Consider the following 54,390-nt stretch of genomic DNA (forward strand, 5'->3'; position numbering starts at 1 on the left):
CGGACGAACTCCCACTCAGCATCGGATAGTTCATGGCGACGTATCACCCGACCATGGTCCACCACCCGAGATCATTTGAAGACACCCCCTAGCGCACCGAGGCCGACGCCTACCCCCTGACGTGGCCCGGCCGGCCGCCGTACGGCAGCCGGCCGGGCGGCGTGCGTCCGGGCGGCGGCCGTCGTCCGGTCAGTCCCGCTCCACCGCGGTGACCAGCACCGCGACCGTCTGCGGCGGGTCCGGCCGGGCCGCCACCGCCTGCCGTACCGCAACGGCGACGTCCAGCGGGCGGTAACCGGCCGCCACGGCCAGCTGGACCAGGACATGCCCGTCGGTGCGCCGTACCGCCCGGGTCCGGCCGCCGAGCACCGGTGCCAGCCGGGCCACCCCGGACACCGCCAGCGCCGCGGCGGCGATGCCCTCCGGGCCCTCCGGCACCGCCCCGGCCGGTTCGGCCGTCACGGGTGGCTTCTCCGGACGGACGGTGGTGAGCGCCGGCCCCGCCCGGCCCGCCCCGGCGTCCTCCAGCAGGCCGGTCACCCGCAGGTCCACCGCGGCCACCACCAGCCCCAGTCCCTGCACCGACGCCTCCAGCAGCGCCGCCCGCACCTCGTCGGCGACGGCGGGCAGCGGCCGGTCGGCGACCGCGGCGAACTCGGCGCCGATCCGCAGCGGGCCCGGCGGCAGCGCGCTCGGCGGCGCCGGCACCGCGGGGTCGGGGGCGTGCACCGGGTCGGCGACGGACAGCCGCAGGGTGCCGAGCCGCACCCCGGCCCGGGTGCCGAGCGCCGCCCGCAGCGCCCCGGCGGCGGCCTGCTCGGTGATCCAGGACCCGTTCGCGGGCCCGCCCAGCGGCAGCACCCGGCCGATCCTCAGCTGCTGCCGTACCGTCTGCGCCACCTGCTCAGCGGCCACCGTGTCACCCCTTTCGGTCCCCCGCCCCCAGCCTGCCGCAGACCGGCCCGCGCGGCAGGGCGGTGTGCCGTACGGCGTCGGGAGGAGCACTCCGCTGCCGCATCCCCCAAGCGCCCGGAGGCGCCCCCGCCTACTGTGGGAACGAAAACCTCCGAAAGCGGAGTAAATGCGGACAGAATCCCCTTCTTCCCGGAAAGGGACGTACGGTGATGACCGAGAGCCAGCAAGAGGACGGACCCAGGACGCCGGTCAAGCGCGGCGGCGGTGACCCCGCGACCCGTGGGCGGACCACCATCGCCGACGGCGTGGTGGAGAAGATCGCCGGCCTCGCGGCCCGGGACGTCGTCGGCGTGCACGCCATGGGCAGCGGCCTGGCCCGCACGCTCGGCGCGGTGCGCGAGCGGGTGCCCGGCGGCGGCCGGGCGGCGACCGCGAGCCGCGGGGTGAAGGCCGAGGTCGGCGAGGTGCAGACCGCGCTGGACCTGGAGATCGTGGTCGACTACGGCGTCGCCATCGCCGACGTCGCGCGCAGCGTCCGGGAGAACGTCATCGCCGCGGTGGAACGGATGACGGGCCTGGAGGTCGTCGAGGTCAACATCGCGGTCAGCGACGTCAAGCTCCCCGACGAATCGGACGAAGAAGAGGAAGCGGAGCCGCGGCTCCAGTGAGCGGGCCCGTCCGGAGTGGCAGCGAAGGAGCGCACGATGAGCATGGCCATGGCCGGTCTTCTGGCCGGAATGGCGCTGGGCTTCGCCGGATACTTCGGCGGCTTCGGCGCGTTCGTCCTGGTGGCGGCGCTGGGCGCGGTCGGGTTCGTGGCGGGCCGGATCCTCGACGGGGACGTGGAGGCCCGCGAGTTCTTCCGCGCACGCACCGGCGACCGCGACGAACGGCGGCGGTGAGCCGGGGTGGCGACGGCGTCCCCGCCCACCGCTGCCGCTGACGTACCGGCGGGCGAGCGGGGCGCGACACGGATCGCGGACCGGGTGGTGGCGAAGATCGCCGCCCGCGCCGCCCGCGAGGCACTGCGCGCGAAGTCCCCGCACGACCACACTGACGCGCACGCCACGGTGAGCGTCCACCGGCGCGAGGACCTCGCGCATTTCGGCGAGGCGCGGGTACGGATCGCGGTGGAGCTGGGCTACCCCTCGGACATCGGGGCGCAGTGCAGGGTGGTGCGCCGACGAGTGACCGAGCGCGTGGGGGAGTTGGCGAACATGACGGTTCCCGAGGTCGCGGTGGAGGTCGAGCGACTGCACTCCCCGCTGCTGGAGGGCAGGGGCCGGGAGAGGGTGCGATGAGCGACGACGACGCGGAGCCGGCGGAGACCCGGCGGCTGCCCACCCTGGAGAAACAGGCCGGCGGATCGCCCCGTTCCGCCGCCGGTGCCACCGCCACCGGCGCCGCCGGCGACGGCCGCACCGGCCGCTTCTGGTCGTCCCGCCGGGTGCCGGCCGCCCTCGTCGCGGCGGTGCTGCTGGCCGCCGCGGGACTGCTGCTCTACGACGTGGCCGCGGTGCGCGCGCAGCGCCCCGCGATGGCCTGGCGCCGGCGGCTGGCCGGCGAACTGGCCACCCGACACCTCGACAACACCTGGGTGCTGGCCGCCGCGGCGCTGGCCGCGGCGGTGGGCCTCTGGCTGATCGTGCTCGCCGTCACCCCCGGTCTGCGCCGGATGCTGCCGATGCGGCCGGTGGCCCCGGACGTCCGGGCCGGCCTCGACCGCCCGGCCGCCGCGCTGGTGCTGCGCGACCGCGCCATGGAGGTCGCCGGTGTGCAGTCCGTCCGGATGACCGTCGGCCGGCACAAGGCCACGGCGCGGGCGGTCTCCCACTTCCGCGAGCTCGACGAGGTCCGCGCCGACCTCGGCACCGCGCTCGGCGCCGGCCTCGACCAGCTGGGCCTGGCCCACCGGATGCGGCTGACCGTGCACGTCCGCCGTCCGAAGAAGGGGTGAGCGCGATGCGCCGGACCCGCAGAAAGGCCAACCGGGTGCTGCTCGGCCTGACCGGCGTGGTGCTGTTCTGCGCCGGGGCACTGGTGCTGCTGGGCGGGCTGGACCTGCCCGCGACCTGGCACCTCGGGCTGCCGGCCGGCTGGCCCTGGTCCCGCCCCGGCGACGTCCTGCTCCCCGCGCGGCAGCGCACCCGCTGGACGGACCAGGGCTGGTGGTGGCCGGTGGTGATCGCCGCGCTGGCCGTCCTCGTGCTGCTCCTGCTGTGGTGGCTGCTGGCGCAGTTCCGGCGCCACCGGCTCGGCGAGATCCTCGTCGACAGCGGCGACGGCGAGGGCGCGGAACTGCGCGGGCGGGCGCTGGAGGCGGTGCTCACCGCCGAGACGGAGGCCCTGGACGGCGTCGACCGGGCCGCCGTACGGCTCACCGGCCGCCGCACCGAACCCCGGGTCCGGGCGGTCCTCGCGCTCGCCCCGCACGCCGACCCCGGCCATGTCCTCGGCCGGCTGTCCGGCGAGGCGATGACGCACGCCCGGCGCTCGGCGGGGCTCGACCGGCTGCCGGCCGAGGTCCGGCTGCGCGAGGTCAAGCACCGCCCCGAACGCGTCACTTGAGGGCGGGGCGGGCCGCCGCCCGCCCCGCGGCCCCCTCAGAAGCCGTGCCGGGCCCCGCCGTCGACCGGCACCATCACTCCGGTCATGTACGACGCGGCCGGTGACAGCAGGAACGCCGCGACCCGGCCGAACTCCGCGGGCGTGCCGTACCGGCCCAGTGGGATCGCCGCGGAATTACGGGCCCGGCTGCCCTCCGGGTCGCCGGAGAGCGCGTCGAGCTGGGTCATCCGGTCGGTGGCGATCCGGCCGGGCAGCACCCCGAGGACCCGGATGCCGCGCGGCCCCACCTCATTGGCGAGCGACTTCGCAAAACCGGCCAGACCGGGCCGCAGTCCGTTGGAGACGGTCAGGCCGGTGATCGGCTCGTGCACCGAACCGGACAGCACGAAGCCGATCACGCCGCCCTCGTCCAGCTCGGCGGCGGCCGTCCGGGCCAGCCGCACCGCGCCGAGGAAGACCGATTCGAACGCCGCCTGCCACTGCTCGTCGGTGTTGTCCGCGGCCGTCCCCGGCGGCGGACCGCCCACGCTGATCAGCACGCCGTCCAGCCGGCCGAAGCGCTCGCGGGCGGCCGCCACCAGGCGGGCCGGGGTGTCCGCGGCGGCGTTGTCGGCAGCCACACCCAGGGCACGTTCGCCCAGCGAGGCGGCGGCCTTGGCGGCGCTCTCCTCGGTGCGGCCGCTGATCACGACGTTCGCGCCGTCGTCGACGAGGGCACGGGCGGTGGCGAAACCCAGGCCACGGGTCGCCCCGGTGACGAGGTACGTCCGGTCGGTGAGTCCAAGATCCATGGCCCTAGTCTGCCTCCGACCCGTCCAGCAGTCCGAAGGCGGTCCCCACCAGCCCGATGTGGCTGAACGCCTGCGGGCAGTTCCCGAGCTGGCGGCCGGCGGCCGGGTCGTACTCCTCCGCGAGCAGCCCCACGTCGTTGCGGAGCGACAGCAGCCGCTCGAAGAGCTGCGCCGCCTCGTCCCGCCGGCCGCTCATCCGCAGCGCGTCGGCGAGCCAGAACGAGCAGACCAGGAAGGTGCCCTCACCGCCCGGCAGCCCGTCGACCGAGCCCCCGTCGGTGGTGTACCGGCGCACCAGGCCCTCGTGCGTCAGCTCCCGGCGCACCGCCTCGATGGTGCCCCGCACCCGCGGGTCGTCACCGGGCAGGAACCCCACCCGGGGGATCAGCAGGGTCGCCGCGTCCAGGTCCCGGGACTCGTAGGACTGGGTGAAGGTGCCGCGCTCGTCGTCGTAGCCCCGCTCGCACACCTCCCGGTGGACCTCGTCCCGCATGGCCCGCCAGCGGTCGAGCTCGCCGCCCAGCTTCGGGTTCGCCTCCAGGGCCTTGACCGCCCGGTCGGCCGCGACCCACGCCATGACCTTGGAGTGCACGAAGTGCCGGCGCGGCCCGCGGATCTCCCACAGCCCCTCGTCGGGGTCGCGCCAGTTGGACTCCAGGTACTCCATCAGCGACCGCTGGATGCTCCAGGCGTGCGGTTCGGCCGGCAGCCCGGCGGTGCGGGCGAGATGGAAGGAGTCCAGCACCTCCCCGTAGACGTCCAGCTGGCGCTGGTCGACGGCGCCGTTGCCGATCCGCACCGGCGCGGAGTCGCAGTATCCGGCCAGCCACGGCACCTCGTACTCCGGCAGCCGTCGCTCACCGGCCAGCCCGTACATGATCTGCAGGTCGTCCGGGGCGCCGGCCACCGCCCGCAGCAGCCAGTCCCGCCAGGCGCTTGCCTCGTCCAGATACCCGGCGGACAGCAGGGAGTTCAGGGTAAGGCTGGCGTCGCGCAGCCAGCAGTAGCGGTAGTCCCAGTTGCGCACCCCGCCGAGCTCCTCGGGCAGCGAGGTGGTGGGCGCGGCGACGATGCCGCCGGTGGGCGCGTAGGTGAGGGCCTTGAGGGTGATCAGCGAGCGGACCACCGCCTCGCGGTACGGCCCGTCGTAGCGGCACCGCGCCGACCAGGCCTGCCAGTCCTCCAGCGTGTCCTCCAGCGCGCCGAACGGCTCGATCTGATCCGGCCGCGGCTCGTGCGAGGGGTGCCAGGTCAGGACAAACGCGGTGCGCTCGCCCTCGGCGACGGTGAAGTCCGAGCGGGTGCTGAAGTCCTTGCCGTAGGTGTGGCCCTGCTCCGGGGTGCGCAGCCATACGGAGTCCGGTCCGGCGATCGCGACCCGGCAGCCCTCGGCGGCCCGCACCCAGGGCACCACCCGCCCGTAGTCGAACCGCAGCCGCAGCACCCCGCGCATCTCGACCCGGCCCTGGAGCCCCTCCACGACCCGTACGACATCGGGCTGGACGTCGCGCTGCGGCATGAAGTCGGTGACCTTCACGCGGCCGGTCGGGGTCTCCCAGACCGTGTCGAGGATCAGTGACTCGCCGCGGTACGAGCGGTGGGCGCGGGCCTCGGGTGATCGCGGCGCCAGCCGCCAGTGGCCGTTGTCCTTGCTGCCGAGGAGGGCCGCGAAGCAGGCGGGTGAGTCGAAGCGGGGCAGGCACAGCCAGTCGATCGAACCGTCGCGGCCGACGAGCGCGGCGGTCTGCAGGTCCCCGATGAGCGCGTAGTCCTCGATATGTGGGTGCACGCAGCTCGCCTTCCCGCGGTGCGGGCGCCCTACTCGGTGCTGACGGCTGACCGGGCTACGTCGTCGGAACCGCCGTTTTCCCGCCCCGTTTCGGCGACTTCAGGCGCATTGTCTGCTTCATCCGCACCCGCTGCGGCCTCCTCGGCCGCCTTCGCCCGGTCGCGGCGCTCCCGGCGCACCAGCACCACCCAGCCGACCGGAACCGCCGCCGCGAACAGCCACCACTGGATGGCATACGCCATGTGCGGGCCGATGGAGTCGTGGTCCGGCTCGGGGACCATCTCCGGTGTGCCGCCCGGCGCCTTGGGCCCGGTCTGCTCGATGTAGCCGCCGAGCATCGGCCGGCCGGTCCGCTTCGCCTGCTCCTTGCTGTTGATCAGCATGACCTGGCGGGGCGGCAGGCCCCTGGTGTCCTTGATGCCGCTGACCGCGGTGGTCTCGTCGGCCATCATCCGGCCGGTGACGGTGACCGTGCCCTTGGGGGCGGGCGGGACGTCGGGGAACTTGGTGAGGTCGTCGCCCGCCGAGATCCAGCCGCGGTTGACCAGTACGTCGTCGCCGTTGCCGAGGGTCAGCGGGGTGAGGACGTAGTAGCCGATGGACTGTTCGTCGGCGGCGGTGCGCTGCCGGACCACGACCTCGTGCGCGGTGTCGTAGCGGCCGGTGGCGGTCACCGGGCGCCACATGTCGCGGTGCGGCAGGTCCCGTCCAGGGGCGGCCAGGCCGGTCACCGGGACCGGCTTCGCGGCCAGGCTGGACGCGATGAGCTGGTTCTGCGCCACCTTGTGCTCATGGCGGTGCAGCTGCCAGAAGCCCAGCTTGATCATGACGGGGATCAGCACGAGACCCACGAGGGTGAGGATCACCCACTGCCGGGACAACAGGAAGCGGTACACGGCTTCGACGGTACCTGGGGCGGTCCGGCCGCCCGGCGCCGGGTCCGGGGCGCCGGCCGCCGCCCCGCCCTCACACCCGGTCGACGATGCCCACCCGCCCGTCCGACCGGGCGCAGTGCGCCCCGCAGTACCACTTGCCGTCGGCCTCGACGCCCTGGCCGATGATCTGGACCCGGCAGTGCTCACAGATGGGCGCCATGCGGTGGATGGCGCAGGAGAAACAGTCGAAGACATGCACCGCGCCCTGCGCGTGCACCTCGAACGTCATTCCGTAGTCGTTTCCGCAGACCTCACAACGTGCCATGCGCCACAGCGTGCGGGCGGGGCCGGTGCGGGGCGAGGCGCCGGGGGGCGTGTTGGGCGGGCTTCACCCGGACGCAGGCGCGGACCCGGCCGGCGCGACGTCCTGCAGCAGCTGCATGAACGCCGCCTCGTCGATCACGACCGTGCCGTACGCGGCGGCCTTGACGGTCTTGGAGGTGCGGGCGTCCGGGTCGTTGGTGACCAGCAGGCTGGTCACCCGGGACATGCTCGTGGCGACGTGCAGTCCGGCCTCGATCGCCCGGTCCTCCAGCAGCTCCCGGTCCACCGAGGTGTCGCCGGAGAAGGCGACCCGCATCCCCTGGACGAGCCGGCCGCCCTCGACGTAGCGGCCCGGATTGGGGTACGGGCAGGCCGGCCGCTTACGGGACGGCCGCCAGGTGGACGGTCGGTAGGCCGACGCGGCGGCGGTCCGGCGGGGCGCGGGGCTGTCCGACCACTCCGTGAGCGGCTGGCAGCTCAGCAGCGGCAGCCGGAGGTTCTCCCGGGCGGCCCGCCGCAAACTGGGACGAAACGCCTCGGCCAACACCCGGGCGTCATCGAGCGCGTGGTGGGCGCGCTCCTGGACGACGCCGTAATGGGCGGCCAGCGACTCCAGTTTGTGGTTGGGCAGCGGCAGTCCGAGCTCCTTCGACAGCGCGATCGTGCACAGCCGCTGGCTCACCGGGGCGACCGCGGCGGCCCGGGCGTACTCACGGGCGATCATCGACCAGTCGAACATGGCGTTGTGCGCCACCAGCACCCGGCCGTCGAGCCGCCTCGACAGCTCCGGGACGACGTCCGGGAAGAGCGGGGCGTCGGCCAGCACCGCGCTGGTGAGCCCGTGGATCCACACCGGGCCCGGGTCACGCTGCGGGTTGACGAGGGTGTACCAGCGGTCCTGGACCTCGCCGGTCGCGTCGAGTTGGTACACGGCCGCGGAGATGATCCGGTCGTCCCGCGCCAGGCCCGTCGTCTCCACGTCGACCACCGCATACCCCTCGGGGTACCCGGACGGCCAGGGAGCCGGCGGCGTGGGCGGCGTCGGCGGCGCGGGCGGTCCCGGCTGCTGCCCGATCTTCGGCGCGATCGGGTCGGCTGCTGCCATGCGGTCTTCGAGCATGGTCCCTGAGGATACGGGCCCCCACCGACACCGGCCGAACCCGGACCGCCGCCACAACCCGCCCGGACGGTTCGCATTCCGGCAAATCCGGCCCACCGCCGCGCGTTTGACGCCCTTGTGTGCCGATGCCCCCTCAGTCCGGCAGCAGGGACGCCACCAGTGCCTCCAGCGCGACCGTGAACAGCCGCTCGGGGTCGGCCGGTGCGGCCAGGGCACGGGCCAGCGCCGGATCGTGTCCCGCGGTGGGGGAGTCCCACAGCTCGCCCTCACTGGGGTGCTGCGCGGGCGACCGCTCGCGGGCCCGCTCGACCAGCACGAAGCCGACGACCTGGAACTGCACCGCGCGCACCGCCTCGGCGGCCGGCCGCCCGCGCAGCCCGGCGGCGTGCAGCTCGTGGACCAGCGCCTGCTGGGCGGGCAGGAACATCCGCTCCGTCAGGCCGCGTTCGTGCACCATCGCGATCAGCTGCGGCCGTTCGCGCAGCGCCGCGTACAGCGCCCGGGCGACCGAGACGACCCGGGCGCGCGGGGTGCGTCCGGTGGGCCGGATCTCGCCCATCTCCCGGACGGTGCGCTCGACCAGCGCGTCCAGCAGGGACTCGCGGTTGCCGACGTGCCAGTAGATGGAGGTGACGGCGGTGCCCAGCTCCGTGGCGAGCCGGCGCATGGTCAGGGCGGCCGGGCCGTGCTCCCGCACCAGGCGGGCGGCGGCCGCCAGCACCTCTTCCCCGGTCAGCGCGGTACGTGTCATGGCCCCCACCTGTCCCGTCAACTCCCGTGCCCGAAAGGCTCTTTACCCTTCGCTCCGTACGGTGTAACAGTGTTACAGGCGCCGATGGAACCCCCGGAAGGTCACGACCTGTGAAGGGCGGTACGACATGGCACGCATACGCTACGGAGCCCGCACCGAGGCGGAGATCGCCGCGGCGCGCGCCACCGGCTCCCGGCTCCCCGACATCTGGTCCACCGGTGTGGTGGCGCTCTGGGAGAGCGATCCGGACGCGGTCGCGGCGGTGCTGCCGCCGCCGCTGAAACCCTCCGGACGGCCGCTGGTCCGGGCCACCGTCAGCACCGTTACGCTGCCCGGCTATCCGCTCGGCGCCGGCTCGGTCGCGGTCGCCGCCGAGCACGACGGCGTGGCGGGCTGGTATCCGCTCGTCATGCCGATGACCCACGAGCGGGCCCTGACCGGCGGCCGGGAGGTCTTCGGGGAGCCGAAGAAGCTCGGCGAGGTGACCGTCGAGCGCGACGGGCTGACCGTACGCGCCGCGCTGGCCCGGCACGGCATCGCCTTCGTGGAGGTGCGCGGCGCGGTGAGCGGCGGTCTGCCGGTCCCCGAGCCGTCGGAGCGGACGGATTTCTACTTCAAGTTCCTGCCCGCGGTGGACGGTTCGGGCTTCGACGGGGACCCGGTACTCGTGCACTGCGTGCGGCGGGAGAAACACCGCACCCTGGAGCGGGTCACCGGCGACGTCGTCCTGCGGGAGTCGATGTACGACCCGGTCGCCGACCTCCCCGTCCGCACCCTCGTCGGGATCACCCTGGGCGAGAAGAGCAGCGACCAGCGGGGAAAGGTCGTCGCGCGGGTGGACCCCGAGGCCCTGCTGCCCTACGTCCACCAGCGGTACGACGACCCGCAGCAGATCCTCGACGGACCGCCCGAGGGGAGCGTCTGATGGAGCTGCGGGCGGGACAGGTCGCGGTCGTCACCGGCGCCGCGAGCGGCATCGGCCTCGCGCTGGCGCGGCGCTTCGCCGCCGAGGGGCTCAAGGTGGTCCTCGCGGACGTCGAGGAGGCACCGCTGCGCGCCGCCGCGGACGCGCTGACGGCCGACGGCGCGGAGGTCCTCGCCCGCACCGTCGACGTCGGGGTGCGCGACGAGGTGCGGGCCCTCGCCGACGCGGCGTACGACGCCTTCGGCGCGGTCCATGTGCTGTGCAACAACGCGGGCGTCGGCTCCGGCGCCGAGGGCCGCATGTGGGAACACGAGGTCAACGACTGGAAGTGGGCCTTCGCGGTCAACGTGTGGGGCGTCTTCCACGGCATCCAGGCGTTCGTGCCCCGCATGCTCGCGGGCGGCGCCCCGGGCCGCGTCGTCAACACCTCCTCCACCGACGGCGGTATCGCCCCGCTGCCCACCGCGTCCGTCTACGCCGTCACCAAGGCCGCCGTGGTGACGATGACCGAATCGCTCCACGCCCACCTGACGGCGGAGGGCGCGCCCGTCGGGGCGTCGGTACTGTTCCCCGGCCCGCACATGCTGCGCACCGGTCTGTGGGAGTCGCACCGCAACCGGCCCGCGCGGTACGCCAAGGAGAAGCCCCGCCGGACGCCCTACCGCAGCCTCGGCCAATGGGAGGCCGCGATGAAGGAGGCCGGGCAGGAGATCGCGTTCACCCCGGTCGAGGAGGTCGCCGGGACCGTGGTGGACGGGATCCGGGCGGACCGGTTCTGGATGCTGCCGTCCGGCGAGCACACCGACCGGCAGATCAGGGCCCGGGCGCGGTCGATGCTGGACCGGTCCGCCCCGTCGTACCTCGAACGCTTCATCCTGGACTGAGGGGTGTGTGATGACCGACCAGGACCCGTACCTGATCATCTCCTCCGACTGCCACGCCGGGCTGCCCACCGAGGAGTACCGGCCCTATCTGGAGCGCCGCTTCCACCGGGCCTTCGAGGAGTTCCTCGCGGAGCGTGGCGCCCGCCGGGAGGAGGCCACCCGGCTCGGCATCCGCAACGACGCGTTCGCCGCCCGGTGGTTCGCCGACAACGAGGAGGGCCTGCGCGGCGGCTGGGACCCCGCGCAGCGCCTCAAGGAGCTCGACGGCGACGGCGTCGCGGCGGAGGTCGTCTTCCCGGACGCGGACGCGGTGGACAGCCGGACCGCCGCGCCCTTCGGCGTGGGGCTCGGGCTCTCCGGCGACCAGGACCCCGAACTCGGCATGGCGGGGGCCCGGGCCCACAACCGCTGGCTCGCCGAGTTCGTCTCCGCGCACCCCGAACGGCACTGCGGCGTCGCCCTGTTGCCCGTGACGGCGGACCCCGGCGAGGTCGTCGCGGAGATCCACCGCGCCAAGGAGTCCGGACTCGGGGCCCTGATGATCCCGTCCATGTGGGCCGACAAGGCGCCCTACCACGACCGGCGTTACGACCCCGTATGGGCGGCCGCCGCCGAATGCGCGATGCCGGTGGTCACCCACTCCGGTGCCGCGCCCCGCCACGAATACGGCGACCACCTGGGCATCTACGTCTCCGAGGTGACCTGGTGGCCGGCCCGGCCGCTGTGGTTCCTGCTCTGGTCCGGCGTCTTCGAACGCCACCCCGGCCTGAAGTTCGGCGTCGCGGAGTCGGGCTGCTGGTGGCTGCCGAACCTGCTGTGGTTCATGGACCGCCTCTACCTGGGCGCGCACGGCGGCAAGAAACTGTCCCCCTTCGCCGAGTTGAAGCGGGCACCGCACGAATACCTCGACCGCCAGGTGTTCGTCTGCGCCACCAACACCAAGCGCCGCGAACTCGCCCAGCGCTACGAGATCGGCGTCGACAACATCCTCTGGGGCAGCGACTTCCCGCACCCCGAGGGCACCTGGCCGGACACCCGGCGGTGGCTGCGCGACACCTTCCACGACATCCCGGTCGCCGAGACCCGCCGGATGCTCGGCCTGGCCGCGGCCGAGGTCTTCGGCTTCGACCCGGAGGCGCTCGCCCCGCTGGCCCGCCGTATCGGCCCGACGCCCGCCGAACTCGGCCAGCCCGGCGACCAGCCGGCGGTCGAGGCGGCCTGGGCCCGCTCCCGCGCCGTGGGCCGCCACTGGCTCACCGGCCACGACTTCCCCGTACTGGGAACGGAGTGCTGACGATGACCGCACCGATGAGGACCACCACGACGACGACCGGGACGCCGCCCGGGACGCCGACCGAGGAGCGCTACACCGTCATCTCCGCCGACTGCCACGCCGGCGCCGACCTGCTCGACTACAAGCCGTATCTGGAGTCCCGCCACCACGACGCCTTCGACGCCTGGGCGGCGACCTACGTCAATCCGCACGAGGACCTGCTCGCCGACACCGCCGACCGCAACTGGAACTCCGCCCGCCGGCTCGCCGAACTGGAGGCCGACGGCATCGTCGCCGAGGTCGTCTTCCCCAACACCATCCCGCCGTTCTTCCCCAGCGCCTCCCTCATGGCGCCGCCGCCCACCGGTACGGAGTTCGAGCTGCGCTGGGCCGGGCTGCGGGCCCACAACCGCTGGCTGGCCGACTTCTGCGCGGACGCCCCGGGCCGCCGGGCCGGCGTCGCCCAGATCCTCCTCAACGACGTCGAGCTGGCCGTACAGGAGGTCCGCCGCACCAAGGAGGCGGGGCTCACCGGCGGCATCATGCTCCCCGGCACCCCGCCCGGCTCCGGCCTTCCCGAACTCCACTCCGCGGCCTACGACCCCCTCTGGGCGGTCTGCGACGAGCTGCAGGTCCCGGTCAACCACCACGGCGGCTCCGCCTCCCCGCCGCTCGGCGACGAACCGGCCGCCCGCGCGGTCTTCATGGTCGAAACGACCTGGTTCTCGCACCGCGCCCTGTGGCACCTGATCTTCGGCGGCGCCTTCCGCCGCCACCCCGGCCTCCGGCTGGTCCTGACGGAACAGGGCTCGGGCTGGATCCCCGGCGTCCTGGACATGCTGGACTACTACCACGGCCGGCTGGTCGCGGCCGCGTCCCGCAACGCCACCACAGCGGAGTCCCGGTTCGGCGCGGGCCTGGCCGCCACCATGGCCGGCACCCCGGCCGCCGTCTGGCGCGACCACTGCTTCGTCGGCGCCAGCTTCATGCGCCCGCACGAGGTCCCGCTGCGCCACCGCATCGGCCTCGACAAGATCATGTGGGGCAGCGACTACCCGCACGACGAGGGCACCCACCCCCACTCCCGCGAGGCCCTCCGCCTCGCCTTCGCGGACCTGCCCCCCGACGAGACCGCCGCCCTGCTCGCCACCAACGCCGCCCGCGTCTACGGCTTCGACCTCGCCCACCTGGCCCCCATAGCCGCCCGCGTAGGCCCCACCCACACCGAACTCACCCACCCCCTGGACAAGATCCCCCCGAACGCCACCAGCCCGGCCTTCGCCCCGGGCGGCTCGGTACGGGTGTGGTGAGGGGTCGGGGCGGTTGCCGGCCCCCGCCCCGAAGGGGGCCCGTGCTCGCGCCCAGGCCCTCGCCGTATCGCGCCGGCTGGCACAGGACGGCGCGATCGACCTCGACCTGCTGAGGGACAAGAGCAACTACCGTCCCCGGCCGGGGCGGTGAGCGCGGTCCGCCACCGCGCCCCACCCCGGCCGGGGGCCGCCCGCCCCGCCGTCACCCGCCCAGCAGCCGCGCCTCCTCCGGCACCTCGTGCACCGTGCCGCCCGGTCCGCGGCTCACCCGGCGCAGGGTGGCGCCGGGGGTGCGGGTCACCACGTCCACCAGGCGGCCGGCGGAGAACAGGCCCGCTGCGCCGTCGTCGACCGCCCAACCTGCCGGCAGCGCACCGCTCTTGACCGCCTCGCGGTAGCCGGGACGGCGCAAGGGCTCGGTGTCGTAGTGCGGGCACAGGCTGCCCGGCAGCAGGCCCAGGCCGTCGGCGAGCGGGGCCGGCGGGCCGAACGAGTCGGAGAAGGCGCTCTCGAACCAGCAGCAGGCGCCCGCACTGATGCCGCACAGCAGGACACCGGCCGCGTACGCCTCGCGCAGCACCGCGTCCAGGCCGTGCAGCCGCCAGACGGCGAGCATGTTGGCGGTGTTGCCGCCGCCGACATAGACGACGTCCTGCGCGAGGACGAACGCCCGCAGATCGGTCGCGGTCCGGCGGAACAGCTCCAGGTGGCCGGTCTCGCAGTCCCGTCCGGCGAACGCCGTGTGGAACTTCTCGACGTAGCCGGGGGCGTCCCCGCTGGCGGTGGGCAGGAAGCAGATCTTCGGGCGCGGCCGCCCGGTGGCGGCCAGTACGAAGTCGTCGAGCAGGGTGTCGGGGTCGTCGGAGAACCCGCCGCCCAGGATGGCGAGGGTGGGTGCGGTCGTCATCGGGCCTCACAGTGATCATCGGCAGCTGACATCACGTCTCACATACTTCTGAGTAACAACCCCTAGCGGCACCCCCGTCCACGCCTTTATGGTGCGGGGCATGCCGCACCTGCCCGATGTCGTGTTGTGGTCCGTACCGGCCTTCGTCCTGCTCACCGTGGTGGAGATGGTGAGCTACCGCCTGCATCCCGACGAGGACGCGGCGGGCTATGAAGTCAAGGACGCGGCCACCAGCGTCGGCATGGGGCTGGGGAGCCTGGTCTTCGACGCGCTGTGGAAGATACCCATCGTGGCGATCTACGCCGCGATCTACGAACTCACCCCGCTCCGCATCCCCGTGCTGTGGTGGACGCTGCTGCTGATGCTGCTCGCCCAGGACTTCTTCTACTACTGGTCGCACCGCGGCCACCACGTCATCCGGGTCCTGTGGGCCTGCCACGTGGTGCACCACTCCAGCAAGAAGTTCAACCTCACCACCGCCCTGCGCCAGCCCTGGACGACCTGGACCGTCTGGCCGTTCTACGTGCCGATGGTCGCGCTCGGCGTGCATCCGGCCGTGGTCGCCTTCACCTCCGGCGCCAACCTCGTCTACCAGTTCTGGGTGCACACCGAACGCGTCGGCAAGCTGCCCCGCCCCTTCGAGTTCGTCCTCAACACCCCCTCCCACCACCGCGTCCACCACGCCTCGCAAGGCGGCTATCTGGACCGCAACTACGGCGGGATCCTGATCATCTGGGACCGGATGTTCGGCTCGTTCGTCGCCGAGACCGACCGGCCCGTCTACGGCCTGACCAAGAACATCGACACCTACAACCCGCTGCGGGTCGCCACCCATGAGTACGCCGCCATCGCCCGCGACGTACGGGCCGCGGACAGCTGGTCCGAGCGGGCCGGGCGGATCTTCCGCGGCCCGGGCTGGCAGCCGGCCGCCAAGCGGGCCGGGGCAGATCCCGCCCCCGCCCCGGCCCCCACCTCTGCCGCCACCTCCGTCGAGGAGACCGTCGCGTGACGCCCCGTCGGCCGGGGGCCGTCCGGCCCCTGCTGGCCGCGTTCGCCGTGCTCGCCGTCGTCCACCTCGCAGCGCTGCTCGCCGGCGCCACCCTCGTCGACCACCTCACCAAACCCGCCCTGATGCCGGTGCTCGCCGCGTACGTCCTCGCCCGCGGCGGCCCCGTATTGCTCGCCGGGGCGCTGCTGTTCGGCTGTGGCGGCGACACCTTCCTCCAGATCGGCGGGCACGGCGGGGGCGTGGTCTTCCTGGTGGGAATGGGCTCGTTCGCCGCCGGGCACGTCTGCTACCTGCTGCTGTGCGGGCGCCACGGCTCCCCGCCGGGCGGCCGGGCCCGTACCGGGGCGCTCGCGGGCGGCTACGCCCTCGCGCTGGTCGGCACCGTCGCCCTGCTGTGGCCGGGCCTCCCGGCCGACCTGCGGATCCCGGTCGCCGGATACAGCCTGCTGCTCACCGCGATGGGCTTCGGCGCGCTGCGGGCGGGACCGTGGGCGGCGGCCGGCGGACTGCTCTTCCTGCTCTCCGACACCCTGATCGCGTCCGGTATCGCCCACTGGCCGCAGCTGCCGCTCCCCCAGTTCTGGATCATGCTCACCTATACGGCGGCGCAGTTCGCCCTGGCCGAGGGCGTGCTCCGGGCGGCCGGGGACCGGCAAGGGGCCGGGCGCCGAAGCACCCGGCCCCCGCAGACGGTCACCGCCTGAGCCGCTTCCCGGCCGCGTCTTCCCGGCGGCCGGTCAAGCCGTCCTGGTTACTTCTTCACCGCGTCGAGCGCGTCGACGATCCCGTAACCGAAGTGGCTGTTGATGTGCTGCGTGCCGGTGCAGGTGGTGTCACCCGTGGGGCAGCCGGGGTTGTCCGCCTGCTCCTTGAGGAGCCACTGGATCTCCTGCGGGCTGGACTTCGGGTGGGCGCTCTTCAGGAGCGCCGCGACGCCCGCCACGTGCGGGGTGGCCATGGACGTACCCGCCAGGTAGGCCCAGTCGCCGCCCGGCATGGTGGAGAGGATGTTGCCGTTCTTGGCCGGCAGGTCGGGCACCTGCTTCGAGTCGCCGCCCGGCGCGGCCACGTCGATCTGGCCCAGGCCGTAGTTCGAGTAGCCGGACTTGAGCTTGTGCACACCGGTCGCCGCCACCGTCACCGTGCCCGGCAGCTGGGTGGGCACGTCCCAGCAGGTCTTCGGGTTGATGGTGCGCTCCACGGGCGTGGAGTCGTTCGGGCTGGAGGCGTCGGGCAGATTCGGGGCCGCCAGATCGAGGTCGGAGTTGCCCGCCGCGGCGACGTTGAGCACGCCCTTGCGCTGCGCGTAGCTCGCCGCCCGGCCGACCGCGTCAACGATGGCCGCCTGGTCGGCGTCATCCTTGCAGTTGAACATCCACGGGTCGACGTAATAGCTGTTGTTGGTGACCGCCACGCCGTGGTCGGCCGCGAAGACGAAGGCGCACACCACGCTCTCGGCGTAGAACAGGCTCGTCTCCGGCTCGCTGACCTTGATGGCGGAGACCTTCACGCCAGGGGCGACACCGGCCACCCCGACGCCGTTGCGGGCCGCGGCGATCGTGCCGGCCACATGCGTGCCGTGGTAGTCGCTGGCCGGGTCCCAGGGCCGCCAGGCCCCCTTGGACGTATCGGCCACCCCGCCCACGCAGTTGGCGGACTGCTTGGCGGAGAAGTTGGGCTTCAGGTCCGGGTGGGTGTCGTCCACACCGGTGTCGATGACGGCGACGGTGACCTTCCGGCTGCCGGGGTTCACCTTCGCGGCCCGGTCGGCCTTGATGGCGGGGAGGTCCCACTGCAGCGGTTCGAGCGGCTCCTCGCCCTTCGCCTTCGCGGTCCGGCCGGCCGCCGCGAGCTGCGACCTGGACAGGTCCACCTTCTGCGGCTTGCCGACGTCGGTGGTGCCCGACGCCTTCAGCGGCGCGGTACGCGTCGCACCCGCCGACGCCACACCCGGCACGGCGCGCATGGAGGCGGCGAACTGCGGATTCGCCGAGTGGACGACGATCACGCCTATGTTCTCGTGGGCGACGATCACCTTCCCGCCGGCCCGGGCTATCGCCTTCTCGACCTTGCCGACCGCCGCACGGCCGGGCGTGGTGTTGACGACGTACGACAGCAGCGGGCCGTCGGCCGAAGCCGCGGCGGCCGGGGCGTCCTGCGGCGCGGCGGTGGCCGCGGGGGAGAGGAAGCCGAGGGACGCCGTCAGAGCCAGCCCGAGCGGTACGGCCAGCGCCCGCATGCGTCTGGATCGGGGATGAGCCATGGGTACTCCACATCATCCGTGAGACCGCCCGTGCGCGGGTTTGCGCACGGGCGGGTGCAATGAGACGTGAAGTTATCGGCGATCACTCGGGTGCAGCAATGGAATCCGAAGAAAAAACCGGGCGAAAACCGTACGACGGCCGAAGCGGTACGGCCTTGCCGGAAACGGCGGTTGACGTTCCGTCACGTCCGGCGGGCGCTCAGTCCGTGCGGCGCAGGGTGGTGATGCTCAGCGGCGGCAGCGGGATCCGCCGGCCGTACCAGCGGCGCACGGCGGGGGCCGCACCCGGCCGGGGCTCCGAGGGGGCGGTGACGAGCGGCGCCGGCAGCCGGACGCTGCCGTAAGGGCGCCGACGGGGAGTGGAGGGCTGCGGGGCCTGCTGGGGCGGCGGCGGGTTCACACCGGGCTCAACGAAGCGCCCCGCGCGCGGTGGCGGGCGGTGCGGCCATCCGCCGCATTTTTCCCCGGGGTTTCCCGCAACGGCCCCCTGTCGGATCGGGTGCCACCGCTCTACGATGCGTGATCCACGTCACTTACGTGAGCTTTATCGTCGGCCTGGGCCGACCCACGCGCCGCCGCCGGACCGGCCCGGAACACCCGCCCCCTCGCGTCAGGAGATTCCGTGAGCGCCGCACCCACCATCGACCCGGGGACGCACGAACCGCCCGACTACCAACAGGTGCAGTCGAGCGCGGAATTCGACGAACTCCGCCGCGCCCACCGCTCGTTCGCCTTCCCGCTCACCGTCGCCTTCGTCCTCTGGTACCTGGTGTACGTCGTGCTGTCGAGCTACGCCGGCGGCTTCATGGCCACCAAGGTCGCCGGCCACCTCAACGTCGCCTTCGTCCTCGGCCTGGCCCAGTTCGTCACCACCTTCCTCATCGCCTGGTGGTATTCCCGGCACGCCGCCCGCAGGCTCGACCCCAGGGCCGAAGCCATCAAGTCCCGTCTGGAGGGCGGCGCATGAGCCCCCACCAGCACCTGTCCGCCGTCCCGCTCGCGGCCGGCGGCGCGGGCGAGCACCGCCCCCTGATCATCGGCCTCTTCGCCGTCTTCGTCGCCGCCACCCTCGGCCTCACCGTCTGGGCCGGCCGGCAGACCAAGGGCACGGAGGACTTCTACGCCGGCGGCCGCCAGTTCAGCGGCTTCCAGAACGGCCTGGCCATCTCCGGCGACTACATGTCCGCCGCGTCCTTCCTGGGCATCGCCGGCGCCATCGCCCTCTTCGGCTACGACGGCTTCCTCTACTCCATCGGCTTCCTCGTCGCCTGGCTCGTCGCGCTGCTCCTGGTGGCCGAACCGCTGCGCAACTCCGGCCGGTTCACCATGGGCGACGTCCTCGCCTACCGGATGCGCCAGCGCCCGGTCCGCACCGCCGCGGGCACCTCGACCATCGTCGTCTCGATCTTCTACCTGCTCGCCCAGATGGCGGGCGCCGGGGCGCTGGTCACCCTGCTGCTGGGCATCACCAGTGAGGCCGGCAAGGTCCTGGTCGTCGTCCTCGTCGGCATCGTCATGATCCTCTACGTCACCATCGGCGGCATGAAGGGCACCACCTGGGTCCAGATGATCAAGGCGGTACTGCTGATCGCCGGGACCCTGCTGATCACGTTCCTGGTGGCGCTGAAGTTCCACTTCAACATCTCGTCGCTGCTCGGCGCCGCTGCGGAGAACAGCCACAAGGGCGCCGCCTTCCTGGAGCCCGGCCTCAAATACGGCGCGACCGCGACCTCGAAGATCGACTTCATCTCGCTGGGCCTGGCGCTCGTCCTGGGCACCGCCGGCCTGCCGCACATCCTCATCCGCTTCTACACCGTCCCCACCGCCAAGGCCGCCCGGAAATCCGTGAACTGGGCGATCGGCATCATCGGCGTCTTCTACCTGATGACCATCGCGCTCGGTTTCGGCGCCGCGGCCCTCATCAAGCCCGCGGACATCGAGAAGCCGGGCAACACCGCCGCCCCGCAGCTCGCCGAGGTCATCGGCGGTGGCGCCGGCTCCACCGGCGGCGCCGTCCTGCTCGCCCTCATCTCCGCGGTCGCCTTCGCCACCATCCTCGCCGTGGTCGCCGGCCTCACCCTCGCCTCCTCCTCGTCCTTCGCCCACGACATCTACGTCAACGTCCTCCGCAAGGGCGAGGCCACCGAGAAGGAGGAGGTCGGCGCGGCCCGCTGGGCGACCGTCGGGATCGGCGCGGTCGCCATCGTCCTGGGCGTCTTCGCCCGCGGGCTGAACGTCGCCGGCCTGGTGGCACTGGCCTTCGCGGTCGCCGCCTCCGCCAACCTCCCGACGCTCCTGTACAGCCTGTTCTGGAAGCGCTTCACCACCCAGGGCGCGCTGTGGTCCATCTACGGCGGCCTGGCCTCCTCCGTCCTGCTGGTGCTCTTCTCGCCCGTCGTCTCCGGCAAGGAGACCTCGATGTTCCCCGGCGCGCACTTCGCTGTCTTCCCGCTGGAGAACCCCGGCCTGATCTCCATCCCGCTGGGCTTCCTGCTCGGCTGGCTGGGCTCGCTGCTCTCCAAGGAGGAGCCGGACGCCCGGAAGTACGCCGAACTGGAGGTCCGCTCCCTGACCGGCACCGGAGCGCACTGAGCGCCCCTGAGGCATCCGCACAGGACCCGGGCGGGGCGGCGTCGTAGAGATCTACGACGCCGCCCCGCCCACCTCGTGCTTCTCATCTCTGCCCACTGTCGGACCCATCGCGTAGGCTCGAAGACGTACTGATCCACCAGCGGACGGCGTACCGGTCCGTGACTCTCGGGGAGGGGGCCCTGTGCTCATCGACACCTACGGCCGCGTGGCCACCGACCTGCGGGTTTCGCTCACCGACCGGTGCAATCTGCGATGTACGTACTGCATGCCGGAAGAGGGCCTGCAGTGGCTCGCCAAGCCGGACCTGCTCACCGACGACGAGATCGTCCGGCTGATCACGATCGCCGTGCGCGACCTGGGCATCGAAGAGGTCCGCTTCACCGGCGGTGAGCCCCTGCTCCGCCCCGGCCTGGTCGGCATCGTCGAGCGGGTCGCCGCCCTCACCCCGCGCCCCCAGATGTCGCTGACCACCAACGGCATCGGCCTGCAGCGCACCGCCCGGGCCCTGCGCGACGCCGGCCTGGACCGCGTCAACGTCTCCCTGGACACCCTCCGTCCCGACGTCTTCACGGCCCTCACCCGCCGCAAGCGGCACGACGACGTCCTCCGCGGCCTGGAAGCGGCCCGCGAGGCCGGCCTCACCCCGGTGAAGGTCAACACCGTCCTGATGCCCGGGCTCAACGACGACGAGGCCCCCGACCTGCTCGCCTGGGCCATCGCCCAGGACTACGAGCTCCGCTTCATCGAGCAGATGCCGCTCGACGCCCAGCACGGCTGGAAGCGTGACGGCATGATCACCGCCGGTGACATCCTCACCTCGCTGCGCACCCGCTTCGAGCTCACCCCCGAGGGCCAGGAGGCCCGCGGCGCCGCACCCGCCGAGCGCTGGCTCGTCGACGGCGGACCGCACCGCGTCGGCGTCATCGCCTCCGTCACCCGCCCGTTCTGCCGCGCCTGCGACCGCGCCCGGCTCACCGCCGACGGCCAGGTCCGGACCTGCCTGTTCGCCACCGAGGAGACCGACCTGCGCGGCGCGCTGCGCTCCGGAGCACCGGACGACGAGATCGCCCGCATATGGAAGCTGGCGATGTGGGGCAAGAAGGCGGGCTCCGGCCTGGACGACCCGTCCTTCCTCCAGCCCGACCGCCCGATGTCCGCGATCGGCGGCTGATCCGGCAGAAGCACCCCGGCCGTCAGCGCCCGCCCGCCGACGCCTCCCACTCCGCAAGCGCCACCACGTCCTTGAGGAACCCGCGCACGCCGAGGAACTGCGACAGATGCTCCCGGTGCTCCTCGCACGCCAGCCAGGTCTTGCGGCGGTCCGGAGTGTGCAGCTTCGGGTTGTTCCACGCCAGCACCCACACGGCGTCGGCCCGGCAGCCCTTGGCCGAGCAGATGGTGGGGTTCTCGGCGGAGTTCGGGGAGTTCACGCCTCAACCCTACGTCCGCCCGCGGCGGCCACCCGACCGGCCTGCGGACATGACGACGCCGGGCAGCCACGGGGGGAGCCGCCCGGCGTCGGTCCGTCGCTCCGACGGGGGATGCGGAGCGCGTACGCAGTATGTCACGGGGAATGGTGCGCGGTGCACCGGAACTCCATGATTGATCTGAGCTTTTCTTGAGCTTTGCAGACCGGTAGGCGATCAGCCGAGGTCGGAGTCGGGCGCCGACGCGCCCGCCGCCGGCCGGTCCGGAACGGAATCCGCCGTACCGTCCGTCGGCCCCGGCGTCAGCATCGGCCGGCTCGGCCCCGCCACGAACGTCTTCGGCAGTGAAGGGACGTTCTCCCGGCCCGCGTTGGCGATCACCACCGCGATGTACGGCAGCGCCATGCCCAGCACCAGCGTGGCGATGGCCACCGGCCGCTCGATGTTCCACAACACGACGGTCAGCAGCACCGCCACGGTCCGCACGCCCATCGAGATCACATACCGGCGCTGCCGACCGCGCACATCCTCGGTCAGCCCCTGCCGGGCCCCGGTGATCCGGAAGGTCTGGCCGCTGCTCTGCTTCCGCACCACGATTTCCACCACCTGCTCGGTTCCGCCGGAATTCACCCCGGTTTCCGGTCGGATTCCACGGTACGCCCAGGCTGCGCCGCATTCGAGACCGGGTCCCGCCCACCCGGCCGGGCTCCGGCGTGCGCGGCGGCCGGGGCGGGGCGACACTGGCGGGGCGACCCGCACGTGCGACCTCATGTGCACCGCGCCGTCAGAGGAGGCGACATGACGTGGTTGTGGGCCATCATCGTGGGCCTGGTGCTGGGCCTCATCGCCAAGGCCATCATCCCGGGCAAACAGCAGATCCCGCTGTGGCTGACCATCATCTTCGGCATGCTGGGCAGCGTCCTCGGCAACTGGGCGGCCACCGGCCTCGGAGTCAACGAGACCAAGGGCATCGACTGGGTCCGCCACCTGCTGCAACTGGCGGGCGCGGTCATCATCGTCGCCATCGGCGACCGGTTGTGGGTCTCCCTGCGCGGCCATCGCAAACACGCGACCTGAGAGCAACAGCAGAAACACCGGGGCGGCCGGCGCGCAGCATGTGCGCACCGGCCGCCCCGTCGTACGGCTTCCTCAGCGGCCCTGGAGGTGGGCCAGCTTCCGCCCCGCCTTCAGGTACGCGTCCCCGGTCGCGTCCGCCAGCTTCTCGGCGAGCACCTCGGCCAGCGGACGGATCGCATCGGCCTCCGCCAGCACCACCGTCTGCTGACCGCCCTCGCCCTCGACTACCAGCCGCAGCGCGTTCTGCTTGGCCAGCCGCCGGGCCGCCGAGGCGCTCGGCGTGAACTCCAGCACCTTGCTCAGCACCGTCGCCACCGTCTCCACGCCGTGCTCGGCGACCTCGACGACCGGCAGCGACTCCACGTCGGAGAACGACTTCTTGGAGAACTGCGCGACGAACCCGGCCCGCGCCGCCATCGCCGCATCCAGGCCGTACAGCGCCGCCACGACCTCACCCGCGAGGATCTTCTTCAGGTCCATCGGGTGCAGCGAGCGGTCCGTGACCCGGCCCAGGGCGAGCGTGATCTCCTCGTCCGTCCACTCCGTCCAGGCCTTCAGGTACGGCTCCATCAGCCGGTCCGGGACCGACATGATCTTGCCGAAGACATCGTCGGCGGGCGCGCTCAGCCCGACGTAATTGCCCTTGGACTTGGACATCTTGGCGCCGGTGCCGTCCGTGCCCTCGATCAGCGGCATGGTCACCACCAGCTGCGGCCGCTGCCCGCGCAGCTCCATCAGCTTCCGGCCCATCTGCAGATTGAGCAGCTGGTCCGAACCGCCCAGCTCCACGTCGCACTCCAGCGCCACCGAGTCCAGGCCCTGCGCGATCGGGTACAGCAGCTCGGTCATGGTCAGACCCGAGCCGGCCGCGAGCCGGTTGCGGAAGTCCTCGCGCTGCAGCAGCTGCGAGGCCGGCACCTGCGCGAGCAGCGACAGCAGCTCGGGGAAGGTGTACGGCGCCAGCCACTCGCTGTTCTGCCGGAAGCTGACCTTCTCGAAGTCGAAGAACGGGCGGACCTGTTCGCGGTACGTCGCGAGGTTGTGCGCGATGTCCTCGTCGGTCAGCGGCGGCCGCTCGGCCGTACGGCCCGACGGGTCACCGATCTTGGCGGTGAAGTCACCGATGATCAGCGTCACGTCATGGCCCAGCCGCTGGAACCGGCTCAGCACGATCAGCGGCACCGCATGCCCCAGGTGCACATCGGTCGCCGTCGGGTCGATGCCCAGCTTGATGTGCAGCCCCGTGCCGGCCGCCCGGCGCTCCTCGATCCGCTCGGCCAGCTGCTCCACACCCGGCAGCACCTCGACCGTACGGGACGCGATCAGCTCGGCCTGCTCCTTGGCGGGCAGGTCCGTCAGGTCGAGATAGCGCCGCGCGCCCGTCTCCTGGAGCAGCTCCCGGACCGTGGCGTCCGAGGAGAGGTCGGCGGAGAGCAGCGTACTGGCGCGGGCGACGGATTCGCCGAGGCGTGTCATGGCGTCCCTGATCGATCGTGGTTCCCGAAACGGGAGGACAGGGGCACAGTCTATTCGCCCCCTGTGACAGTCCCGCTGCCGTGCCCGTGCGCCCCCCCCGGTGGCCCGCTTCCGCCCCCGGCTTGCGGCCGGCCTCCCGGCCCGCGTCACACCCCCCGGCTCACCGAGCTCATGTTGAAGTCGGGCACGCGCAGCGCCGGCATCGCCGCCCGGGTGAAGTAGTCGCTCCACTCCCGCGGCAGCGTCCGCTCCGTCCGGCCCGCCTCCACCGTCCGGGACAGCAGGTCCACCGGCGACTCGTTGAACCGGAAGTTGTTGACCTCGCCGGTCACCTCGCCGTTCTCGACCAGATAGACGCCGTCCCGGGTCAGCCCGGTCAGCAGCAGCGTGGCCGGGTCCACCTCGCGGATGTACCACAGGCAGGTCAGCAGCAACGCCGGCCCGTCGTGCCCCGCGGACCCCACCATCTCCGCGAGCGAGCGCGAACTGCCGCCCTCCAGAAGGAGGTTGTCGATGCCCGGCGCCACCGGCAGACCGGTCAGCCCGGCGCTGTGCCGGGTGGCGACCAGCCGGTTCAGCACGCCCTCGCGCACCCACTCGGTGCCCGTCAGCGGCAGCCCGTTGTCAAAGACCGACGCATCGTCCCCGGAGGAGTGCGCCAGCACGAACGGCGCGCACTCCAGACCGGGCGCCCGCGGGTCGCTGCGCAGGGTCAGCGGCAGCTCGCTCAGCCGCTCACCGATCCGGGTGCGGTCCGCCGGCCGGTCCGCCGGCCCACCCTCGCCCTCGGCCGGCCGGGAGAAGACCGTACGGCCCTCCGCGGCGTCCCGGGCCCCCGCGGACCACATCTGGTAGATCAGCAGGTCGGCGACGGCGGTCGGCGGCAGCAGCGTCTCGTACCGCCCGGCGGGCAGCTCCACCCGCCGCTCCGCCCAGGCCAGCCGCCGGCCCAGCTCGGCGTCCAGCTCCCGCGGGTCGACGTCGGTGAAGTCGCGGGTCGCCCGCCCGGCCCAGGCCGAACGGGGCGCCGCCGCCGCGCCGGGGGCCGCCGCCTTGGCGTTCAGCTCCAGCGTTCCGGTCGGCTGGTCGTGCCGCAGCCGCAGCCCGGCCGAGGTGCCCAGGTATGACGAGACCACGCCGTGCTGCGCGAAGCCGTACAGCTCGCGCCCGGCCGCCCGGGCCTGCTTGAAGGCCTCGCCCAGCGCCGGTGCGAACGCCGCGAACACCTCCGAGGAGGTCTCGGCCGGCGCGTCGGTGAAGTCCGCCGACGCCTTCTCGCCGCCGACCAGCGGCTGGGCGTCCTCGGCCGGCCCGGCGTCCCGCGCCGCCGCCTCCGCCGCCCGCACCAGCGGCTCCAGCTCCTCCGCGGTCACCGCCGAGCGCGAGACGACCCCGGAGGCGGTGCCCTCCGCGCCGTTCACGGTGGCCACCACCGTCAGGGTCCGCCCCCGGGTGACGCCGTTGGTGGTGAGCGCGTTGCGCGCCCAGCGCAGATTGGCGTCGGAGTGCTCGTCGGCGATGACGGCGCAGCCGTCGGCGCGGGACAACTCCAGGGCCCGCTCGACGATCTCGTGCGGCGCAGTGGTACGACGGCTCATCGACACGCCTCCTGAATGGTGGTCACGACGCTGACGCCCTCCAAGAGGGCCGACGGCCACCCGAGCTTATCGACCGGGCGGCGCGCTGCCAGGGGGCGTGACCGAGGGGGAGGCTCAGTACGACGCGCCACTCCCAAGGCGGTTCAGCATGAGCGAAAGGGCGCTGCTCGCGTCGTTGCGGTTCTGCTCCTGCGTTCCCTCTCCTGTTCTGTCCACCTCGGTGTTCATGACGAAATTTCCCTTACGGCCGGTGAGGTACGTGTAGTAAGTGTCGACCTTATTGCCATTTTCATCCGAGGTTTGATGGCCTTCCTCGGCCACCACTTGATCAAAGCCTTTCAGTCCGGAAACCTTGACCTCGTGGACATCCTCAAGTCGCGATTTCCCGTTTCTTACGGTTGGGCATCGCTGCAAAGCCTCGCTCTGCTGGGACAAGCTGTACTGCGCCGAATCCGCCGCCTTGTAGACGGTGGTTTGCGAAAAGGTGGCAACCGTCGTGTCCGATGTTTTGGACCAGCGTGACAGCGAGGCAAACGCATTGTTGATCGGCTGAGAGGCTGCATTGCAGTTCTGGTCGGTGACATTTTGGCTCAAAGTGTTGTCCTCATACGGGTCCTGTGCGACATACCCGCTGCCCCAGCCCGCCGGCTTCAGCGTCACGCGTTTGACGACAGCGCTGGCTGCCGCAGGTGAGTCGACGCTCGGAATGCTCGACGGCTCTCCGGAATTCGCGTTGGGGGAGGCAGTGCCGCCCGAACCATTTCCCCCGCCGTTGCCGGCGATGGATGCGACGGCGACCGCGACTCCGATCGCGACGACGGCGACGCCGGTGCCGATGAGCACCGGCGGAGTGCGCCACCAGGGGCGTCGCGGGGGCGGCGGGCCGGGCGCCGGGGCGCGCCCGGGCAGCGGGCCGCTCGGAGGTCCGGCAGGCGGGCCGGTCGGTGGTGGGGAGCTCACGTGCCTGATCTACCACCGGTGGCGAAGGCGCCCCGGCGCCGCGCACGAATTCACCTGACTGACCGGCGAAGGGCATGCGAGCAGATCTGCGCCGGTGGGTGGCCGCGCCCCGTCCGGGTCCGGCGCAGGTCACCCGTCAGGCGCGGCCCGCCTGGGTCGAAGCGTTTGTTTGGTGCGCGGCGCCCGTGAGGGCTGCGGCGTCGCTGTTCGGCACCTCAACGCCGAAGCGGGGCCCCGTCGTTCTCATGGAGCGGCGGGGCCCCGCGCAATGTGAATGCGCTCTCCTCGGTGCGATCCGGCTGTCGTCGCGAAGGTGGAGCCCCGATCAGCTTCTGCAGCCGCAGCCCGTTGCGGTGGTCGCCGTGGCCGGCCGGCTCGTGCAGCAGGCGTCACCGGTCACGGTGGGGTCGGCGCTCTTGCCCAGCGTGTCGGCGTCAGCCTTGACGACGTAGATCTCCCACGGCTCCTGGCCGGGGCCGTGTACCCAGACCTTGTCCTGTAGGGCGTAGCAGCACGAGGTGTCGTTCTCCTCGAACGTGGCGAGACCCGCGTCCTTGAGTCGGGAGGTCGCTGCGGTCACCTGCTCCGTGGACCCGACCTCCACCCCAAGGTGGTCGAGACGGGTTTCCTGTCCGGGCTCGCCCTCGATCAGTACGAGCTTGAGCGGCGGCTCGGTGAGGGCGAAGTTGGCGTAGCCCTCGCGACGCTTGGCCGGTTCGGCGCCGAACAGCTTCGAGTAGAAGGTGATCGACGCTTCGAGGTCGCTGACGCGCAGGGCGAGCTGTGCACGGGACATGGCGAGACCCCCATCGGCTTGCATTGATATCTATCGATGCAACATTGCGCCCTGGATCGAAGACTGTCAACATAGAGGCATGTCGAATCAAGAGCTTGTGGCGCTCGACCAGCCCGGAGAGGCAGACGCATGCTGCCCCGGCCTACTGACAGCGCCTCTCGATGAGGGCCAGGCCATAGAACTCGCGAAGGTGTTCAAGGCCCTGGGCGACCCGGTGCGACTGCGTCTGCTGTCGATGATCGCCTCGCGGGCCGGCGGTGAGGTGTGCGTGTGTGACCTGACCCCGGCGTTTGACCTGTCGCAGCCAACGATCTCGCATCACCTCAAGCTGCTTCGGCAGGCCGGACTCATCGACTGCGAGCGGCGCGGGACGTGGGTCTACTACTGGCTGCTTCCCGAGATGACCGATCGCCTTGCGGGCATCCTGACGCGCCCCGCCGGCGAGCCGCTGCCCGCCCCTGCTGAGGCTTCCGGGGCCGCCTCGTGAGCGGCGCGCCCGAGCAAGCCGTCGCCCGCCGCCTGTCGTTCCTCGACCGCTACCTCGCCGTCTGGATTCTCGCCGCTATGGCTGTCGGTCTCGGCCTCGGCCGCGTCGTACCCGGCCTCGGAGACGCTCTCGCCGAAGTCACGGTGACCGGGGTATCGCTGCCCATCGCCCTGGGCCTGCTGGTGATGATGTACCCGGTGCTCGCCAAGGTGCGTTATGACCGGCTCGACACCGTCACCCGTGACCGCCGTCTGCTGCTGCCCTCGCTGCTGCTGAACTGGATCGTCGGACCGGCGGTCATGTTCGCCTTGGCGTGGCTCTTCCTGCCGGACCTTCCCGAGTACCGCACGGGCCTGATCATCGTGGGGTTGGCCCGGTGTATCGCCATGGTCATCATCTGGAACGACCTGGCCTGCGGCGACCGGGAGGCCGCCGCCGTCCTGGTCGCGCTGAACTCGGTGTTTCAGGTGATCGCGTTCTCGGCCCTCGGATGGTTCTACCTGTCCGTGCTGCCCGGATGGCTCGGGCTTGAGCAGGCCGGCCTTGACGTGTCCGTGTGGGAGATCGCCCGAAGCGTGCTGATCTTCCTCGGAGTCCCCCTCGCTGCCGGGTACCCACGCGCCGGATCGGCGAGAAGGTCAAGGGGCGCGCGTGGTACGAGGCGAAGCTGATTCCGCGAATCGGGCCGTTCGCCCTGTACGGGCTGTTGTTCACGATCGTTGTCCTGTTCGCGCTGCAAGGCGACGCGATCACCTCGCAGCCGCTCGACGTCGCGCGCATCGCGCTGCCGCTGCTGGTGTACTTCGCGCTCATGTGGGCCGGCTCCATGGCACTCGGCCGCGCCACCGGACTCGACTACCCGCGGGCAACGACGCTCGCGTTCACGGCCGCGGGCAACAACTTCGAGCTGGCCATCGCGGTAGCCATTGCCACGTTCGGCGTCACCTCCGGCCAGGCCCTCGCCGGAGTGGTCGGCCCTCTCATCGAGGTACCGGTGCTGATCGGCCTCGTCCATGTCGCGCTCTACGCGCGCCGCTTCTTCACCGCACCCGCACTCGTGACCGAGGAAAGCCCCGCCCATGCCTGACACCGCCGTGCCGTCCGTCCTGTTCGTCTGCATCCACAACGCCGGCCGCTCCCAGATGGCCGCCGCGTTCCTCACCCACCTTGCGGGCGACCGCGTACAGGTGCGCTCTGCCGGGTCCGCCCCCGCCGACAACGTGAACCCCGCCGTCGTGGCAGCGATGGCCGAGGTGGGCATCGATGTCTCTGCCGAGATCCCTAAGGTGCTCACTGTTGAGGCCGTACAGGCGTCTGACGTGGTGATCACGATGGGCTGCGGGGACAGCTGCCCCGTGTTCCCCGGTAAGCGGTACTTGGACTGGCAGTTGGCCGATCCGGCCGGACAGGGGATCGAGGCCGTCCGCCCGATCCGCAACGAGATCGAGGAGCGTGTGCGTGGACTGATCAACGAGATGGCGTCCGCCGACGGGACGTGACTTCCGCTCGACGTCCATGAGGATGAGGGCCCGCCTTGAGGAGGCGGGCCCTCACTTTGTCTGCCTTCTGTCTGCTACCGGGCCGGGAAGCCCCACGATGGGTTGCGGAGTGCTCCACAGACTTCCAGGGCGGTCGGCCGGGCGGCCGGGTCACGACTCATCATCTGTTCAATGAGGGGGCCCAGAGGGCTCCGTACCGTGATCGGTCGGTGCGGAGAGTCCGCGATGGCTCGCCGCTGTTCCTCTCGGCTGGCATCGTCCGGGTAGGGCACGTGCCGCCAGCCGGTAGCAGAGAGAAAGAATGCCGCTCCCAGTGCGTACACGTCAGCCTGTGCGGTTGGTGCGGCAGTGCCGGTTTCCAAGACGCTCCGGGAGATCTCGGGTGCTTCGTAGTGAACCAGGCAGCCCCTATAGCTGAAGTCATAGTTCCGGGGGGTGCGCCAGGAGTTCTCGTGCGGCGAAGGGCCGCGGCTGTCGCGGCGGGTGTGGTGGTGGGTGGCGTGGCGGTCGCAGTACGCGCCGAAGAGCTTCCGGCACTTCTGCGTGTCCGAGGCCATCCACGCTGACATCCCGGTCTTCGAGATCGCGGCCTGGGTGGGGCATCGCACGACCAGGACGACGGAGCTGGTCTACGGACATCTCGTCCGTCGCGCCATGGCCCGAGGTGCCCGCACCATGCACAACCGCTTGGGCCTGAAGCTGGCCCCCTTCAAGGGCCTCATCGTCCCGCCTCAGCTGACCCCCTCAGAGGGAGATGTCGAGGACGGGGACGACGTGGCCTGGGAGGTTGGCAGGTGATGACGTGTCGACTCGGTGCAGACTTTGGTACCGGAACGTCGCACGGTCAGGCGCGGCCCGCCTCGCTCGAGGTGTTGAGGATGTTCACGTTCCGGAACAGCGCGGACGGGCACCCGTGCGACACCGCCGCCACCTGTCCGGGCTGCGCCTTTCCGCAGTTGAAGGCCCCTCCCAGGACGTAGGTGTCGGGCCCGCCGACGGCCTCCATCGATCCCCAGAACTCCGGGGTGATGCCCTGGTAGGCGACGTCCCGGAGCTGCCCGCAAAGGCGGCCGTCCCGGATCGCGTAGGCCCGCTGCTGGGTGAACTGGAAGTTGTACCGCTGCATGTCGATCGACCACGAGCGGTCGCCCACCACGTAGATGCCGCGCTCCACGCCCGCGATCAGCTCTTCGGTGGACGGTCCGCCGGGGTCCGGCTGCAGGGACACGTTCGCCATCCGCTGCACGGGGACATGGCCCGGCGAGTCCGCGTAGGCACATCCGTTGGAACGCGTGAAACCGGTCAACTTGGCGATTCTGCGGTCGAGTTGGTAGCCGACCAGGGTGCCGTCCCGGACCAGGTCCCAGGATTGCGCGGCCACCCCCTCGTCGTCGTAGCCGATGGTGGCGAGACCGTGCTCGGCGGTGCGGTCACCGGTCACGTTCATCAGCGGGGAGCCGTACGTCAGCTTCCCGAGCTGGTCGAAGGTGGCGAAGGAGGTGCCGGCGTACGCCGCCTCGTAGCCCAGCGCCCGGTCCAGCTCGGTCGCGTGCCCGATCGACTCGTGGATCGTCAGCCACAGGTTGGACGGGTCCACCACCAGGTCGTATCGGCCGGGCTCGACGCTGGGCGCGCACATCTTCCGGGCGAGGTGCTCCGGCATCCGGGCCAGCTCCTCGTCCCAGTCCCAGTGGCCGCCGGTCAGGTACTCCCAGCCGCGGCCCACCGGCGGGGCGAGGGTGCGCATCGAGTCGAAGTCGCCGCTGTCGGGGTCCACCGCGACCGCGGTCAGCTGCGGGTGCAGCCGGACGCGCTGCTGCGTGGTGCTGGTGCCCGCGGTGTCCGCGTAGAACTTGTTCTCCTGGACGGTCATCAGCGAGGCGTCCGCGTGGGCCACGCCGTCGGCGGCCAGCAGCCGGGAGCTCCACTCCGCCAGCAGCTCCGTCTTCTCCGCGTCCGGCACGTCGAACGGGTTGATCTCGTACGAGGACACCCACGTACGGTCCGGATGCGCGGGCTCCGCCGCCAGCTCCACCCTCTCCTCGGAGCCGGCCGCCTTGATGACCTTCGCCGACAGCTTCGCCATCGCCACCGCCTGCGCGGCCACCCGCGCCGCGGCGTCCATCGTCAGGTCCACCCCGGACGCGAAGCCCCACGCCCCGTCGTGCACCACCCGGACCGCGTACCCCAGGTCGGTGGTGTCGGAGGTCCCGGACGTCCGGGCGTCGCGGAGCCGCCAGGACGCCTCCCGGATCCGCTCCAGGCGGAAGTCCGCGTGCGTGGCGCCCAGGGCGCGGGCCCGGGCCAGCGCGGCGTCGGCCAGCGCGCGCAGCGGCAGCGCCAGGAACGATGCGTCGAGGGCATGGGGTGCAGCGGCCAAGGCGTCCTCCCGTAGTCGGCGCCTGCATCATGCCTTGTGGCGGCCGCGCGGCCCAGAGGACCGGCGGTGTGGCACGGCGCGTCGGCCACCATGGGTGGGGGTTCTGTGGGGACCCGACAGAGCGCGGCGCGCGCGCCTGTCCGTGCTCGATTCCCCGGAAACGCCCCGTGACCGATAGTTTCGTATCGAACGCAGGACGGACAGGAAACGGAAAGGGTGATCTCTTGAGCCGCTCGGTTCTGGTCACCGGAGGTAACCGCGGCATCGGTCTCGCCATCGCCCGGTCCTTCGCCGAGGCAGGCGACAAGGTCGCCATCACCTACCGCTCGGGCGAGCCGCCCGCGGGATTTTTGGCCGTGAAGTGCGACATCACGGACAGCGAGCAGGTCGAGCAGGCGTACAAGGAGATCGAGGAGAAGCACGGTCCGGTCGAGGTGCTGGTGGCGAACGCCGGCGTCACCCGTGACCAGCTCCTGATGCGGATGTCCGAGGAGGACTTCACCTCGGTCCTGGAGACCAACCTCACCGGCACGTTCCGGGTGGTCAAGCGCGCCAACCGCGCCATGCTGCGGGCCCGCAAGGGACGGATCGTGCTGATCTCGTCCGTGGTGGGTCTGATGGGCGGCGCGGGACAGGCGAACTACGCCGCCTCCAAGGCCGGTCTGGTGGGCTTCGCCCGCTCCCTCGCGCGCGAGCTGGGCAGCCGCAACATCACCGTCAACGTCGTCGCGCCGGGCTTCGTCGACACCGACATGACCCGGGTGCTCACCGACGAGCAGCGGGAGAACATCGTCAAGCAGGTGCCGCTCGCGCGTTACGCGCAGCCCGAGGAGGTCGCCTCCTCGGTCCGCTTCCTGGCCTCCGACGAGGCCGCTTACATCACCGGAGCCGTCATTCCCGTCGACGGCGGATTGGGCATGGGTCACTGATCAGCATGAGTGGAATCCTCGCAGGCAAGCGCATCCTCGTGACGGGCGTTCTGACCGAGTCGTCGATCGCGTTCCAGGCGGCCAAGGTCGCCCAGAACGAGGGCGCCGAGGTCATCCTCACCGGCTTCGGCCGGCTCTCCCTGGTGGAGCGGATCGCCAAGCGCCTCCCCAAGGAGGCTCCGGTCATCGAGCTGGACGTCACCAACCAGGAGCACCTGGACGGCCTGGCCGACAAGATCCGCGAGCACCAGGGCGAGGGCGCCCGCCTCGACGGCATCGTGCACTCCATCGCCTTCGGCCCCCAGGGCGCCTTCAACTTCCTGGAGGCCGGCTGGGAGGACGTCAGCACCGCGGTCCAGGTCTCGGCGTACTCCTACAAGTCCCTGACCATGGCGTGCCTGCCCCTCATGGAGCACGGCGGCGCGGTCGTCGGCCTCACCTTCGACGCGCAGATCGCCTGGCCGAAGTACGACTGGATGGGCGTGGCCAAGGCGGCGCTGGAGAGCACCAACCGCTACCTGGCGCGCGACCTCGGCCCGAAGGGCATCCGCTGCAACCTGGTCTCGGCCGGCCCGATCAAGTCGATGGCCGCCAAGTCCATCCCCGGCTTCGAGGAGCTGGCGGACGTGTGGAACCACCGCGCCCCGATCGGCTGGGACCTGGCCGACCCGGAGCCGGCCGGCCGCGGCGTGGTCGGCCTGCTGTCCGACTTCTTCCCCCGCACGACCGGCGAGATCGTGCACGTCGACGGCGGCGTCCACATGATGGGCGCCTGACGGCCCCATCGCCTGACGGCCCCATCGCCTGACGGTCGCCATCGTCTCCGTACGCCGTACCTTGTACGCCGTATTCTGTGCGCCGCACTCCGTACTGCCCGTCCCGGTCGCCCGGGGCGGGCAGTACGCGTTGGGGGCTGCGGGGCCCCTTCGAACGAGCTCCTTTGCCTGTCCGCTTCGGGAATACCTCCCGTGCCCGTCCGGGCTCGGGAATACCTCCCGTGCCCGTCCGGTTGTGGCCTCGCAGGGGACCCTCGCGTCCCCTACGGGATCCGTTCGAACGCCCCCTAGGGGCCCCGGCAACCAGGGGCCGCCCCCCTCACGGGCCCTAACGCTCCGCCGAGCTCTCCAGCGCCCCCGCCCGGCACCCGAACGGATGGGTGCTGGCCTCGGCCGCGGCGCGGTCGCCGTCGCCCGTGCGGATCGCCTCGACCAGGCGCGAGTGGTCCATGTGCGCCTCCGGGCGGAGCTCCTCGCCGACGTCCGCCCGGAGGAAGTCGCGCAGCACGCCGCCGAGGTCGGCGTAGATCTCGGCCAGTACCTCGTTGTGCGAGGCGGACACGATGGCCATGTGCAGCGTGGCGTCCGCCTCCACGAACGCCTCGGCGGCACCGGACTCCCAGGCCCGCTCGCGGCGCTCCAGCAGGGCGTCGATCTGCCGCAGGTCCTGCTCGGTGCGGCGGCGCGCGGCGAGCCGGGCGGCGGCCGCCTCCAGGGCGCTGCGCAGCTCCGCGACGTGCCCCGGCTCGGCCGCCGCGAACCGGCGGTTCATCACCCCGGCCAGTTCACTGGTCGCCACCACGTACGTGCCCGAGCCCTGCCGGATGTCCAGCAGCCCGTTGTGCGCCAGCGCGCGCACGGCCTCGCGGACGGTGTTGCGGGCCACCCCGAGCTGCTCGACGAGTTCCGGCTCGGTGGGGATGCGCGAGCCCACCGGCCACTCGCCGGAGGTGATCTGGGCGCGCAGCTGCGCGATCACCTGGTCGGCCAGTGCGGAGCGGCGGGGCGAGGTCAGAGGCGGCATGTCAGCGCTCCGGTGTGCAGGGGCGGACGGACGACGACGGCGCGGCGCCCGGCGGGTCCTCCCGGCCCCCGGTGCCGGCCGGGACAGCAGAGGCTATCGACATCGGCTGGACAGGTATTCATCCCATGATTCTATGATGAGTCCTATGGCAGACGAAGACCTCGCGACCGTCGGCACCGAAGCCGACGCCCGTACGACCACCACCGCCCCGGGGCCCGACGGCACCGGGGCGCAGCCGGATGCCGCGGCGGGCGCCCCGGGGAGCGCCCCGGCCGCCGGGCGCTGGCTGCCGCGGATCGTGATCGCCGGTCTCGTCGTGGCGGCGCTCAACCTCCGCCCGGCCATCACCAGCCTCGGCGCGCTCCTGGAGGAGGTCCGCGACGGCCTCGGCATGAGCGGCACCCTCGCCGGGCTGCTCACCTCCGTACCGCCGCTGTGCTTCGCGGTCTTCGGGTTCGCCGCGCCCCGGCTGGCCCGGCGCTGGGGGCCCGGCGCGATCGTCTGCGCGGGCATGGCCGCGATCGCCGTGGGCGTCGTGGTGCGCCCGTACGCCGGCGGCACCGGCGGATTCCTCGCCGCCAGCGCGCTCGCCCTGGCCGGCATCGCGGTCAGCAACGTGCTGATGCCGGTCGTGATCAAGAGCTGGTTCCCGGACCGGGTCGGCCCGCTGACCGGCCTGTACTCGATGGCGCTGGCCCTGGGCACCTCGCTCGCCGCGGCGGTCACCGTGCCCATGACCCAGGCGCTGGGCGGCAGTTGGCGCACCGGGCTGGCCGTGTGGGCGGGGCTCGCCGCGGTCGCCGTGCTGCCGTGGCTCGCGGTCGTACGTCAGCGGGCCACGGCCGCCGGACCGGCCGCGGGCGGCGGCGCGCGTACGGGGGAGACCCCGCTGCGGATCACCTCGTCGCCGACCGCCTGGGCGCTCGCCGTCTTCTTCGGCCTCCAGGCCACCGCCGCGTACATCACCATGGGCTGGATGCCGCAGATCTTCCGCGACGCCGGGGTCTCGGCACAGACCTCGGGGGTTCTGCTCGCGGTCACGATGGCGATGGGGGTCCCGCTGTCCTTCGTGCTGCCGCGGCTGGCGTCCCGGATGCGGCATCAGGGTCCGCTCGCGGTGTTCCTGGGGATCTGCGGTCTGGCCGGCTATACGGGGCTGTGGCTGGCGCCGGCCGCCGGGGCGTGGGCCTGGGCGCTGCTGATGGGCATCTCCAACTGCTCGTTCCCGCTCGCCCTGACCATGATCGGCATGCGCTCGACCAGCTCCGCCGGTGTCGTCAAGCTGTCCGCCTTCGCCCAGAGCGTCGGCTATCTGATCTCCATCCCCGGCCCGCTGCTGGTCGGCACGCTCTACCAGCACAGCGGCGGCTGGAGCCTGCCGATCGCCCTGATGGCGGGGCTGATGGTGCCGCAGATCGCGGTCGGGGTGCTGGCCGGCCGGGACCGCCGGATCGAGGACGAGGCGTGAGCGCCGGCCGGGTGCCCCGCCCCGGGCTCACGGCCGGATCCGCGGGTGCGACACTGGGCCCATGCCAGTGCTCGAACCGAATCCGCAGGGCAGCCAGAAGAAGCTGCTCCTCGTGCTGGGCCTCATGCTCGGCGTGACCGTCGTCGTCGCGATCATCGCGAGCATCGCCGCGCCACGGTGAGGGCTGCTGCGCCCCGGTGAGGGCTGCCGCGGTGTGCGGCGTGCCGGGTGCGGCTTGCGGCGGACCGCGGGGGTACGGCCGGTACGGCCGGTCCGGCCGGGGGAGACGGGCGGGGTGGGGACAACCCCCGATCCCCTAGGGGGCCGGTATCAGGGATAAGTGGGTGGCTTCCCGGATAGGAACGGCCGCCGGTGATCCGTAGCTTCGAAGTACACCGCACAGCGCGGTGGCCGAGCCGCACCCCGCGGCCGTGCAGCCCCTTCGATGCGTTACGGAGGCGATCCCCATGTCCGCCGCGTTCAGCCGGCCACCCGCAGCCCAGGCCGCCCGCCTGCGGAGGACCAGCGGCCCGCGGACGCGGGGCTCCCGGACACACGGCTCACGGACGCCCGGCCCCCGGACGCACGGACTGCGAATACCCGGCTTGCGGGTACCCCGGCTGCGCACGCGCGGTCTGCGGGCGCGGCTGCCGTGGTGGGCGCTGGCGCTGCCGGTGGTCTCCTTCATGGCCCTGTTGGCGGTCGTGGCGAGCCCTGCCCGGGCGAGTGCGGCGAGCGCCCCGCAGGGGTTCGCGGTGCTGCTGGAGTACCTCGCGGGAATCCTCCGGATAGGTTCCTGAGCGCCCCGGTTGCCTGCTGTCACCCGGCAGGGGGAGCGCTTCAACACCCCGCGCCCCGCGCCGCCTTTCGTGCGAAGCTGGGACGCATGAGCGTCGATACACCCCGCCGGATTGTCCTCCTCCGCCATGCCAAGGCCGAATGGTCGGAGACCAGCGATCATGAGCGTCCGCTCGCCGAGCGCGGCCGCAAGGACGCCCCCGTCGCCGGCCGCTGGCTGGCCGGTTCGGGCGTCACCCCCGACCTGACGTTGTGCTCGACGTCGACGCGCACCCGCGAGACGTGGAAGCTCGCCGTCCATGAACTCCCCCAGCGTCCCAAGACCGTCTACGACGAGCGGATTTACGAGGCCTCCCTGGGCGAGCTGATCGCCCTGCTCAACGAGACCTCGGACGATGTCACCGACCTCGTGCTGGTCGGGCACAACCCGGGTGTGCATGCCCTCGCGGACGCGCTGTCGGGGGAGGCCGACGGTGATCTGCTGCCGCGGATGAACCGCAGCGGCTTTCCGACGGCTGCGATCGCCGTGGTCGCCTTCAACGGCTCGTGGAAGTCGGTGGAGCACGGCGTCGGCCGGCTGATCGCGTACTGGACGCCACAGGGCTGAGTCCGCCCACGCTCGGACGTCGCAGGGCTGAGTCCCCCCGCTCGGACGTCGCAGGGCTGAGTCTCCACCGCGCTCGGACGCCGCAGGGCCGAGCTTCCCGCCCGGATGCGGCAAGACCGAGCGCCCCGCCCGGACCCCGCAGGGCTTGAGCCCCTCGCCGCGTCGGCACCGCCAGGCCGAGGTCCCCGGCCCGGCAGCCGCCCGCCGTCCCACGGCGCGAGACGCCCGGGCGGGACAGCAAACGGAAGCGGGGCCCTGGCACACCGCCGGGGCCCCGCTCATGCATCGGCCCGTCGTCACTCAGCGCTCACGTGCGGGTTCGCCCGCAGGCCCGCCCCCGCCCTGCCCAGCCCTCCGGCCCCGGGGCTCTCCTTACCAAGCCGGCCACGCCCACCCCGCTCACGGTGTCTCCCCGCGCACGGCGCCCGCCCCACTCACCCCCGCCCGACCCGCTCACTCCGCGTGCGTGTCCGCCGCCTCGACCTCTTCGCGGGTGATGCCCAGCAGGTACAGCACGGTGTCCAGGAACGGCACGTTCACGGCCGTGTGCGCGGCTTCCCGCACCACCGGCTTGGCGTTGAAGGCGACCCCGAGACCGGCCGCGTTGAGCATGTCGAGATCGTTGGCGCCGTCACCGATCGCCACGGTCTGGTCCAGCGGCACCCCGGCCTGGTGCGCGAAGTCCCGCAGCAGCCGCGCCTTGCCCGCCCGGTCCACGATGGGCCCGGTGACCCGGCCGGTGAGTTTGCCGTCGACGATCTCCAGGGTGTTGGCGTTGGCGAAGTCCAGCCCCAGTTCCTCCTGCAGCGCGTCGGTGACCTGGGTGAAACCGCCCGAGACGACGCCGACTTGATAGCCGAGCCGCTTGAGCGTCCGTACCAGGGTGCGGGCGCCGGGGGTGAGCCGCACCTCCTTGCGCACCGCCTCCACCACCGACTCGTCGAGCCCCGCGAGCAGCTTGACCCGGGCGTGCAGCGACTGCTCGAAGTCCAGCTCACCGCGCATCGCGGCGGTGGTCACCTCGGCCACCTCGGCCTCGCAGCCCGCGTGCGCCGCGAACAGCTCGATGACCTCGTCCTGGATCAGTGTCGAGTCGACGTCCATCACGACCAGCCGCTGGGCCCGGCGCTGCAGTCCGGCCGCCACCACGGCGACGTCCACGCCCAGCTGCGCGGCCTCCAGGGCCAGCGCGGTACGCAGCGCCTCGGTGGCCGCACCGGAGACGGCGAATTCGACGGCGGTCACGGGATACTTGGCGAGCCGGAAAATACGGTCGATGTTGCCGCCGGTGGCCGTTATGGCGGCGGCGATGGCGGCGGTGGACTCCGCGGTGAGCGGGTGGCCGAGCACGGTGACGTGCGAACGCCCGGTGCCGCGCGGACGGTTGTCACCCCGGCCGGAGATGATCTCCGCCTGGAGGTTCAGGGACTCGGCCCAGCTGTGCACGGTGGCCCGCAGGTCCCCCTCGGAGGAGCCGCTGGTGCCCTCCCCGGGGGAGGGGGTGGTGACCAGGGCGCACAGCGTGATGCGCCCCCGGGTCACGACCTGCTCGATGTCCACGACATCGACGGAGTAGGCGGCGAGGGTGTCGAAGAGACCTGCGGTGATGCCGGGCCGGTCCTTCCCGAAGATCTTCACGAGGAGGGTCGGTACGTCATCGCCCGGTACGGCGGTGGCAGGCGGGATCTGCGATGCGCTCATGGTGCCCTTACGGTAACCGCCGGGCCGTCGCGTCCGTACGGCTGTCCGGGGTTCGGACCGCGGCGGCACGGTCCGCCACCGGCCCGCGCCCCTCGCGGTGGGCCCGCCGGCCGCGGCCCCGGCAGGCCCGTCGATCGTTATGGAGTCGTGTCCGTCCCGCCCGGATCCGCAGGTCGGGACAACCCCGGCGGAAAGCCCAACCTCCTTGGCCCACCGCGGGGTTCGGTACGCCGCGGCGGGCCACGTACCGAGGGCGGAGCGCACCCGGACCGCGTACGCGGCAGCCCGCGCACGGCCGGCCGGCGCACCGCGCACGCACCGCGGCCATGATCCGGATGATGTCCGCTTTCTCCCATGATGCGGCTTCTATGGCCGGTCCGCACGGCCTCCCGGGCCGCCCTGCGCGATCTCCCCGGCGCGGGCCGCCGCCCCGTCCGCGCGCCCGTCCGTCCGGTACACCCGTAATCCGGTGATCCCGGCGGATCCATGGGTTCTTCCCGTGCTCCGGGAGTGTTTGGCGGGCCCCGCAGAAACCGTCTGCACCCCGGCCCCGTCCCGGTTTCCGGTCCGCGGGCCGAGCCTGAAATAGTTCCTCACGATGTTCGCCATCCCTAGACTTCCCGCACAGGGCGTCACTCGGGGGACTATGTAATGGGGCATGGAGTGCCTGAACTCGTACTCGAATTGAACGGAAGGACCTGGACGCTCGACCCGTCCCGGTCCTACAACGTGGGCCGTGATCCGCAGGGCGACATGGTGCTCGACGACGCCAGGGTCTCCTGGCGCCACGCCACCGTGCGGTGGGGCGGCCGCAGCTGGATCATCGAAGACCACGGCAGCACCAACGGCACCTACGTCCAGGGCCAGCGGATCCACCAGACGGAGATCGGCCCCGGTTCGGCCGTGCATCTGGGCAACGCCACCGACGGCCCCCGGCTGACCCTGTCCGCCGCCGCGCCGGCCGCCGACGCCTTCAGCGCGCAGCCCGCGATGACGCCGCAGCAGCAGCCGGCCGCCCAGGCGTGGCAGGCGCCCCCCGCGCACCAGGCGCCGGGCCGGCAGTCGCCCGGTCACCCGCAGCCGCCCGCCCAGCAGGGCTGGCAGGCGCCCCCGCAGGGCCAGCAGCCGCCGTACGTCCCGCCCCAGCAGGCCGTACCCCAGCAGCCCCAGCAGGGCGTCCCCCCGCAGCAGGCCCGCCGGCCCCAGGAGCGCCCGGCGCCGCACGCCGGCGGCGCACCGTCCGGCGACCGCAGCCCGACCACCTTCCACCGCCTCGACATGGACCGTGTGATGCGGATCGGTCGTGCGCTGGAGAACGAACTGGTCGTCTCCGACCTCCAGGTCTCCCGCCACCACGCCGAATTCCATGCCACCCCCGACGGCCGCTTCGAGATCCGCGACCTCGGCAGCCACAACGGCACCTACGTCAACGGCCAGCCGGTCCCCAAGTCCGGGAAGGCCCCGGTCGGTCCGAACGACATCATCGGCGTCGGCCACTCCACGTTCCGGCTGGTCGGCGACCGGCTGGAGGAGTTCGTCGACACCGGCGAGGTGTCCTTCTCGGCCCGCCACCTCACGGTCACCGTCGAGGGCGGCAAGCAGATCCTCAAGGACGTCTCCTTCGGCGTCCCGGAGAAGTCGCTGATCGCGGTCATCGGCCCGTCCGGCTCCGGCAAGTCGACGCTGCTCAAGGCGCTCACCGGCTACCGCCCCGCCGACCAGGGCGACGTCCTCTACGACAACCGCAACCTCTACAAGCAGTTCGCCGAGCTGCGCCAGCGCATCGGCCTGGTCCCGCAGGACGACATCCTGCACAAGGAACTGACGGTCCAGAAGGCGCTGCGCTACGCCGCCAAGCTCCGATTCCCCGGCGACACCGCGGAGTCCGAGCGCGAGGCCCGGATCGACGAGGTGCTGCACGAGCTCAAGCTCCACGTGCACAAGGACAAGAAGGTCACCTCGCTCTCCGGCGGCCAGCGCAAGCGCGTCTCGGTGGCCCTGGAGCTGCTGACCAAGCCGTCGCTGATCTTCCTGGACGAGCCCACCTCGGGCCTCGACCCGGGCATGGACCGCGATGTGATGCAGCTGCTGCGCGGCCTCGCCGACGACGGCCGTACGGTCCTGGTCGTCACCCACTCCGTGGCCGAACTCGGCCTCTGCGACAAGCTGCTGGTGATGGCGCCGGGCGGCGGCGTGGCCTACTTCGGCCCGCCCGAGGAGGCGCTGAACTTCTTCCAGTACGACACCTGGGCGGACGTCTTCTCGGCCTTCGAGAACTACCGCGACTACGACTGGATGGGCCGCTGGCGCGGCTCCCCGCACTTCCAGATGTACGCCGCGGACATCGACGCCACCGCCCCGCAGTCGGTGTCCATCCAGCCGCCGCCGGCCCGCATGCAGAAGTCCCAGAGCTGGGGCTCGCAGCTGTGGACGCTGATGCGGCGGTACGTCTCCGTGCTCGCCTCCGACCGCGGCTTCCTGGGGCTGATGCTGATCCTGCCGGCGGTGCTCGGCGTGGTCTCGATGCTGATCCCCAGCGACTACGGCCTCGGCTACGGACCGCTGAACCGGCACCGCACCAACCGCGACGCCAGCACGATCATGCTGATCCTCGCGGTCGGCATGTGCTTCTCCGGCGCGGCCAACTCGGTCCGTGAGCTGATCAAGGAACGGGTCATCTACGAGCGGGAACGGGCCACCGGCCTGTCGCGGTCGGCGTATCTGATGTCCAAGGTGATCGTGCTGGGCGTGGTGACCGCGGTCCAGGGCGTGATCATCGCGGCGATCGGCTTCTCGACCCGGAACATGCCCACCGAGGGGCTGATCCTCCCCAAGGCCCCGGCGGTCGAGATGGCGCTGGCGATCATCGCGCTGGGCTTCACCTCGATGATGTTCGGCCTGATCATCTCCGCGCTGGTCAAGACCGCCGAGAAGACCATGCCGCTGCTGGTCATGTTCGCCATCGTCCAGGTGGTCTTCACCGGCGTGCTCTTCCAGCTCTTCGACACCCTCGGCGTCGCCCAGGTCGCCTGGCTGATGCCGTCCCGCTGGGCGGTCGCCGCGATGGGCGCGACGGCTGACATGAACACCCTGCTGCCGTGGGAGCTGGGCAACCCCGACCCGCTGTGGAAGCACCAGACCGGCGTCTACGTGATGGACATGATCATCCTGATCAGCCTCGGCGTCGGGCTGGCCTTCGTCGTCGCGCGGCTGCTGCGCCGCCACGAGCCGGAGGTCATGCGCAAGTAGCGCCCGGCCCGTACGCATGCGCCGAGGGGCGGCACCCGACTGCGGGTGCCGCCCCTCGGCGGTGTGTGCGCGTCCCCCTGCGCAGCGTCAACCGGTGGCTCAGTACGCGGAGTTGACGTTGTCCATCGAGCCGTACTTGTCGGCCGCGTAGTTGCAGGCGGCGGTGATGTTGGCGACCGGGTCGTAGATGTTCCAGGAGGTGCCCGCGACGTGGTACGCCTTGAAGGTCGGGTCGATCACCTGCAGCAGGCCCTTGGACGGGATGCCGTTCTGGGCGTTGATGTCCCAGAGGTTGATCGCCATCGGGTTGCCGGAGGACTCCCGGATGATGTTCCGGTAGATGCCGTTGTACGAGCCGGGGATGCCCTTCTTGGCCATGACGTCCAGCGACTCGCGGATCCAGCCGTCGAGGTTGTTCGGGTAGGTCTTCACGGCCGGCTTCGGCGCGGCGGCCGGGATCGCGGTGCGGACCGCGGAGCGGCTCGCGGCCTGCTTCGCCTTGCGCTCCTTCTCGGCCTTGGCCTTCGCCGCGGCGGCGGCCCTGGCCTTGGCGGCCTTCTCGGCGGCGGCCTTCTTCGCAGCGGCCTGCTTCGCGGCGGCCGCGGCCTCGGCCTTGCCCTTGGCGGCGGAGGCGTCGGCCTGCTTGGCGATGGTGGCCTGCTGGGCCCTGGCGGCCGTACCGACGGCGCTGAAGGCGACCGGCTTGACGTTCTCGACGGCGGTGGCCTGGGTCTTGCCCTGGTCGGCGTCCGCACCCGGAACGGCGGCGAAGATCAGAGCTGCGGCACCGGCTGCGGCAACACCGGCGACACCGAGCTTGTGCGTCCGGTTGAGGCGGGAAAGAGCGTGCTTGGGCATGGCGGGACAGACCTTCCAAATGGGGGGACGTCGCACGGGCCATGAGCGGCGGCCAACGCCGAGTTCCAACCACGGCGCCGAGCGACGGGGCCATTCTTAGCGGCCGAAAATTGCCCCGGCAAAGGTGTGACGTACGATGCGGGTTAGTGGAACCAGTGGTGGGAATATTGCATCGGGAATGGACAAATCCCTGGTCAGATGCGATTTCTCAAGCCACTAACCCGGGTCGTAAGTGATTTACGCCCTATTGGCGGCGTCACAGCCCGAAGGGGAAGGTCTCGCCAGGAGTAATTGCAAACGCACAGCCTGTATGCGCTAGATCTCGACCAGCACCTGATCCAGGCTCTTCCGTACCAAATCGGGCACTTCGCACTCCGGTGCCGGGTAGCCCACCGGGATCACCGCGAACGCCTTCTCGTTCGCCGGCCGTCCCAGCACCTCCTGCAGGAACCGCATCGGACTCGGCGTGTGCACCAGCGCCGCCAGCCCCGACAGATGCAGCGCGGACAGCAGCATGCCGACCGCGATCCCCACCGACTCGTCGACGTAGTAGTGCTTGCGCCTGCTGCCGTCCGGGCCCAGCCAGTGGCGCTGCCGGAAGACGACGATCAGGTACGGGGCATCGGTCAGATGCGGCTTGACCTCGTCGGTGCCCAGCGGCCGCAGGGCGGCCAGCCACTCCTCGCCCAGCCGCCCCCGGTAGGACCGGCGCTCCTCGGCCTCCGCCGCCGCCCTGATCCGGCGCCGTACCTCGGGGTCCTTGACCAGCACGAACGTCCAGGGCTGCTGATGGGCCCCGGACGGCGCGGTCGCCGCACAGGCGATCGCGTCCTTCACCACCTGCTCCGGCACCGGGTCGGCGGCGAACTGCCGGACCGTGCGACGCCGGCCCATCCGCTCCCGCAGCGCGGCGGCCCGGGCCAGCGACTCGGCCGCGGGCATCCGCGCGGGCCGGTACGGCACCGGCCGGTAGGGCTCACCGTGGGCCGGCGTCCAGTTCCTCGTCACCTGCGCCATGCACCGAGTCTCGGACCCGGCCCGGCAGCAGCAGATGCAGATCGCCGAATTCGTGCCACAGGTAGCGCCGCTCCACCGCCACCTCGTACGCCCGCTCCAGCGCGGCCCGGTCCGCGGTGGCCGACGCCACCGCCCGGAGCATCAGCAGATGGGAGGCGGTCGGCTCGTGCAGCCCGGTGAGCAGGCCGTCCACCGCCCGCACCCCGCGCTCCGGCGTCACCACCAGATCCGTCCACCCGGCCGCGGCCCGCACCCGCCCGTCCGCACCGGTCGCCGACTCCAGCGCCCGTACGGCCGTCGTGCCCACCGCCACGATCCGGCCGCCGGCGGCCCTCGGCGCCGCCCTGCGGCGGGCCCGTACGGCGTTCACCAGCCACGCCGTCGCCGCCGGCACCGCGAAGCGCTCCGGGTACGGCGGCTCGAACGCCTCCGCCGACGCCACCCCCGTGTGCAGCGAGATCGGCGCGAACTGCACCCCCCGGCTCACCAGCCGCGCCACCAGCTCCGCGGTGAACGGCCGGGCCGCGCTCGGCATCTCCGCGCTGCCGGCGCCGGGGGAGTCCACCGCGAACACCGTCCGGTACGCGCCCAGCGGCTGGTCCCGGTCGGTGTAGCCGTACCGGATCGGCCGCCCGTGCCGCCGCAGCAGCTCCGGCACCCGCAGCCCGGACGGCCGCGCCCACCACAGCCGTACGCCTCCCGGGTCCACCGGCGCCTCCAGGGTCAGCCGCGCGCCGCCGGGCAGCCGCACCACAGTGCCGGCCGGACCGCCGGCCCGCGGCAGGGTGCTGCCCCGGCCGTCCGGACTGCGCAGCTCCACCGCCCAGCACCCGGCCACCGCCCGGCCCGCCGGATGCCACCGGTCGGCCCTGGTCGAGAAGTGCACCACCACCGGCTCGCCGCGCCCCCGGCCGTCCCCGGTCCGGCCGTCCACCGCCGCCGGCAGCGTCCGTGAGGTGTTCACCACCAGCACGTCCCCGGCCCCGAGCAGCTCCGGCAGCTCCCGGAAGACGTGATGGGCCGGCTCCCGCGTCCCCCGGCTCACCAGCAGCCGTACGTCGTCCCGGCCGAGACCCGGGCCGCGCTGCTCGGCCGGCACCCGTGCCGACAGCTCCGCCGGGACCCGCAGCGCCTCGGAGATCACCGGGACCCCGCCCCGCCGGACGTACCGGTGCCGGCCGGACGGAGCAGCTCCGCCGCCGTGTACCGGCCACTGGGGGCCGCGCCGTCCAGCAGCCGCAGCAGCGCCGGCACGACCGTCTCCGGCAGCGGCCGGTCCGCATCGTCGTCCGGGATGGCGGCCGCGTACAGATCGGTCCGCATGTCTCCCGGGTCGACCCACCAGACCCGCAGCCCCGGCTCCTCCACGGCGAGCACCGCCGATTGCTGGTCCAGCGCCGCCTTGGCCGCTCCGTAGCCGCCCCACGTCGGGTACGCCTCGACGGCCGCGTCCGAGCTGATGCCGAGGACCGCACCGCCCGGTTGCCTTTCCGGGGCGACATCCGACCCGCCATAATAGGGCGAATCGGACATACCGCTGCCTCCTGCTCCCTCTATATAGGGGGCAGGGTCCCTATAAAGGGAATCGGCCTCATACGATTCCCAATAGGAGGAGCAACGCAAAAGCGGCAAAGCCGTCTGAATCAGGCCCAGCGGTGCCACCACATTCACCTCCAGCGCCCGCCGCAGCCCGTCCAGCGGCAGGTCCGCCAGCCGCACCAGCGGCTCGGCCCCCAGCGCGCTCGCGTTGTTCACCAGCAGATCCAGCCCGCCCAGCTCCCCGGCCGCGGCCACCAGCGCCGCCCGGTGCCCGGCGTCCGCCACGTCCCCCGGCAGCGCCACCACCCGGGCCCCCGCCCCGGCCAGCGCCCGCGCCGCCTCCTCCAGCGGCCCGGCGGACCGCGCATCCACCACCAGATCCCAGCCCCGTACGGCCAGCGCCCCGGCGAACGCCCGGCCCAGCCCCTTCGACGCCCCCGTGATGATCGCCACCGGCATGATCGCGTCCCCTTCCGCCCGGACCGGCCGTCCCGGCCCGCGCCCTCACCGTAGGAACGCCACCACCCGCCGGGCGTCGGCCGCCGGACCGGCCCCGGCCAGGGCATTCGGCCTAGGCCGGTGGTCCTGGTCGCCGGACGGCGCAGGACCGATACGGGCCGTCCGACCCGCCGGTACGGTGAAGCCATGACCAACGGACCGGGAGCCGGGATCCCCGCGGTGAGCACCGCGATCCTGGCCATGAGCAGGCATCTTGAGGTGCGCGACGTCCTCAAGACGATCGTGGCCTCGGCCCGCGAACTGCTGGACGCCGAGTACGCCGCCCTGGGAGTGCCCGACGACCACGGCGGCTTCGCCCAGTTCGTCGTCGACGGCGTCAGCGCCGAGCAGTGGAAGGCCATCGGCCCCCTGCCCCGCCAGCACGGCATCCTCGCCGCGATGCTGCACAACGCCACCCCCGAACGGCTCGCCGACGTCCGCCAGGACCCCCGCTTCGGCGGCTGGCCCTCGGCCCACCCGGACATGCGGGACTTCCTCGGTCTGCCGGTCGCCGACGGGGACGAGATCCTCGGCGCCCTCTTCCTGGCCAACAAGCGCTGTCCCAAGCCCCCTCTCTCCCGCCGGGACGGCTGCGGCTTCACCGAGGACGACGAGCGCCTCCTCGGCATACTCGCCCAGCACGCCGCCATCGCCCTGACCAACGCCCGCCTCTACGAGCGCAGCCGCGAGCTGACCATCGCGGGGGAGCGGGCCCGGCTCGCCCACGAACTGCACGACGCGGTCTCCCAGAAGCTGTTCTCGCTCCGGCTCACCGCCCAGGCCGCCACTGCCCTCGTCGACCGCGACCCGGTCCGGGCCAAGGACGAACTGCACCAGGTCGCCGCGCTCGCCGCCGAAGCCGCCGACGAACTCCGCGCCGCCGTCGTCGAGTTGCGGCCCGCCGCCCTGGACGAGGACGGCCTGGTCGCCACCCTGCGCTCACAGGCCCAGGTCCTCGACCGCGCCCACTCCTCCCACGTCACCTTCGCCGCCCACGGCGTCCGCGCGCTGCCCGCCGCCCAGGAGGAGGCCATGCTCCGGGTCGCCCAGGAGGCGCTGCACAACGCCCTGCGGCACTCGGGCGCCGAGCACGTCGAGGTCACCCTCTCCCGTGCCGGCCAGGGCGCACTGCTGCGCATCGCCGACGACGGCTGCGGCTTCGACCCCGGCACGGTCCGCCGGGCCGGCCGCCACCTCGGACTGGTCTCGATGCACGACCGCGCCGGCGGCGTCGGCGGAACGCTCACCGTGCAGTCGGAGCCCGGCAAGGGCACCGCTGTCGAGATGGAGGTGCCCGGTGGCTGACACCCGACCGATCCACGTCCTGCTCGTCGACGACCACCAGGTCGTCCGCCGCGGGCTGCGCACGTTCCTGGAGGTCCAGGACGACATCGAGGTGGTGGGCGAGGCCGCCGACGGGGCCGGGGGCATCGCCGCCGCCGAGCAACTCCGCCCGGACGTCGTCCTGATGGACATCAAGATGCCCGGCATGGACGGCATCGAGGCACTCCGCAAGCTCCGCGAACTGGACAACCCCGCCCGGGTGCTGGTCGTCACCAGCTTCACCGAACAGCGCACCGTCATCCCTGCCCTGCGCGCCGGAGCGGCCGGCTACGTCTACAAGGACATCGACCCCGAGGCACTGGCCGCCGCCATCCGCTCCGTGCACGCCGGCCACGTCCTGCTGCAGCCCGAAGTGGCCGGCGCGCTGCTCTCCCAGGAGGACGGCAACGGCGGCCAGGGACGCGGGACCTCCCTCACCGACCGCGAGAGCGAGGTCCTCGGCCTGATCGCGGACGGCCGCTCCAACCGCGAGATCGCCCGCGCCCTGGTGCTCTCCGAGAAGACCGTCAAGACCCATGTCTCCAACATCCTCATGAAGCTCGACCTCGCCGACCGGACCCAGGCGGCACTCTGGGCCGTACGGCACGGAATCGGGGCCTGACCAGGCGCGGAAGCCGCCGCGACCGGGCCGGCGGCGGTGCCGGTCCGGGGGCGGACGGTCCTTCGGTACGACAATGCGTCAACCCGAACGTCGCCTGCCGGTCCGAGATTCATACTGTCGTGTAGCCGTAGCCCGTTCGGCGTATCCCTCCTCGTGCCGGGCCGTTGTCCAGAGCAGCCGTGACGGCTGGTCACGGCAACGGCAACGAGGAGCAAGAGAAGTGAAGAACATCAAGCGGGCAGCGGCCGTCACGATGATGGCGAGCGGTCTCGCCCTGGCCGGCGCCGGCATCGCCTCCGCCCACACCCCGCAGGCGCAGGGTGCCGCGGTGCAGTCCCCGGGCATCGGCTCGGGCAACCTCGTCCAGGCGCCGGTCCACGTCCCCGTGAACGCCTGCGGCAACACCGTCTCCGTCGTCGGTCTGCTCAACCCCAGCTTCGCCAACCCCTGCCTCAACGTCTGAGCGCAGCAGGCGCTTTGTGCGCGGTCCGCGTGACGATCCCGTCCGCGCGGGCCCGCGCCGGACCGGCCCCCTCACCGCCGTGAGCGCGCGGCCGGTCCCCCTCCGTACCCCGCCATCCCCCTCAGTGCTGTTCACCGGCTCTGTGCCCCCCTCACCGGAGGAATCCCCCGCATGAACACCGCCAAGAAGGCCGCCCTCGTCCTCGCCGGTACCGCCCTCGGCCTGGGCGCCGCCGCCGGCTCCGCGTTCGCCCACGACGCGCACGCGAACGGCGAGGCCAAGAACTCCCCGGGCATCGTCTCCGGCAACCTCGTCCAGGCCCCGGTGCACGTCCCCGTGAACGCCTGCGGCAACACCGTCTCCGTCGTCGGCGTCCTCAACCCGACCTTCGGCAACGTCTGCGAGAACGTCTGACCGTCGCCGCGCCGGCCCCCGCCGGCCGCGCGGAAGCCGTCCTCACTCTTCTGTTTCTTTTCTTCTTCCCACTACGCAAGGACCACATTTCATGAACACCGCCAAGAAGGCCGCCCTCGTCGTCGCCGGTACCGCCCTCGGCCTGGGCGCCGCCGCCGGCTCCGCCTTCGCCACCGATGGCGCGCAGGCCAGCGGTCAGGCCGTGAACTCCCCGGGCGTCCTCTCGGGCAACAACGTTCAGGCGCCGGTGCACGTCCCGGTGAACGTCAGCGGCAACAGCGTCAACGTCGTCGGCGTGCTCAACTCCGCCTTCGGCAACCCCGCCACCAACTTCTGAGCCGCCCCGTCCGCGACCGTCCGCGCGGTCCTGTGCCACCACGCAAGGAACTCACCTCACCATGAACAGGGCCAAGGTCATCGGCGTGCTCAACCCCACGTTCGACAACACGAGCGCGGACGGCTGAAGTTGTCCGACCTGGGGTGAACAGCCCACCTGCCCGGGCAGTTCGGCCCAGCTCGGCAACGGCCCCGTCGTCGACCCCACAAGGGTCCGGCGGGGCCCGCCCCGTTTCCCTCCCTCGTCAGCCGCCGCGCCGCTCCCGCTCCTCCACGGCGGAGTTGTACGCCGCGACCTGCGCCCGGCGGGCCGTACGCTCCACCGGACGCAGCGCCTCCGCGCGCGCCGACATCTCCGACGCGCTCACCGCCGCGCCGTGCTCCGCACCGTCCCCGCCGGCCGCCCGCGCGATGTCGATCAGCGCCCCGACCCGCTGCGCCAGCTCCAACACGCGCACCGCCCGCGGCGGATACCCCGGGGCCAGCACCTGACGGCCCGCCTCCGCCCGCGCCCGATAGGCCGCCAGCGCCGCCTGCGCCACCGGACCCGCCCCGGCCACGTCCAGCTTCGAGAGCACCTCGGTCGCCTCCCGCAGCGCCTCCGCCAGCTCCCGCTCCGCCTCGCCCAGCGACGGCACGTCCGCCGGCGGCGCCTCCCGCACCGGCAGACACCGCCACACCACCTCGACGTGCACATCGGGCGCCGCCCCGCCCTCCGGACCGGCCTCGTACGTCTCCGGGACCAGGCCCAGCCCGGCGCCGGTGACGATCACCGCCTCCTCGGCCTCCAGCGCGCGGGCATTGAATTCCGGCGGCCCGCACAGCCCCAGCGGATGGCCCGGCACCGGCAGCGCCACCCGCAGCCCGACCGCACCGAGCGCGCGCAGCCGCCCCAGCGCGAGCGTCAGCCCGACCGGCGCCTCCTCCCCGGGCAGGTCGGCCACGCGGTGCACCGCGTCGTCCTCCGCGATACGGTGCACCGCTTCATCAGGTGAGACAAGTCCGGCCAAAAGGGCATTTCCCCATGCCGCCAGCCGTCCTGAGCGAGGTTCCTTGAGCATGGCCCCCAGCCTAGGGAACGGCACTGACAACGAGTGGCGTAGGTTTGCAGGGGGGCTGCGCCTACAGGTGCACGCGACGACCGAGATGCAATGGGAGACAACGCGCTCATGAGCGATGTGCTGGAGCTGGTGGACGTATCCGTGGTCCGCGAAGGACGGGCTCTGGTGGACCAGGTCTCCTGGTCGGTCAAGGAGGGGGAGCGCTGGGTGATCCTCGGCCCCAACGGCGCCGGCAAGACCACCCTGCTGAACGTCGCCTCCAGCTACCTCTTCCCGACCCAGGGCACTGCCTCCATCCTCGGCGAGGAGCTCGGCAAGGTCGACGTCTTCGACCTCCGCCCCCGCATCGGCATCGCCGGCATCGCGCTCGCCGACAAGCTGCCGCGCAGCCAGACCGTGCTGCAGACCGTCCTCACCGCCGCCTACGGCATGACCGCCCACTGGCAGGAGGACTACGAGGACGTCGACGAGCAGCGCGCCCGCGCGTTCCTCGACCGCCTCGGGATGAACGACTACCTCGACCGGAAGTTCGGCACCCTCTCCGAGGGCGAGCGCAAGCGCACCCTGATCGCCCGCGCCATGATGACCGACCCCGAGCTGCTGCTGCTCGACGAGCCGGCCGCCGGCCTCGACCTCGGCGGCCGCGAGGACCTGGTCCGCCGCCTCGGCCGCCTCGCCCGCGACCCCTACGCGCCGTCGATGCTGATGGTCACCCACCACGTCGAGGAGATCGCCCCCGGCTTCACCCACGTCCTGATGATCCGTCAGGGCAAGGTGCTGGCCGCCGGGCCGCTCGAGCTGGAGCTGACCTCCCGCAACCTCTCCCACTGCTTCGGCGTCCCCCTGGTCGTCGAGCGGGTCGGCGACCGCTGGACCGCCCAGGGCCTGCCGCTGGCCTGAACCCCCGTCCGCCCGGCCGCCGCTGACCGATCGCGCCCTGTCCCCGGGCCGCCGTACGGATCTACCATGAGCCCGTGGATCCATGGGTGTGGTGGCTGATCGCCGCCGTAGGACTGGGTATTCCGCTCGTCGTGACCGCGATGCCCGAATTCGGGATGCTCGCGGTCGGTGCCGTCGCCGGTGCCGTCACCGCAGCGCTCGGTGGCGGCACCGTCGCGCAGTTCCTGGTGTTCGCCGCCGTCTCCGTCGGGCTGATCGCCGTCGTCCGCCCGCTCGCCAACCGCAACCGCCGCCAGAGCCCCCAGCTCGCCTCCGGCATCGACGCCCTCAAGGGCAGGAGCGCCACGGTCCTGGAGCGGGTCGACGGCGGCGCCGGCGGCCGCATCAAGCTCGCCGGCGAGATCTGGTCCGCCCGCGCCCTCGACGGCGAACGGATCTACGAGCCGGGCCAGCAGGTCGACGTCGTCGAGATCGACGGCGCCACCGCCGTCGTCATCTGACCCGAACACGCTGCGCGACGAGCCAGGTCTCTGAAAGACTGATCAACGGCAAGCCGGTCACCGACCGGCACGGACCAGCAACGAAGGGCACGGGAGCCAGCTGTGGAAGGGTTCGTCATCGTCCTGATCATCCTGGTGGTGCTCGTGTTCATCGCACTCATCAAAACGATCCAGGTCATCCCCCAGGCCAGCGCCGCCATCGTCGAACGCTTCGGCCGCTACACCCGCACCCTCAACGCCGGCCTGAACATCGTCGTCCCGTTCATCGACTCGATCCGCAACCGCATCGACCTCCGCGAGCAGGTCGTGCCGTTCCCGCCGCAGCCGGTGATCACCCAGGACAACCTCGTCGTGAACATCGACACCGTCATCTACTACCAGGTGACGGACGCCCGCGCGGCCACCTACGAGGTCGCCAGCTACATCCAGGCCATCGAGCAGCTCACCGTCACCACCCTCCGCAACATCATCGGCGGCATGGACCTGGAACGGACCCTGACCTCCCGCGAGGAGATCAACGCGGCCCTGCGCGGCGTCCTCGACGAGGCCACCGGCAAGTGGGGCATCCGCGTCAACCGCGTCGAGCTGAAGGCCATCGAGCCGCCGACCTCCATCCAGGACTCGATGGAGAAGCAGATGCGCGCCGACCGTGACAAGCGCGCCGCGATCCTCCAGGCCGAGGGTGTCCGGCAGTCCCAGATCCTCACCGCCGAAGGTGAGAAGCAGTCCTCGATCCTGCGCGCCGAAGGTGAGGCCAAGGCCGCCGCGCTCCGCGCCGAGGGCGAGGCCCAGGCCATCCGGGTGGTCTTCGAGTCCATCCACGCCGGCGACCCGGACCAGAAGCTGCTCTCCTACCAGTACCTCCAGATGCTGCCGAAGATCGCCGAGGGCGACGCCAACAAGCTCTGGATCGTGCCCAGCGAGATCGGCGACGCCCTCAAGGGCCTCGGCGGCGCCATCGGCAACTTCACCCCGCCGACCGGCGGCGGCTCCATCCCCAAGCCCAGCTCCCCGAAGCACGAGACGCCCCCGATCGACGACTGATCGACCGACCCCGCCATCGCCACCGGCCCCGCCCTGCTGCATGATCGGACAGGACCGAACCGATCATGCACGGGGGAGCCAGCATGACCCTTTGGGAAGCCGCCGCCGTCCTCGCCGCCGGTGTCGGCGCCGGCACGATCAACGTCATCGTCGGCTCCGGGACCCTGATCACCTTCCCGGTGCTGCTCGCCCTCGGCCTGCCGCCCGTCACGGCCAACGTCTCCAACACCCTGGGCCTGGTGCCCGGCTCGCTCAGCGGCGCCTTCGGCTACCGCCGCGAACTCGCCGGCCAGCGCCGCCGGCTGCTCCGCTTCGGCACCACCGCCCTCATCGGCGGTCTCGGCGGCGCGATCCTGCTGCTGGCGCTGCCCTCCCAGGCGTTCGACGCGATCGTCCCCGTACTGATCGCCGTGGCCCTCGTCCTCGTCGTCGTCCAGCCCCGGCTCGCCGCCCTGCTCCGCGCCCGCCGCGAACGCAACGGGACCACCGTCCACCCCGATGGCGGGCCGGTCCTGCTCGCCGGCCTCCTGCTCGCCAGCGCCTACGGCGGCTACTTCGGCGCCGCCCAGGGCGTGCTGTACCTCTCGCTGATGGGTCTGCTCCTCCACGACGACCTGCAGCGCCTCAACGCCCTCAAGAACGTCCTCGCGGCCGTCGTCAACGGCGTCGCGGCGGTCTTCTTCCTCTTCGTCGCCACCTTCGACTGGACCGCCGTCGCCCTGATCGCCGTCGGCTCCACGCTCGGCGGCCTGCTCGGCGCGAAGATCGGCCGCCGACTTCCACCGACCGCCCTGCGCGCCGTCATCGTCGTGGTCGGCAGTCTGGCCATCGTCCAACTCCTCCTCAAGTAAGGGGAGTTGGACGACGGCCAGGCCCGCGACGGTCACGCCGGCAGGGCCAGCCACTCCGGCAGACCGTCCCGCACCGACACCCCCAGCGTCGACAGCAGCGCATCCGCCGGCGTCGGCTCGAACGGCCGCCGCAGCAACTGCATCCCCGCCTGCTCGGGCGTACGGTCCGCTTTGCGGTGATTGTCCTCCGCGCACGAGGCGACGGTATTCAGCCAGGTGTCCCCACCACCGTGCGACCGCGGAACGACGTGGTCCACGGTCGTCGCCCGCCGCCCGCAGTACGCACACCGGTGCTGGTCCCGCACCAGCACCCCGCGCCGCGACCACGGCGCCCGTCTTCGGAACGGCACCCGTACGTACCTGCTCAGCCTGATCACCTGCGGCACCGGTACGTCCACCGAGGCCGCCCGGATGCG

At 72.2% G+C, this 54,390-nt stretch carries 59 protein-coding genes and 1 pseudogene (1 of these 60 only partly in view); 35 read left to right on the forward strand and 25 right to left on the reverse strand.

Annotated features, from left to right (window positions below; genetic code table 11):
- Positions 1–189: 189 nt before the first annotated feature.
- Positions 190–915 (reverse strand): hypothetical protein, encoded by a 726-nt coding sequence (locus ACGF4C_RS34490; protein WP_393571838.1) that lies wholly within the window; start codon positions 913–915, stop codon positions 190–192.
- A gap of 209 nt (positions 916–1,124) precedes the next feature.
- On the opposite strand from ACGF4C_RS34490, the gene ACGF4C_RS34495 reads away from it, so the two are divergent.
- Genes ACGF4C_RS34495 through amaP form a run of 5 tightly spaced genes read left to right on the forward strand, consistent with a single transcriptional unit; the run spans position 1,125 to position 3,483 of the window.
- Complete coding sequence (locus tag ACGF4C_RS34495) at positions 1,125–1,583, forward strand: Asp23/Gls24 family envelope stress response protein (protein WP_030411707.1); 459 nt, start codon at positions 1,125–1,127, stop codon at positions 1,581–1,583.
- Between the two features lie 36 nt (positions 1,584–1,619).
- Complete coding sequence (locus ACGF4C_RS34500; protein WP_265363249.1) at positions 1,620–1,817, forward strand: hypothetical protein; 198 nt, start codon at positions 1,620–1,622, stop codon at positions 1,815–1,817.
- Positions 1,818–1,823: 6 nt separating this feature from the next.
- The gene (locus tag ACGF4C_RS34505; RefSeq protein ID WP_393571841.1) at positions 1,824–2,216 is read left to right on the forward strand and encodes a hypothetical protein; all 393 of its coding nucleotides are present in this window, start codon (positions 1,824–1,826) and stop codon (positions 2,214–2,216) included.
- Positions 2,213–2,872 carry a DUF6286 domain-containing protein gene (locus ACGF4C_RS34510; protein WP_393571843.1) on the forward strand — a complete coding sequence of 220 codons (660 nt, stop codon included), beginning with the start codon at positions 2,213–2,215 and terminating at the stop codon, positions 2,870–2,872. Before ACGF4C_RS34505 ends, ACGF4C_RS34510 begins: the two co-directional genes overlap by 4 nt.
- A gap of 5 nt (positions 2,873–2,877) precedes the next feature.
- Positions 2,878–3,483 (forward strand): alkaline shock response membrane anchor protein AmaP, encoded by a 606-nt coding sequence (gene amaP, locus ACGF4C_RS34515; RefSeq protein WP_393571926.1) that lies wholly within the window; start codon positions 2,878–2,880, stop codon positions 3,481–3,483.
- Positions 3,484–3,518: 35 nt separating this feature from the next.
- Here amaP and ACGF4C_RS34520 read toward each other — a convergent pair whose 3' ends face one another.
- From ACGF4C_RS34520 to ACGF4C_RS34545, 6 genes are all read right to left on the reverse strand, one after another.
- The gene (locus ACGF4C_RS34520) at positions 3,519–4,274 is read right to left on the reverse strand and encodes an SDR family oxidoreductase (RefSeq protein ID WP_393571845.1); all 756 of its coding nucleotides are present in this window, start codon (positions 4,272–4,274) and stop codon (positions 3,519–3,521) included.
- 4 nt (positions 4,275–4,278) lie between these two features.
- Positions 4,279–6,063 (reverse strand): glycoside hydrolase family 15 protein, encoded by a 1,785-nt coding sequence (locus ACGF4C_RS34525; protein ID WP_393571847.1) that lies wholly within the window; start codon positions 6,061–6,063, stop codon positions 4,279–4,281.
- A 29-nt stretch (positions 6,064–6,092) separates the two neighbouring features.
- Positions 6,093–6,959 carry an SURF1 family protein gene (locus tag ACGF4C_RS34530; RefSeq protein WP_393571849.1) on the reverse strand — a complete coding sequence of 289 codons (867 nt, stop codon included), beginning with the start codon at positions 6,957–6,959 and terminating at the stop codon, positions 6,093–6,095.
- 70 nt (positions 6,960–7,029) lie between these two features.
- On the reverse strand, positions 7,030–7,263 hold the full coding sequence (locus ACGF4C_RS34535; protein WP_077192103.1) for a hypothetical protein: 234 nt from the start codon (positions 7,261–7,263) through the stop codon (positions 7,030–7,032).
- 63 nt (positions 7,264–7,326) lie between these two features.
- Positions 7,327–8,382 carry a DEDDh family exonuclease gene (locus tag ACGF4C_RS34540; RefSeq protein ID WP_393571851.1) on the reverse strand — a complete coding sequence of 352 codons (1,056 nt, stop codon included), beginning with the start codon at positions 8,380–8,382 and terminating at the stop codon, positions 7,327–7,329.
- Between the two features lie 133 nt (positions 8,383–8,515).
- Positions 8,516–9,133 (reverse strand): helix-turn-helix domain-containing protein, encoded by a 618-nt coding sequence (locus ACGF4C_RS34545; protein ID WP_362143020.1) that lies wholly within the window; start codon positions 9,131–9,133, stop codon positions 8,516–8,518.
- A gap of 127 nt (positions 9,134–9,260) precedes the next feature.
- Here ACGF4C_RS34545 and ACGF4C_RS34550 point away from each other — a divergent pair, with 127 nt between their 5' ends.
- Genes ACGF4C_RS34550 through ACGF4C_RS34565 form a run of 4 tightly spaced genes read left to right on the forward strand, consistent with a single transcriptional unit; the run spans position 9,261 to position 13,525 of the window.
- Positions 9,261–10,058, forward strand: a complete 798-nt coding sequence (locus ACGF4C_RS34550) for an acetoacetate decarboxylase family protein (protein WP_030411696.1) — start codon at positions 9,261–9,263, stop codon at positions 10,056–10,058.
- The gene (locus tag ACGF4C_RS34555) at positions 10,058–10,942 is read left to right on the forward strand and encodes an SDR family NAD(P)-dependent oxidoreductase (RefSeq protein WP_393571854.1); all 885 of its coding nucleotides are present in this window, start codon (positions 10,058–10,060) and stop codon (positions 10,940–10,942) included. The genes ACGF4C_RS34550 and ACGF4C_RS34555 overlap by 1 nt, the downstream gene beginning before the upstream one ends.
- A gap of 10 nt (positions 10,943–10,952) precedes the next feature.
- Complete coding sequence (locus ACGF4C_RS34560; protein WP_393571856.1) at positions 10,953–12,236, forward strand: amidohydrolase family protein; 1,284 nt, start codon at positions 10,953–10,955, stop codon at positions 12,234–12,236.
- A gap of 14 nt (positions 12,237–12,250) precedes the next feature.
- Positions 12,251–13,525 (forward strand): amidohydrolase family protein, encoded by a 1,275-nt coding sequence (locus ACGF4C_RS34565; RefSeq protein WP_393571928.1) that lies wholly within the window; start codon positions 12,251–12,253, stop codon positions 13,523–13,525.
- A gap of 202 nt (positions 13,526–13,727) precedes the next feature.
- Here ACGF4C_RS34565 and ACGF4C_RS34570 read toward each other — a convergent pair whose 3' ends face one another.
- Positions 13,728–14,432 carry a Type 1 glutamine amidotransferase-like domain-containing protein gene (locus tag ACGF4C_RS34570; protein ID WP_393571858.1) on the reverse strand — a complete coding sequence of 235 codons (705 nt, stop codon included), beginning with the start codon at positions 14,430–14,432 and terminating at the stop codon, positions 13,728–13,730.
- Between the two features lie 100 nt (positions 14,433–14,532).
- On the opposite strand from ACGF4C_RS34570, the gene ACGF4C_RS34575 reads away from it, so the two are divergent.
- Positions 14,533–15,441 carry a sterol desaturase family protein gene (locus tag ACGF4C_RS34575; RefSeq protein ID WP_393571860.1) on the forward strand — a complete coding sequence of 303 codons (909 nt, stop codon included), beginning with the start codon at positions 14,533–14,535 and terminating at the stop codon, positions 15,439–15,441.
- Positions 15,438–16,145: a lysoplasmalogenase gene (locus ACGF4C_RS34580; protein ID WP_393571862.1), complete on the forward strand. Its 708-nt coding sequence runs from the start codon at positions 15,438–15,440 to the stop codon at positions 16,143–16,145. The genes ACGF4C_RS34575 and ACGF4C_RS34580 overlap by 4 nt, the downstream gene beginning before the upstream one ends.
- A gap of 47 nt (positions 16,146–16,192) precedes the next feature.
- Here the strand turns inward: ACGF4C_RS34580 and ACGF4C_RS34585 are convergent, their stop codons facing one another.
- Entirely contained in the window at positions 16,193–17,704 is a 1,512-nt protein-coding gene (locus ACGF4C_RS34585; RefSeq protein WP_393571864.1) for a S8 family serine peptidase, read from the reverse strand.
- Positions 17,705–17,903: 199 nt separating this feature from the next.
- Complete coding sequence (locus ACGF4C_RS34590) at positions 17,904–18,104, reverse strand: hypothetical protein (protein ID WP_030411688.1); 201 nt, start codon at positions 18,102–18,104, stop codon at positions 17,904–17,906.
- A gap of 222 nt (positions 18,105–18,326) precedes the next feature.
- Between ACGF4C_RS34590 and ACGF4C_RS34595 the strand changes: the two genes are divergently transcribed.
- From ACGF4C_RS34595 to moaA, 3 genes are all read left to right on the forward strand, one after another.
- Positions 18,327–18,671 carry a DUF485 domain-containing protein gene (locus ACGF4C_RS34595; RefSeq protein ID WP_393571866.1) on the forward strand — a complete coding sequence of 115 codons (345 nt, stop codon included), beginning with the start codon at positions 18,327–18,329 and terminating at the stop codon, positions 18,669–18,671.
- A complete protein-coding gene (locus tag ACGF4C_RS34600) occupies positions 18,668–20,296 on the forward strand; it encodes a cation acetate symporter (RefSeq protein ID WP_030411686.1) in 1,629 nt (542 codons plus the stop codon). The genes ACGF4C_RS34595 and ACGF4C_RS34600 overlap by 4 nt, the downstream gene beginning before the upstream one ends.
- Before the next feature lie 181 nt (positions 20,297–20,477).
- The gene (gene moaA, locus ACGF4C_RS34605) at positions 20,478–21,467 is read left to right on the forward strand and encodes a GTP 3',8-cyclase MoaA (protein WP_393571868.1); all 990 of its coding nucleotides are present in this window, start codon (positions 20,478–20,480) and stop codon (positions 21,465–21,467) included.
- Positions 21,468–21,489: 22 nt separating this feature from the next.
- On the opposite strand, the gene ACGF4C_RS34610 is transcribed toward moaA, so the two are convergent.
- Positions 21,490–21,726, reverse strand: a complete 237-nt coding sequence (locus tag ACGF4C_RS34610; protein WP_393571870.1) for a hypothetical protein — start codon at positions 21,724–21,726, stop codon at positions 21,490–21,492.
- Positions 21,727–21,939: 213 nt separating this feature from the next.
- Complete coding sequence (locus ACGF4C_RS34615; protein ID WP_030411683.1) at positions 21,940–22,314, reverse strand: DUF3099 domain-containing protein; 375 nt, start codon at positions 22,312–22,314, stop codon at positions 21,940–21,942.
- Between the two features lie 207 nt (positions 22,315–22,521).
- On the opposite strand from ACGF4C_RS34615, the gene ACGF4C_RS34620 reads away from it, so the two are divergent.
- Entirely contained in the window at positions 22,522–22,800 is a 279-nt protein-coding gene (locus tag ACGF4C_RS34620) for a GlsB/YeaQ/YmgE family stress response membrane protein (protein ID WP_393571872.1), read from the forward strand.
- Positions 22,801–22,872: 72 nt separating this feature from the next.
- On the opposite strand, the gene tyrS is transcribed toward ACGF4C_RS34620, so the two are convergent.
- The 4 genes from tyrS to ACGF4C_RS34640 form a co-directional block, all read right to left on the reverse strand.
- Positions 22,873–24,276, reverse strand: a complete 1,404-nt coding sequence (gene tyrS / locus ACGF4C_RS34625) for a tyrosine--tRNA ligase (RefSeq protein WP_393571876.1) — start codon at positions 24,274–24,276, stop codon at positions 22,873–22,875.
- A gap of 146 nt (positions 24,277–24,422) precedes the next feature.
- The gene (locus ACGF4C_RS34630) at positions 24,423–25,874 is read right to left on the reverse strand and encodes a metallopeptidase TldD-related protein (protein WP_393571878.1); all 1,452 of its coding nucleotides are present in this window, start codon (positions 25,872–25,874) and stop codon (positions 24,423–24,425) included.
- 114 nt (positions 25,875–25,988) lie between these two features.
- Entirely contained in the window at positions 25,989–26,717 is a 729-nt protein-coding gene (locus tag ACGF4C_RS34635; RefSeq protein WP_393571880.1) for a hypothetical protein, read from the reverse strand.
- A gap of 442 nt (positions 26,718–27,159) precedes the next feature.
- Positions 27,160–27,630, reverse strand: a complete 471-nt coding sequence (locus ACGF4C_RS34640; RefSeq protein ID WP_393571882.1) for an ArsI/CadI family heavy metal resistance metalloenzyme — start codon at positions 27,628–27,630, stop codon at positions 27,160–27,162.
- Positions 27,631–27,709: 79 nt separating this feature from the next.
- Between ACGF4C_RS34640 and ACGF4C_RS34645 the strand changes: the two genes are divergently transcribed.
- The 4 genes and pseudogenes from ACGF4C_RS34645 to ACGF4C_RS34660 all read left to right on the forward strand — a co-directional run bounded on the left by ACGF4C_RS34645 (position 27,710) and on the right by ACGF4C_RS34660 (position 30,414).
- Positions 27,710–28,117 (forward strand): ArsR/SmtB family transcription factor, encoded by a 408-nt coding sequence (locus ACGF4C_RS34645; protein WP_393571884.1) that lies wholly within the window; start codon positions 27,710–27,712, stop codon positions 28,115–28,117.
- A gap of 77 nt (positions 28,118–28,194) precedes the next feature.
- A pseudogene (gene arsB / locus ACGF4C_RS34650) lies at positions 28,195–29,204 on the forward strand (ACR3 family arsenite efflux transporter).
- Positions 29,197–29,616: an arsenate reductase ArsC gene (locus ACGF4C_RS34655; protein ID WP_393571886.1), complete on the forward strand. Its 420-nt coding sequence runs from the start codon at positions 29,197–29,199 to the stop codon at positions 29,614–29,616. Before arsB ends, ACGF4C_RS34655 begins: the two are co-directional and overlap by 8 nt.
- Positions 29,617–30,051: 435 nt before the next feature.
- A complete protein-coding gene (locus ACGF4C_RS34660) occupies positions 30,052–30,414 on the forward strand; it encodes a hypothetical protein (RefSeq protein WP_393571888.1) in 363 nt (120 codons plus the stop codon).
- 46 nt (positions 30,415–30,460) lie between these two features.
- On the opposite strand, the gene ACGF4C_RS34665 is transcribed toward ACGF4C_RS34660, so the two are convergent.
- Entirely contained in the window at positions 30,461–31,996 is a 1,536-nt protein-coding gene (locus tag ACGF4C_RS34665) for a TldD/PmbA family protein (protein WP_393571890.1), read from the reverse strand.
- Between the two features lie 224 nt (positions 31,997–32,220).
- On the opposite strand from ACGF4C_RS34665, the gene fabG reads away from it, so the two are divergent.
- A complete protein-coding gene (gene fabG / locus ACGF4C_RS34670) occupies positions 32,221–32,925 on the forward strand; it encodes a 3-oxoacyl-[acyl-carrier-protein] reductase (protein WP_030411678.1) in 705 nt (234 codons plus the stop codon).
- A gap of 5 nt (positions 32,926–32,930) precedes the next feature.
- Positions 32,931–33,701, forward strand: a complete 771-nt coding sequence (gene fabI, locus ACGF4C_RS34675) for an enoyl-ACP reductase FabI (protein ID WP_030411677.1) — start codon at positions 32,931–32,933, stop codon at positions 33,699–33,701.
- Between the two features lie 328 nt (positions 33,702–34,029).
- Here the strand turns inward: fabI and ACGF4C_RS34680 are convergent, their stop codons facing one another.
- On the reverse strand, positions 34,030–34,725 hold the full coding sequence (locus ACGF4C_RS34680; RefSeq protein ID WP_393571893.1) for a FadR/GntR family transcriptional regulator: 696 nt from the start codon (positions 34,723–34,725) through the stop codon (positions 34,030–34,032).
- 145 nt (positions 34,726–34,870) lie between these two features.
- On the opposite strand from ACGF4C_RS34680, the gene ACGF4C_RS34685 reads away from it, so the two are divergent.
- From ACGF4C_RS34685 to ACGF4C_RS34700, 4 genes are all read left to right on the forward strand, one after another.
- Entirely contained in the window at positions 34,871–36,193 is a 1,323-nt protein-coding gene (locus ACGF4C_RS34685) for a CynX/NimT family MFS transporter (protein ID WP_393571895.1), read from the forward strand.
- Positions 36,194–36,254: 61 nt separating this feature from the next.
- On the forward strand, positions 36,255–36,374 hold the full coding sequence (locus tag ACGF4C_RS34690; protein ID WP_261952231.1) for an SGM_5486 family transporter-associated protein: 120 nt from the start codon (positions 36,255–36,257) through the stop codon (positions 36,372–36,374).
- A 424-nt stretch (positions 36,375–36,798) separates the two neighbouring features.
- Positions 36,799–36,993 (forward strand): hypothetical protein, encoded by a 195-nt coding sequence (locus tag ACGF4C_RS34695; protein ID WP_393571897.1) that lies wholly within the window; start codon positions 36,799–36,801, stop codon positions 36,991–36,993.
- Positions 36,994–37,079: 86 nt separating this feature from the next.
- Positions 37,080–37,598: a histidine phosphatase family protein gene (locus ACGF4C_RS34700; RefSeq protein ID WP_030411673.1), complete on the forward strand. Its 519-nt coding sequence runs from the start codon at positions 37,080–37,082 to the stop codon at positions 37,596–37,598.
- Between the two features lie 453 nt (positions 37,599–38,051).
- On the opposite strand, the gene serB is transcribed toward ACGF4C_RS34700, so the two are convergent.
- Positions 38,052–39,299: a phosphoserine phosphatase SerB gene (serB, locus tag ACGF4C_RS34705; protein ID WP_030411672.1), complete on the reverse strand. Its 1,248-nt coding sequence runs from the start codon at positions 39,297–39,299 to the stop codon at positions 38,052–38,054.
- A 651-nt stretch (positions 39,300–39,950) separates the two neighbouring features.
- Between serB and ACGF4C_RS34710 the strand changes: the two genes are divergently transcribed.
- Complete coding sequence (locus tag ACGF4C_RS34710; RefSeq protein WP_393571898.1) at positions 39,951–42,548, forward strand: FHA domain-containing protein; 2,598 nt, start codon at positions 39,951–39,953, stop codon at positions 42,546–42,548.
- A 99-nt stretch (positions 42,549–42,647) separates the two neighbouring features.
- On the opposite strand, the gene ACGF4C_RS34715 is transcribed toward ACGF4C_RS34710, so the two are convergent.
- The 4 genes from ACGF4C_RS34715 to ACGF4C_RS34730 form a co-directional block, all read right to left on the reverse strand.
- Positions 42,648–43,406, reverse strand: coding sequence for a transglycosylase SLT domain-containing protein (locus ACGF4C_RS34715; protein WP_393571899.1), 759 nt, complete (start codon positions 43,404–43,406; stop codon positions 42,648–42,650).
- A gap of 315 nt (positions 43,407–43,721) precedes the next feature.
- A complete protein-coding gene (locus ACGF4C_RS34720; protein ID WP_393571901.1) occupies positions 43,722–44,423 on the reverse strand; it encodes a nitroreductase family protein in 702 nt (233 codons plus the stop codon).
- On the reverse strand, positions 44,383–45,564 hold the full coding sequence (locus ACGF4C_RS34725; protein ID WP_393571931.1) for an S-adenosylmethionine:tRNA ribosyltransferase-isomerase: 1,182 nt from the start codon (positions 45,562–45,564) through the stop codon (positions 44,383–44,385). Before ACGF4C_RS34725 ends, ACGF4C_RS34720 begins: the two co-directional genes overlap by 41 nt.
- A complete protein-coding gene (locus ACGF4C_RS34730; RefSeq protein WP_393571903.1) occupies positions 45,564–46,421 on the reverse strand; it encodes an SDR family NAD(P)-dependent oxidoreductase in 858 nt (285 codons plus the stop codon). The genes ACGF4C_RS34725 and ACGF4C_RS34730 overlap by 1 nt, the downstream gene beginning before the upstream one ends.
- A 186-nt stretch (positions 46,422–46,607) precedes the next feature.
- Here ACGF4C_RS34730 and ACGF4C_RS34735 point away from each other — a divergent pair, with 186 nt between their 5' ends.
- From ACGF4C_RS34735 to ACGF4C_RS34755, 5 genes are all read left to right on the forward strand, one after another.
- Positions 46,608–47,765, forward strand: coding sequence for a GAF domain-containing sensor histidine kinase (locus ACGF4C_RS34735; protein ID WP_393571905.1), 1,158 nt, complete (start codon positions 46,608–46,610; stop codon positions 47,763–47,765).
- The gene (locus ACGF4C_RS34740) at positions 47,758–48,405 is read left to right on the forward strand and encodes a response regulator (protein ID WP_393571907.1); all 648 of its coding nucleotides are present in this window, start codon (positions 47,758–47,760) and stop codon (positions 48,403–48,405) included. Before ACGF4C_RS34735 ends, ACGF4C_RS34740 begins: the two co-directional genes overlap by 8 nt.
- 220 nt (positions 48,406–48,625) lie before the next feature.
- Entirely contained in the window at positions 48,626–48,868 is a 243-nt protein-coding gene (locus tag ACGF4C_RS34745) for a chaplin (RefSeq protein WP_393571909.1), read from the forward strand.
- Between the two features lie 171 nt (positions 48,869–49,039).
- A complete protein-coding gene (locus ACGF4C_RS34750) occupies positions 49,040–49,282 on the forward strand; it encodes a chaplin (protein WP_362142955.1) in 243 nt (80 codons plus the stop codon).
- 91 nt (positions 49,283–49,373) lie between these two features.
- Positions 49,374–49,619 (forward strand): chaplin, encoded by a 246-nt coding sequence (locus tag ACGF4C_RS34755; RefSeq protein ID WP_351533854.1) that lies wholly within the window; start codon positions 49,374–49,376, stop codon positions 49,617–49,619.
- A 244-nt stretch (positions 49,620–49,863) separates the two neighbouring features.
- On the opposite strand, the gene ACGF4C_RS34760 is transcribed toward ACGF4C_RS34755, so the two are convergent.
- Positions 49,864–50,679 (reverse strand): hypothetical protein, encoded by an 816-nt coding sequence (locus tag ACGF4C_RS34760; RefSeq protein ID WP_393571912.1) that lies wholly within the window; start codon positions 50,677–50,679, stop codon positions 49,864–49,866.
- 108 nt (positions 50,680–50,787) lie between these two features.
- Between ACGF4C_RS34760 and ACGF4C_RS34765 the strand changes: the two genes are divergently transcribed.
- The 4 genes from ACGF4C_RS34765 to ACGF4C_RS34780 all read left to right on the forward strand — a co-directional run bounded on the left by ACGF4C_RS34765 (position 50,788) and on the right by ACGF4C_RS34780 (position 53,974).
- Positions 50,788–51,579, forward strand: coding sequence for an ABC transporter ATP-binding protein (locus tag ACGF4C_RS34765; RefSeq protein WP_393571914.1), 792 nt, complete (start codon positions 50,788–50,790; stop codon positions 51,577–51,579).
- An 86-nt stretch (positions 51,580–51,665) separates the two neighbouring features.
- Complete coding sequence (locus ACGF4C_RS34770) at positions 51,666–52,079, forward strand: NfeD family protein (protein ID WP_393571933.1); 414 nt, start codon at positions 51,666–51,668, stop codon at positions 52,077–52,079.
- 102 nt (positions 52,080–52,181) lie between these two features.
- The gene (locus ACGF4C_RS34775) at positions 52,182–53,123 is read left to right on the forward strand and encodes an SPFH domain-containing protein (RefSeq protein WP_393571916.1); all 942 of its coding nucleotides are present in this window, start codon (positions 52,182–52,184) and stop codon (positions 53,121–53,123) included.
- Between the two features lie 83 nt (positions 53,124–53,206).
- Positions 53,207–53,974, forward strand: a complete 768-nt coding sequence (locus ACGF4C_RS34780; protein ID WP_393571918.1) for a sulfite exporter TauE/SafE family protein — start codon at positions 53,207–53,209, stop codon at positions 53,972–53,974.
- Between the two features lie 32 nt (positions 53,975–54,006).
- Here the strand turns inward: ACGF4C_RS34780 and ACGF4C_RS34785 are convergent, their stop codons facing one another.
- Positions 54,007–54,390, reverse strand: partial view of an HNH endonuclease gene (locus tag ACGF4C_RS34785; RefSeq protein ID WP_393571920.1) — the 3' portion only. The gene runs 120 nt beyond the window's last position; 384 of the gene's 504 nt are visible here — the last part of the coding sequence; its start codon lies beyond the right edge, outside the window — the gene reads right to left on this strand; its stop codon occupies positions 54,007–54,009.

The sequence above is a fragment of the Streptomyces sp. NPDC048197 genome (genome assembly GCF_043202395.1).
Lineage (GTDB): Bacteria > Actinomycetota > Actinomycetes > Streptomycetales > Streptomycetaceae > Streptomyces > Streptomyces siderophoricus.

What these genes read in the sequence shown, in the direction of transcription:
- ACGF4C_RS34495 (WP_030411707.1), top strand. Translation starts at nt 1,125, where the DNA reads ATGACCGAGAGCCAGCAAGAGGACGGACCCAGGACGCCGGTCAAGCGC.
- ACGF4C_RS34500 (WP_265363249.1), top strand. Translation starts at nt 1,620, where the DNA reads ATGAGCATGGCCATGGCCGGTCTTCTGGCCGGAATGGCGCTGGGCTTC.
- ACGF4C_RS34510 (WP_393571843.1), top strand. Translation starts at nt 2,213, where the DNA reads ATGAGCGACGACGACGCGGAGCCGGCGGAGACCCGGCGGCTGCCCACC.
- amaP (WP_393571926.1), top strand. Translation starts at nt 2,878, where the DNA reads ATGCGCCGGACCCGCAGAAAGGCCAACCGGGTGCTGCTCGGCCTGACC.
- ACGF4C_RS34520 (WP_393571845.1), bottom strand. Translation starts at nt 4,274, where the DNA reads ATGGATCTTGGACTCACCGACCGGACGTACCTCGTCACCGGGGCGACC.
- ACGF4C_RS34535 (WP_077192103.1), bottom strand. Translation starts at nt 7,263, where the DNA reads ATGGCACGTTGTGAGGTCTGCGGAAACGACTACGGAATGACGTTCGAG.
- ACGF4C_RS34540 (WP_393571851.1), bottom strand. Translation starts at nt 8,382, where the DNA reads ATGCTCGAAGACCGCATGGCAGCAGCCGACCCGATCGCGCCGAAGATC.
- ACGF4C_RS34545 (WP_362143020.1), bottom strand. Translation starts at nt 9,133, where the DNA reads ATGACACGTACCGCGCTGACCGGGGAAGAGGTGCTGGCGGCCGCCGCC.
- ACGF4C_RS34550 (WP_030411696.1), top strand. Translation starts at nt 9,261, where the DNA reads ATGGCACGCATACGCTACGGAGCCCGCACCGAGGCGGAGATCGCCGCG.
- ACGF4C_RS34555 (WP_393571854.1), top strand. Translation starts at nt 10,058, where the DNA reads ATGGAGCTGCGGGCGGGACAGGTCGCGGTCGTCACCGGCGCCGCGAGC.
- ACGF4C_RS34560 (WP_393571856.1), top strand. Translation starts at nt 10,953, where the DNA reads ATGACCGACCAGGACCCGTACCTGATCATCTCCTCCGACTGCCACGCC.
- ACGF4C_RS34565 (WP_393571928.1), top strand. Translation starts at nt 12,251, where the DNA reads ATGAGGACCACCACGACGACGACCGGGACGCCGCCCGGGACGCCGACC.
- ACGF4C_RS34570 (WP_393571858.1), bottom strand. Translation starts at nt 14,432, where the DNA reads ATGACGACCGCACCCACCCTCGCCATCCTGGGCGGCGGGTTCTCCGAC.
- ACGF4C_RS34575 (WP_393571860.1), top strand. Translation starts at nt 14,533, where the DNA reads ATGCCGCACCTGCCCGATGTCGTGTTGTGGTCCGTACCGGCCTTCGTC.
- ACGF4C_RS34585 (WP_393571864.1), bottom strand. Translation starts at nt 17,704, where the DNA reads ATGGCTCATCCCCGATCCAGACGCATGCGGGCGCTGGCCGTACCGCTC.
- ACGF4C_RS34600 (WP_030411686.1), top strand. Translation starts at nt 18,668, where the DNA reads ATGAGCCCCCACCAGCACCTGTCCGCCGTCCCGCTCGCGGCCGGCGGC.
- ACGF4C_RS34620 (WP_393571872.1), top strand. Translation starts at nt 22,522, where the DNA reads ATGACGTGGTTGTGGGCCATCATCGTGGGCCTGGTGCTGGGCCTCATC.
- tyrS (WP_393571876.1), bottom strand. Translation starts at nt 24,276, where the DNA reads ATGACACGCCTCGGCGAATCCGTCGCCCGCGCCAGTACGCTGCTCTCC.
- ACGF4C_RS34630 (WP_393571878.1), bottom strand. Translation starts at nt 25,874, where the DNA reads ATGAGCCGTCGTACCACTGCGCCGCACGAGATCGTCGAGCGGGCCCTG.
- ACGF4C_RS34640 (WP_393571882.1), bottom strand. Translation starts at nt 27,630, where the DNA reads ATGTCCCGTGCACAGCTCGCCCTGCGCGTCAGCGACCTCGAAGCGTCG.
- ACGF4C_RS34645 (WP_393571884.1), top strand. Translation starts at nt 27,710, where the DNA reads ATGTCGAATCAAGAGCTTGTGGCGCTCGACCAGCCCGGAGAGGCAGAC.
- ACGF4C_RS34655 (WP_393571886.1), top strand. Translation starts at nt 29,197, where the DNA reads ATGCCTGACACCGCCGTGCCGTCCGTCCTGTTCGTCTGCATCCACAAC.
- fabI (WP_030411677.1), top strand. Translation starts at nt 32,931, where the DNA reads ATGAGTGGAATCCTCGCAGGCAAGCGCATCCTCGTGACGGGCGTTCTG.
- ACGF4C_RS34680 (WP_393571893.1), bottom strand. Translation starts at nt 34,725, where the DNA reads ATGCCGCCTCTGACCTCGCCCCGCCGCTCCGCACTGGCCGACCAGGTG.
- ACGF4C_RS34685 (WP_393571895.1), top strand. Translation starts at nt 34,871, where the DNA reads ATGGCAGACGAAGACCTCGCGACCGTCGGCACCGAAGCCGACGCCCGT.
- ACGF4C_RS34690 (WP_261952231.1), top strand. Translation starts at nt 36,255, where the DNA reads ATGCCAGTGCTCGAACCGAATCCGCAGGGCAGCCAGAAGAAGCTGCTC.
- ACGF4C_RS34700 (WP_030411673.1), top strand. Translation starts at nt 37,080, where the DNA reads ATGAGCGTCGATACACCCCGCCGGATTGTCCTCCTCCGCCATGCCAAG.
- serB (WP_030411672.1), bottom strand. Translation starts at nt 39,299, where the DNA reads ATGAGCGCATCGCAGATCCCGCCTGCCACCGCCGTACCGGGCGATGAC.
- ACGF4C_RS34710 (WP_393571898.1), top strand. Translation starts at nt 39,951, where the DNA reads ATGGGGCATGGAGTGCCTGAACTCGTACTCGAATTGAACGGAAGGACC.
- ACGF4C_RS34715 (WP_393571899.1), bottom strand. Translation starts at nt 43,406, where the DNA reads ATGCCCAAGCACGCTCTTTCCCGCCTCAACCGGACGCACAAGCTCGGT.
- ACGF4C_RS34720 (WP_393571901.1), bottom strand. Translation starts at nt 44,423, where the DNA reads ATGGCGCAGGTGACGAGGAACTGGACGCCGGCCCACGGTGAGCCCTAC.
- ACGF4C_RS34730 (WP_393571903.1), bottom strand. Translation starts at nt 46,421, where the DNA reads ATGCCGGTGGCGATCATCACGGGGGCGTCGAAGGGGCTGGGCCGGGCG.
- ACGF4C_RS34735 (WP_393571905.1), top strand. Translation starts at nt 46,608, where the DNA reads ATGACCAACGGACCGGGAGCCGGGATCCCCGCGGTGAGCACCGCGATC.
- ACGF4C_RS34750 (WP_362142955.1), top strand. Translation starts at nt 49,040, where the DNA reads ATGAACACCGCCAAGAAGGCCGCCCTCGTCCTCGCCGGTACCGCCCTC.
- ACGF4C_RS34755 (WP_351533854.1), top strand. Translation starts at nt 49,374, where the DNA reads ATGAACACCGCCAAGAAGGCCGCCCTCGTCGTCGCCGGTACCGCCCTC.
- ACGF4C_RS34760 (WP_393571912.1), bottom strand. Translation starts at nt 50,679, where the DNA reads ATGCTCAAGGAACCTCGCTCAGGACGGCTGGCGGCATGGGGAAATGCC.
- ACGF4C_RS34765 (WP_393571914.1), top strand. Translation starts at nt 50,788, where the DNA reads ATGAGCGATGTGCTGGAGCTGGTGGACGTATCCGTGGTCCGCGAAGGA.
- ACGF4C_RS34780 (WP_393571918.1), top strand. Translation starts at nt 53,207, where the DNA reads ATGACCCTTTGGGAAGCCGCCGCCGTCCTCGCCGCCGGTGTCGGCGCC.